Here is a 57,671-nt window from a genome sequence, read left to right as displayed (position 1 = left end):
CGTTTTGCAAAGGTCGATGCCATCAAGGTCACGCCATATTGGCTGGATGATGACGCCGATCAGCTGCATCAGAGATTTACGCAAGCCGGGTTGGAGATAACCGATCCAGCGCCCCATCGTGATACCGGGCTGATTGGCCTCGACCGTTCTTTGGATGAGTTGCGCAGCTCGTTTTCAAGAAGTGCGCGTCGAAATCTGCGCAATATCGAGGCAACGGATGTCGAAATCCGTCACATCACGTCGCCTGATCAGATCGCGGTTTTTTTTGATTGCCTAAACGCGCTGGTGATCAAGCCCAACAACCTGACCCCGGTCACACGCCCCGAATACGAAGCCGGATTTCAGAATGTATATAACGACCCCGAGGCCGGGGTTCTGTTCACCGCTTATCACCAGGACACATTCTTGGGCGGGTTTTTGTTATATCGCAGTCGGATTACGGCCTTTGCCCGGCGTTTTGTGGCGGACCCCGCCGCGGCCAGCCTGATTGGTAATCTGCGCATTGCTCCATTGCTTTGGCTCAGGGGGATGAAGTGGGCGATGGAGCAGGGATGCAAAAACTTGGATGTCGAAGGGTATCTGCCCGATATCGACCGCAGCCATCCTGATTTCAGCGTTCTTGAATATAAAACCTATTTCAAGCCACGCCCGGTCAGACGCGTGGCAGAACATACATTGGTCACTCATCGTCTGTTCCACCGGGCAAATGTGGTTCCGTCACAGTTGAAACAGGTCGCACGGCGCGGTGTCAGGGCGGCGCAGGCCCTGACCAAATCGGGGTAGGGGCCACGGCGCTGCAGGAGGTGTGACGCGTGTTTGGATTAGGACAGAGAAAAAAGCTGATCCTGCTGCGTAGTGCGGCCCATCGCGGCGCCGGGGCTTTTCTGCATCAAGCTTGGGCAACCGTTGCAGATATCGGATTGCGTCGAAGAAATTTGGTGTTTCAGCTTGATGGGGATGACTTTCTGAAAAACCAGCCTGCGGATGATCCAACACTTGAAGTTAGCAGGGTTTCAGGCTGGCACGATCTGCCCGAGACCCTGCGGCGGCGACTGGAATCCGGCGAGGAAAACCTGGAATGGGGCGACAAGAGCTGGTTCGACAAAGATCGCTGGCTATGGGCGGCAACCCTCGACGGAGAGGTCTGTTGCCTTGCCTGGATTTTGGGTCCCGATGAAGATGAACACTTCTTCTGCGCGGTGCCGTCAGATGCAGAAATACTTTTTCAGATCGTTGTCCTGCCTGAATTCAGGGGGCGTAGCTTGCAGGTCAGGGTACATCGGACCATGATGGCCGAAAGGTTGCAGGCGGGAACGCGGCGCTTTTTTATCGCCTGTCACGAATACAATTACACGTCACGGAGAAACATAGAAAAACTTGGCTTCAGGTTGATCGGATTTCACAATGAATCGCGCTTTACGTCCCGCCAAAGCTGGAAGCCGCTGACAAGATGACGCGGAACCGAATTGCCGACGCCGTTGCGAACATGCCCATGAGGGCAGGCAGTTTTTGGAAGCAGGATGCGCAGGGTGGTATTCTCGCACTACTTGCGAACCGGAAGGTACATTATGCATTTCAGACACGGGTCGCGATACATGCTGCGTGTGATGTGCTGGGGCTGCAGGACGGGGACGAAATTCTGGCACCGGCTTATAACTGCGGATCAGAGGTTGACCCGCTTGTGCAGGCCGGACTGAAGGTGCGGCTTTATCCGGTCGGTAAAGACCTGCGTACTGATCCCGCTCGGATCGAGCCACTGATTACGGCCCGAACGCGGGCAATCTATGTCACGCATTATTTTGGAATTATTCAGCCTGAACTGACCGCCCTGCGCGCGCTTTGCAACAACTATGGGCTGCGGATGATCGAAGATTGTGCGCTGAGCCTTCTGAGCGGAAAAAGCCCGGCAGAAGGGCGCACCGGCGATATCTCGGTTTTTTGCTTTCACAAATTCGTACCGGTGCCGGAAGGCGGGGCGTTGGTCGTGAACGCCCCCGATCTGACCGCGGCTGTGCCGTTTCCACGCCCGGCACCGGGAAAAGTGGTCGCGAAGATAGTGGCACGGTCAACCTTGGTAAATGTGCTGGGATCTACCCGGGCCCGAATCCTGAAACGTGCTTTGTCCGGCGGGTCTGGGATGACAGAACCGGACCATGTAACAACCGACGAGATGGACGATATTCCCGGGCACTATTACTTTGATCCAGATTTGCAGAGGCGCCGTATCAGCGTCGTTGCGTCTCGGCAGCTTCGTTCGTTTTCGGTGTCTGATACCATCAAAATCCGACGAGCCAACTGGCATCGATATCGCGAGCGTCTCGAAAAGGTACAGGGCGTTGAGATGTTGAAGTCGGAACTCGAAACCGAGACTTGCCCACTGATCATGCCGCTTGTGGTGAACGGGCGCGACCGGGCAGCGCGTGATTTGCAGGCGCGTGGTATCGGTGCCACGCCTTGGTGGGCTGGGTTCCATCGAAATCTGGATTGGACCGGTCAGGATGAGGCAATAGCGCTAAAGAACCAAGTTCTGTCCTTGCCGCTGCATCAATATCTTTCAGAGGATCATATCGATCACATTGTATCCGCTCTGCAAGAAGTGCTTTCGAGCTGAGGTGCGGGACATGTCCTGAGTAAGGCGAAGTCCAATGCAGAACCTTAATGCGCCGTGACGAGTCTGGATCTTATTTTGGCCACCAACTCCAATGTCATGCTTTCGACGCCTTTGGGTTTACCGCTTAGCTTCCAAAGCAGGAAATGCGTACCGATGTAGGTCAAGATCCCGACCAGAACCTTGATCGCAAATCGAAAGCGCAGCAATGGCAGGTCTTCCTCTGTTTCATAGGCCCAACCCACCGCGTCGCCGCTGCCAAAGGCGCTGCTGACGAACAGAACAACAGAAACCATCGCCAGAGTGGACACAAATGACCGCCAGGCAACAGTTATTGGCCCAAAAAACGTGCGGGTTCCATAACGTTTCGCAATCATCAGAGTTGTAAAGATTGTGACCAAGCTGGCGATGCCTGCTGCGATCAGCGCGCCTGAGAAACCGAATTCCACCCCTTCGCGCATCAGCAGGCAGACGAACACCAAAAGGAACGTGTTCCGGATAAACAGTATCCTGGTAGAGCCTTCAATATAGGCGGCGGACCGCACGTTTTCGTGCAGCGTTTCAAGCGCCTTGAGCGGGGCCAGAATCCATATGACCTGTACGATGCCCAACCACTGCCAGCCGATCACGACCACGACGATATGATTGGCCACTAATGCCATCCCAAGGGAAACCGGTAACACGATCGCAAGAAGCAATTCGTTCAGCCGATTAAACGCCTCATCTTGGCGGTCGGTGTTGCGCGATATATCTGCAAGCCCGGGATAAAGCACACGTTGCAACGGGGCGAACAGCTGTGTTGTGACAAGTGTACTCAACCTGTTCCCAAGCCGGAATACACCCGCATCGGCCAGCCCCAGGGTGGCACCGATGATAAGTTGCGGCATGTTGTTCGAGAAAAACAATGAGACTTGGGCGCCCGTGGTCCAGACCGAAAAGGACAAACAATCGCGCCAGCGTGCCAATGACAATCGTATGGTCATGGGGGCCATGCTGTAGGTCCAGATACTGCGCGTTATCAGCGCACAGACACTGGCGACGATAATTGACCAGAAATCACCCCAAAGCCACGCCAGACTGATTGCAATGATCGAATACACGATCCGGCTTATCGTTTCCTCGGCGGCGGCGAAGCTGAACCGTAGTTTGCGTTCAAAAAGGACGAAGCGGGGGCTTTTCAGAGCTATAATCAGTGAAAGGGCACAAAGAATGGGTGCCAGTTGGATCAGCTCGGGTATTTCGAGCAGGGCAAGCAATGGCTGGGTAACGTAGAAAAACAGCGCAGCAACGACGCCAAGGATTACCTGAAAGGTGAAAACGGTTTTGAGATGCTCAACAGTGACATCGTCCAGTCGGATCAAAACTGTTGCGATCTGCCGCTGCATCATTTCCAAAAAGGCCGTGGCGACCAGGAAATAGGCGGCGATACCGAAATCCTTTGGTGCAAGCAGCCGGGCGGTTACGATCAGTGTGATCAATCCAAGCGCTTGCCGAAACAGGCTGGAGGCAAGCAATGTGGTTGCCCCCACCGCAAGAGCGGACGTGCGGGCAGACGTGCTTTTATCCTCAACAGGATCGGACGGCTGCTTCAAACTGTTAACTTCCCAAACTCATAACAAACGACGCATATCTGCATTAATGTTTCCATATTCGCGATCCATTGTGAGGTCCTTAGACGTGTGAGATCGCGATTCTGGTGTTCTGATCAGACGACTGATAAGTGTCAGCATAGTGCTATTTTGTATGTGCCTCGCAACGGTTTTGTCTTATTTGTCAAATGATACTCGTATCTCGTACCCGTACGTTGAATTCTGTTTCAAAGTACATTCTCAATTGGTGTCATGAATTGGACACCAAATGCAGAAAGAAGCCAAGCACGACGGTTTACATGTCTTTTGTCGCGGCAGGATAGATAATTGGGTGCTGAGTTTTAGAGCGGTATTGCGGTATGAAAATTGCAATTTTCGGGCTGGGTTATGTGGGCTTCACGGCGGCGTGCTGTTTGACTCGCGAAGGGCACGCGGTAATCGGCATCGACGTGAACGCCGATAAGGTTGCTGAAATCAATGCTGGTCAGCCCCCGATTAAAGAACCCAAAGTGGCTGAACTGCTGACCGAAGCGCTTAGCAAGAACCTGATACATGCGGTGGTGGAAACACCGGATCTGTCTGATGCAGATTTGGCCATTGTCTGTGTTGGCACCCCTAGCGCGACTGACGGGTCGCATAACATGGATTTTGTGGCTGAGGTGACGCGCCAGATTGCCGAGACCGTGTCGCCCGATCGGGCGCGGCCACTGACGGTGGCGTATCGCTCTACCTTCCGGCCTGGCACGGTGCGCCAACTGATCGAGCCGATCTTTCGGAACGCTTTGGGGGAGCAGACGGGACAGGCCGTCGAAATCATCTACAACCCGGAATTCCTGCGCGAAGTGTCGGCGGTGGACGATTACTTCAACCCGCCCAAGATCGTCGTCGGCACAGCGGATGGAAATCGCTCTGACGTGATGGACGCCCTGCACGAAAACCTGGATGCCCCGGTGTTCTACACCGCCTTTGAAGAGGCCGAGATTACCAAATTCGTCGACAATACTTGGCACGCGACCAAGGTGGCATTCGCCAATGAGATCGGCCGAGTCTGCCACCGGATGGGAGTGTCGGCAAAAACCATGCATGAGATTTTTGTCTCGGACACCAAGCTCAACATCTCGGCTTATTACACGCGCCCCGGGGGTGCGTTCGGGGGGTCTTGCCTGCCCAAGGATGTCCGCGCGCTGCAACATATCGCCAGTGAGGTCGGTGCGCATACGCATCTGATCGATAGCCTGTTGCAGACCAATCAGGCACACAAGACCTATCAGGCGCAGGACATCATGGCCCGGTTGCCCGAAGGGGGCAGGGTGCTGATGGCGGGGCTGGCCTTCAAGGCCGGAACCGATGATTTGCGCGAAAGTCCCAATGTCGATATCGCCCGGCGGCTGCTGGACGCAGGCTATCAACTGTCGATCTATGATCCGGCCATCGAACCTGCTGATCTGCGGGGACAGAACCTGGGCTATGCCTTCACCCATTTGCCCAATGTGGGCAGCCTGCTGGTGAACCGAGCCACGGCCGAGGCCGGGCCCTGGGATCTGGTGATTGGATCGAACCGGATTATCAATGATCTTAACCTTGGCGATACAGAGGTGGTGCGGACCTATGAATATGACTAGCTCGCCGCCTGCCGTTCAACCGATCTCGTTTGAGGAACTGCGCCAGACCCAACCCCTGAAGGGGTTGAAAGTTCTGATCGTGGTCGAAAACCTGCCCGTGCCTTTCGACCGCCGGGTCTGGATGGAGGCGCGCACGCTGGCGGCCGCCGGCGCGCTGGTGTCGGTCATCTGCCCCACCGGCAAAGGCCATGAGGAACGCGTGTGGGAAGACGAGGGGATCAAGGTCTATCGCCACCCTCTGCCTTTGGATGCCAGCGGGGCACTGGGCTACCTGCTGGAATACGGCGCGGCGCTGTTCTGGGAAAGCTGGCTGGCGTTGCGGATCAAGCTGACGCGCGGTTTCCATGTCATACATGGCTGCAACCCGCCCGATCTGATCTTTCTGGTGGCGCTGCCGTTCAAACTGTTCGGGGTGCGCTATCTGTTTGACCACCACGACATCAACCCCGAGCTGTACGAGGCCAAATTCAACAAGCGGGGTTTCTTCTGGAAACTGATGAAGAAATTCGAGAGGCTGACCTTTGCCTCGGCGCGGGTGTCGATTGCCACCAACGAAAGCTATCGCAAGATCGCCATCGAACGTGGCGGCATGGCGCCCGAGGATGTCTTTGTGGTCCGCTCGGGCCCGGACCTGAGCCGTTTACAGCACCTGCCCCCGAACCCAGACTGGCGCAACGGGCGGAAGTATATGGTGGGCTATGTCGGCGTGATGGGTGATCAGGAGGGGATCGACCTACTGCTGGAGTCGGTGGCGCATCTGGTGCAGGTCCACGGGCGCGACGATGTCCAGTTCTGCCTTGTGGGCGGTGGCCCCAGCCTGGATAAGCTGCAACAGCAATGCGCTGATATGGGATTGTCGGATTATGTCACCTTCACCGGCCGCGCGCCGGATCATGACCTGTTCGAGGTGCTATCGACCGCGGATGTCTGCGTGAACCCGGACCGGGTGAACGAGATGAACGACAAATCCACCATGAACAAGATTCTGGAATACATGGCGTTCAAGAAGCCCATCGTTCAGTTTGATGTGACCGAAGGGCGCTTTTCCGCGCAGGAGGCATCGCTTTATGCAAAAGCCAACGATCCAGTGGATATGGCGGACAAGATCACTGAATTGCTGGCGGATGACGAACGTCGCGCCACCATGGGCCGGTATGGCCGTGCGCGGGTTGAGGCGGAAATGGCCTGGCCCCATCAGATACCCGCTCTGATCGCGGCGTATCAGCGTATTTGGAAAGGGTAGGGGCCGCCCTGGCTATTTAACGATTTTCAGGAAACAGTTCTCGCATGAGAAGGCATGCAAACAAGTGAATCCAGGCACTTTGCTTGACGTATTACCAATTCATGTCATAGTTTTTCTCCCTTTTCGGCAAATGGAATGTTGTATTGCTATATTCTATTCAAGCGCTCAGGGCGATTGCCGCGTCTGCCGTTGCATTGCGTCACAGTGTGTATTTTGTTGATATTTCAAGCACTGACGCTTTTCCGGTAAGCAACTACATTTCGGGCTTGGGTTCTGCCGGTGTTCATATCTTTTTTGTTGTCAGTGGCTTCATCATGATGTGGACCAACCAAGACAGCAGCAGCAACTGGCGTTCCTTTCTAAGAAAACGCTTTTCGCGCATCTACCCGTCCTACTGGTTAATTGCGGCGCTGAGCATTCCGGCAGCCCTCTATCTGGGTGCGCAACTGCCTGACACCGCAGAAAAATGGTTTGGCGCCTTTTTCCTGCTGCCAGAAGGTGCAAGCTCATTGATCTTTGTGGGTTGGACACTGGCCTACGAAGTTTACTTTTATCTGCTGTTTGCCTTGGCACTGGCACTTGGTTTGCCAGCGTTCTACCGGGTTCTGTGGTTGACCGTGTTTTTTGTAGCCAGCATCTTTGTGGGCGTCTTCTTGATCCCTCCCAGCATGGGGTTCATGGGGATTCCCAAATTGGTCACCAGTGTTTTACTTCTTGAATTTGCAGCCGGTGCTTGGATCGGGTGGATGGCAACACGTGGGTTAAAGGCGACCGTCAGCTCAGCAAGCGCCATGATCCTGATAGCTGCGGCTGGGTTTGGCCTAAGCCTTTGGTTGGGTTACAAACAATACCCTTCGGTAATTTTATGGGGTATCCCAAGTATATTGCTGGTCATTGGATGCATTTCGTTGGAGGCGCGTGGCGTTGGACAGCGATTTTTTCGTTGGCTCAGCCCGCTTGGGGATTCCTCTTACGCGCTGTATCTCATCCATGCGATTCTCATTCCGCTTCTAATGGCGTTCATCCCACAATTGGACGATTTGAGCCTTTTCGCGTTTCTCACCCTCTCATTTGCGATTTTTTTGATCAACATTCTGATCTCACATCTTTACTTCCTTTACGTAGAGCGGCGATTGGTGCGGTTATCTAATCAGTTACTCGCCGAGAAAACGAGTGCAAGGCACAGATCACAATAGCAGAGCAGACGGGCTCTATTTGCGCGTAAGATAGTTTATTGGGCTGCTATGCGTTGATACAGCGTCCACGGTTTGGCTGCGGCCAATACCCTGAACTCATCGATCTTCTGCTGCAAAAGAATCCATCGCACAGATTACGACGGTATCCGCTATTGCTTGAGGCAAAACAGCTGAAGCTGAAGCTGCCGTGCGATCAGTATCCTCGCTGATCTTTCAAGTGTAGCCTGTAAATCGCCTAGTGATCCGGCCACCCGATTGGGCTGTTGTGTGGGGTTGCCAATTGTCGGCACTGGGGTTTCGTTGAAGATCATAAGAGAAGACAAGGGTATGCAATGGGGCCATAAGACTTGGGGTCTGTGGTACTCTCCAAAAAAAGCAACGACCCCACGAGCGTTGCGATCACGGATCGCCAGTAAGAGTGTTTTCAAAGACAGGATTGAAGCCAGAAGCGTTAGCAAAAAAGAAGGGGACGCGCACTTAGATGCCCGCCACCAAATAAGTTTGGGGGTGTGATCAGATCCAGCACTGCACGGAGTAATACGGCAAGCTTCATGCGACTATCGATTCGCAAACCCTATTAGAAGACCTCTTATCGCCCCCCCCCCCCACAGGACAATGCCAAATCTCTGGTCTAGCGTGTGCCACGTAGAATCCGCCACCTGCAGTTACCGTATGCAGGAATAACAAGGCGGAAACGAAGCTAAAAGAAGCTAACCATGCGTCGAATCTATTTCCCTTGAATGCGATGGGCTGACGCGGGTGAACAAGTGGTCCGATCACTTGTCTTTGGCCCGGCGTTGTTGCCAGCAGGATTTAGGTGGCAAAGCACACCAATGTACTGCCGATCCAAAGACGGATCGGGTTACTCAAAATCCCGATGATCACGGCCACGCTCGGCCTGCGTCAAGGGACCGGTGAGCATTCAATTTTAATGCGGCTCAGGGTTTAAGAGTGAATCGCCGCCCAAGGGTCAAAAACGCCGTGCTTGAGCTGGCAGTAAAGTTATTTTGGTCATCCCTTTCGTATTGGTAGCCAATATTCATCGCCCAGTCCTTTGTGATTGCACGACTGTAAGAGGCGCTGATCGTGCCCCGGGTGCGTGGGTTTGATGGACCTGAACCTTCTGTTTGCTGATCAAGAACATCGACACTGAAAGAGAGCGCCGAAACAGGATTAATGAAATAGTCATATGTCAGAAAGGCTAATGTCTGGCGTGTTTCCAAGCTGTCGGTACTGGTACCAACCCGTCGTTGGATCGTTGCACCGATCCGGGAACTAAGCAGCCGGTACGAATAGTTGAGCTGGCCGATCGGGGTTATCTCGTCAAAAGGCCCCCGAGTGAAACCAATATCAAAATTCAACGTTCCGTTTGTTAGCTGGTAGTTGCGTCCGGCAGTTGCATTCAGCCTAGTGCCGTTCACGCCGAATGTTTGATTGATCCGTACGTCGGCGTTTCCATCTGACAGCGCCTTGTTCCAAGTAAAGTTCCAGACGAAGCTTTCAGTGGTGTTACTCGTATTTGTCGCACGTTGCGTATCGTCGACCTGGCTGTATCCGGCATCCAACGAGACGAATGTCGTGGAAGAGAGGTTATATGCTCCACCCGCTGAAACAGTTGTAGTCTGCGTTTCAGTTCGCACGTTGTCTTCGGCCGTAAAATCTTCGTAACCGACGCTCAAATTTCCCTGTAAAACCGGAGAAATCTGGAACAACAGTGCTGAATCAAAAATATCTGATCTGTTTTCGATCAGACTCGGGTCGAATGTGTCCTTATAGCGGCGTTCGCGGTGGCTGTAGTCGAACTGGAATCCCACAGGGGCATTCAGACCCACGGCCCAGCTCAGGTTCGCAAGGGTGTTGATCTGATCTCCGGCGGTTCCGAGTACGTCGGCGGAATCAATGATGCCATCCAGGTTGGTGTCTGTCAGCGACCGGTTAAAGGCCAAATCCCGTTCGGTATAATCCAACAGCAGGTCAAGGCTGCTGTTCAATCGGGTACGCTGATAAGCCAATTGCGCGGATGGATCAGAAAACGATGATTCAGTCCCTATGATCGGTTCGTTGGCGATCCGGTATAAGCCCGATAAATCGATAGCCAAAGTGGAATCGTTTGCTTGCTTCAGGATATTCAGGGCAAGCTCGTTTTCCCACCAAGTAGTTGATCCGAGAGACGGATCTGTCAGTCTGAGATTGTTATCATGCCGCAGTGAGGACAGGTAATCTAGCGTGACAATCAAGTCAGACCCCGTACCGGCTGACTGGACAATTGTGGGTGGGCCAACCTGCCGGGCTGGGTTCTGCAGAGCCTGTTGTGCAATCAGCTGTTGGCTGGGCGTTTGCAGAACAACCGTTGATTGGGCGGTCGACTGCTGCAGCGGTGTCTGCGTTGCAGCAGTGGTCTGTGCCGTCGTCTGCTGTATCGGCGGTTGTGGGATTGGGCTTTGTTGACCAACTGCTGGCGTCAATGATGCAGCAAAAGCTACCCCGCACCCCAGCGAAGCGGACAGCCTGTTCCTAAATTTTCCCACCTGTATAAGCCCCTATTCGAACAAGCGGCGTGCTGGAACAACAACAACGTCTCCGGGTTTGAGCAAAGTATTTCCCTGGATGCCGCCGCCCGTGCCTTTGTAGTTGTAGGTGTATCTGTTCATCACGCCTGTTTTAGTGTCGGGCCGCCGCAATTCGATGCGTTTTCTGGCCGCGAAATTGGTCAAGCCGCCAGCCTGAGCCAAAATCTGAAGAATGGTCGTACCCTCTGTCGCAATATGTTTCCCAGGTGCGTTGACCTCACCCATTATGAAAACGTCGATCGTCGGACCGGTTGGGGCGAGCGCGCCCTGCAACGGGGGTGGTGCAAGCGATGCCACCGAAATAAATACAGTCGGCGGTGCATTGAAGTTGGAAGACAGCGCCGACGAGAGCGACGAGCTTAGCCCATTGGTGGATTGCCCGGCTGCGCGAAGCGAGCCAGCAAGCGGGAAGTTAATGGAGCCGTCCGGCAGAACCAATATGGTTCGGTTCAACGTGGGATCTTCCAGAACTTCGACCTGAAGCGCATCACCCGGTTGGATTTGATACGAGCCTTGCGCCCACGATGCTGATGCTGCGACCATGGCGAAGACTAGAGAAATCAATGCTCTTATAACTGTACGCATATATAAATCTTTCACTTTTCCCTCCCTTTTTACCTTTATGTTATTTTCAAAACAATCTGTTGGTTTTTTGACAGGGGCATGGTGCGGCAGAAATGCAGCGTTCCGTCCCCGCATTATTGTCCAGCGATATTTGCTGCGTTCAATTGCTTTATTTCATCCTCTAATGTTGGAGATACATTTATTGTAACCCCAGTTTCTTGTGCGGCCCTAAAGGCGTGCAACGCCGCTTGTGGCTGGTTAATTGCAGCATAGGTTTTGCCCAGATGGTAAAGTACCAAGGGTTGGTCCGGCAAAGCCCTGGCCGCTGGCTCAAGGTATATGAGCGCTTCTTGATAGCGGCCCAGCTGATAGGCAACCCAGCCATAAGTATCCTGAAATTCGGGTATTCTTGTCCCATGCAACCGTCGCGCCAGATGCGCCGCTTGTTGCAGGCTTTCGTCGTCGTTGCGGTGACTCGTCAGAAGGCTTGCCAATTTGTTGGCCACGATCTGAGACTGGTTGCTGAGAGGGTACAGCTTTTCATAGACCGCAATCGCCAAGTCTAGTTCCCGGGCGCGTTCGTGTTCTGTCGCCTGCAGCAATAAAAGATCTGGATTCTCCGGCAGAGTTGATAGCGCTTCATCCAATATGGCTTGGGCCTGTTCAAGCTGTTCACGCTGAATATGCAATGAAAACAAGCTGGCCCAGACACGGGCCGCGTCCGGGTGATCTTTGAGGATCGCGCGGTGAAGTTGCTCGGCTTCGTCGAGCTTACCTTCACCCGTCAGAACGCGAGCTTTCATAAAGCGCAGGTTCAGCGATCCCGGGTCTTCCGCCAGCAATTCATCAAGTCGGTTGGCGGCACCGGTCACGTCGCCCTGTATTAACATCTGCCGGATAAGCGCAATGTCGGCTGACAGGCCAAATTCAGGATCGTTTGCCAGTTCGTCCAAGAAAGCCGTCAGTTCATCCTTGCGTTGCTGGGTCGACAGCATTTGTGATCTGAGGTCGTCTAACCGTTGACGCGCGCTTGGGTCGTCCAGATTGCGGAGTTTGTTCAACACCACATCGAGTCGTTCCCAGTTTTGCAGGTTTAGGTACACATTGCCGAGAGCCAATAACAGTTCAGGGTTCTCGGGAAGCCGGTACAAAGCGTCGTTCAATACGCGTTCGGCAACTACTAGATTGTCCTCTTCAAGAAGGAACCGGGCATAGTTCAGTGTCTCTTTTTGTGCATTCCGGGACGCCTCTGTCGCGAGTGCCAACATTTTACCCATCACAACCCGATCATCGTTGCGCTCGTGGGCGCGCGCCATCAAGGTCATAAGCTGTGAATCCCGAGGTGTGACATCCAGCGTTTTGCGCAACAGCACGATTGTGTCGTTGATTTTATTTTCTTCTATCAACCACGCTGCCTTCAATTTTACAGCTTCAATGTGTGTTGGGTCTTCGACAAGGACGCGCTCAATCAAAGCTCGGCCTTCCTTGGTCTCGCCGACATCCAATAGCATCCGGGCGAATTCCACTTCGCTGTCGCGGGTTTGCGTGGTCCGCTTTGCGTTCGCAAGCAACTCCCGCATCTCGCCAAGTGCGGTTTGCGTGTCCCCGATCTGGAATTTTAGCACTGCCCGCGTGGTTTTGAATCGCGGCGTATCGATTGTGTCCAAAGCAATAATCTGATCCAACTCGGCAATCGCCAGGTCAGGGCCACGGTACTCTGCCAGAAACGCGATGAGTTTTTGCGTCGAAAGGGGGTCCTGCGCCTCCTGCTCTGATTGTTCCCGCAGAAGGCCTTCGGCGGCATCCAGTTTCTTATAGCTAATATAATGTTCGAAAAGACTTTGCTGAATGCTTGTGTCCTCGGGGAAGACCTGCTGCATCTGCATCAGCTGTTTTTCGATTTCCTCGGGCTTTTGCAGTTCCTGCAACGCGCCGAGCCGAATGGTATGCAACTTGGCCTGCTGCGGCGCAAAGCTTAGAGCAATATCGGTTTCGCTTAACACAGTTTCCCAATCCTGAGAGCGGACCAGATCGTCGATGACGATCTGTCGCGCGGACAACAGGTCGGGGCGGTCCTTTAGGAAATCATGGGCGATGGCGACGGTGAGTTCTGCCTCGGCTGTTTTCTTGGTGTTGACGGCCTCGGTATAGGTCAGCGAGTTGTTGAGGGATTTGATCTCGATGTCATCGGGGGCAAGTTCTTTTGCAACACCCGCATAGCGGCGCAGATCTTCCCAGTTCTCAGTTTCCAAAGCCATCTCAGCCAACGCGCGATGTCCTTCGAGGTTGTCCGGGTATTGCTCAACCAGTAACAGAAACTGGCTGTAAGCGATCGAGGTATTGCCGCGTTCACGTTCCAGCCGGGCATAGATCAGGCGGGCTTCTTTGTGTTTGCTATTCAGTTTGAAGACGTTTTTGAATTCGTACAGCGCGCTCTCGACATCATCCTTTTCAAGGAGGGCTAGACCAGCCTGAAAATGTGCCTCGGCCCGTTCTTCGGCTGTGTCACATGCGCTCAACACCAGAACTGCCGCCAAAAAAACAGCCGCCAATCTGTTGCCAAAGGATAAAAAAGTTACACGCAACGCTGTACTCCCGCAGAATCTACGAAAGGTACCCACCTTGTGGCGTGCCCTGCCTCAGCAGCCGGTGCCGCGCAAAACAACGGAAACCGTCCTGATCAGGATGGAAAGATCAGTGCCGAACGACATACTCTTCCAATACTCAGTATCATGAAATGCACGCTCGGCAAAAGTAGACTGGTTGCGTTTGGAAACCTGCCACGGCCCAGAGATGCCCGGCCGCATGGAATTGTAGAAATCGCCAGGATACAGTTTTTGCTGGTTCACCATCATAGGGCGGGGGCCGACCATGGACATCTCGCCTGTGAAAACGTTCCAGAACTGCGGTAGCTCATCCATCGAGGATTTGCGCAGAAACGACCCGAACTTGATGATGCGCGGATCATTGAGGAGCTTTTGATTGCGATCCCACTCTTCCCGTGCGCCCGGGTTGTTTGCCAGATGCTTTTTGAGAACTGTCTCGGCGTCATGCACCATGGTGCGCAGCTTGAGCATTTTGAAAATCTTGCCGTCTTTGCCGACCCGTTCCTGCCGATAAAAAGGCGTCACACCCTGGCAGGCCAGAAATACGGCCAAGAACAAAACCATGGGCACAACAAACGGCGCTGCAAGCAGCACAAAGACGATATCAAAGATGCGTTTTCCTACACTTCTGTAAATCCCTGGGTAGGTCGCCAGGGCAGGTGCAACAGAAATATTAGAGTAGCCAGTATCGGCTACGTCCTTCGAATGACTTGTCACTATTTAAACCCCCAGCACAAACAAAAAACCAAGAACCACTTACCCAACTCAGAAACTGACTACGCTCAACCTCGTCACATATTTAAGAAATATTGTTTTATTATATTGCAGAGCATTGCCGTTTACACACACGATACCAGCCTGCTCCACTCGCAAAGATTAACAAATTCTGGTCATCTTGCAAAACATTAATCATGACAGCTTTGTGCGCAGAACCTGAAAAGAGTGGGTATTTCAGGGTTGTTTGGAGCTGGGATGCGCCAGACCTGATTGAGGGTCTTGTGAGATTCTGTATCCAATACTGCAACAATTTGCATAAAACTTAGTTTTTGGTGCTTAATACTGCATTGTGCGGCGGGGCGGGAATTTTCTTTGTGAGGCTAGTCTTTGGTCTCTTTGCCGCTTTTCTGCACAGTCTTCTCAAGTGTTTGATGGGCATTACGACGGATACCACCAGGGATTGAGGTGGGCGAGCGCCAAATCACCAAGTGTGAAATTTAGTGCTGATTGCTAGTGTGATTTTGTGGCAGAGTAGTCCCCAGCTGCATTTGATTTATGTAATATGTGTATCGTGTAAGAGGTTTCTGGTGGTTCAGGGTATGAGTGTGGGTAATCTCCGGGGGGCCAGTACGAGGTTTGACAAGGCGGAAGGCAACCGTGGTGCAATGGCGTCCAGTGACGGGTTTTATTTAGAATTCTTCGGGCTGGACCGGCGCCCCTTTACGCTGCTTCCGGACCCTGGGTTTATGTATTGGTCACCGCTGCATAAACGCGGTTATTCGGTGCTGCAATTTGGGATCATGAGCTGCGCACCGATTACGCTGCTGACTGGTGAGATCGGGGCCGGCAAGACGACCCTGGTTCAGCAACTTCTGAGCGAAATGGAGCAGCAGATCACCGTCGGGCTGATCTCCAACGCACAGGGCGGGCGAGGAGAGTTGCTGCAATGGGTGCTTCATGCGCTGGGTTTGCCGATTAATAAAGACGCCACCTACGTGCAGCTGTTCAGGGCGCTGCAGGATTTTCTGGTCTCGGAATATGCCGCTGGGCGGCGGGTGGCTCTGATTTTCGATGAAGCGCAGAACCTGACAGTCGAAGGGCTTGAAGAAATCCGCATGCTGACCAACATCAATGCCAACACGGATGAGTTGATCCAGCTTGTTCTGGTCGGACAGCCCGAACTACGTGAGTTGGTTCTGGACCCGAAAATGCGCCAGTTGACGCAAAGGGTGGCTGCAAGTTTCCATCTGGAGCGGATGGATGAAGCTTCGGTCGAAGCCTACATCCGGCACCGGATGAAGACGGCGGGTGGCTCAGGCGAGGAGTTCACGGATGACGCCTGCGCACTGATTTTTCAGCAGACCCGCGGCGTTCCGCGCCTGGTGAATCAGTTTTGCGATTTCGCCCTGATGTACGCTTGGACCAACGAAGCTGACAAAGTTGATGAAGATGTTGTCAATCAAGTGGTCGAAGATGGTGTATTCTTCGGGGGGAATTCACTAGAAAAGGAGGCAATAGTCTGAAATGGGCCCGGTTCGTTACTATTCTTCCATTTTTCTGAGGCGGCTCCCGTATTTCCTTGCTGTGTCTTTGGTTGTTTCGGTGGCTTCCGTCATCATAGCGATAACGTTGCCTCCGTCATACGAGGCTCAAATGCGGCTGATCGTTGAATCTCCTCAGATTTCTGGGCACCTGGCGTCCAGTACTGTCAATACTCCTGCTTTCGAACAGATGCAGATCGTTGAGCAGCGCCTGCTCACACGGCCGGTTCTTCTGGAAATAGCGCGAAAGCAGTTGGTTCTGGAAAACATAGACAATGCAAGCCCCGATCAAATTGTTGGTGTCATGCGCAACAACACGACGATTCAAATCAGCTCTGGTCAGGGCCAAGCCAACCTAATGACAATTTTCTTCAATGCGCGATCGGGTCAGATCGCTGCCGGGGTGTTGAATGAATACCTGACCGAGATTCAGAAGCTCGACGTGACCTATCGCAAGAACCGCGCGTCAGATACGCTTAGTTTTTTTGAAAAAGAAGTCGAGCGTCTTGGGAAGGAGCTTGATATACGCAGTTCCCGGATATTGGAATTCGAGAGAGAAAATTCCGACGCATTGCCAAGTAACCTTCAGTTCCGAACCGCGCAGCAAGCGGCATTGCAGACCAATCTAGAACAAACGGATCAGCAGATTTTCTCGCTTAAAAGCCAACGCGAGAAACTTTTGGAGATTTATGGTTCAACCGGCCAGATCGTGGGCGTAGCACAGCAAAACAGAACACCTGCGCAGGCGCAGCTGGATCAGTTGCTGAACGAACTCGACTCGAAGCTCGCGATCTATTCGGAAACCAATCCGCAGATAAGGCTTCTGCGTGCCAGAATTTCCAAATTGGAAGAAACTGTAGTTGCCGAACAGGCAGCCAATACAGCAGCGACTAACCCTCAGACGGGCAACTCGACGCTGGATCTACAACTGGCCCAGTTTGATTCTCAGATTTCGGCCCTTGAGGATCAAAGGATTTCAATTGTGGACCGCTTGGCCAAGCTGACGCTGACGATTGATCAGACCCCGGCCAACGCGATTGCGCTTGCAGAGCTGCAGCGGGATCATGACAACATCCAGGCCCAGTATAACAGTGTGGTCGATCGATTGGCGGCGGCATCGACCGGTGAACGGATTGAAGTGACAGCACAGGGTCAGCGCATATCGGTAATCGAATATCCTGTCGCGCCAGCTGCACCGACAAAACCCGACCGCATGATGGTAGCGGCAGGGGGAACTGCCTTTGGCATTTCGCTTGGCCTGGCTTTGGTTGTTCTGCTGGAACTTCTCAACCGTACGGTGCGTCGTCCAGAGGATTTGATCAACAAGCTCGAAGTTTGGCCGATCGCAACCATTCCCTATTTGCCCTCACGAGGAGAGATGATTAGGCGCCGGATTGGCTGGAGCATGGTTGTCCTGGCTATTCTGATTGGTGTGCCCGCGGCAGTTTGGGCCTTTCATACGTATTATTTGCCGCTGGATTTGATTGCAGAACAAGTGATCGAAAAGTTGGAGGTCTATTGGTGACTTTTGTATCTACAAGATTGGACAGGGTGTGATGGATCGTCTTCAAGAGGCAATTCGCAAAGCTCGCAATGAACGCGAAAGCCGCCAAGCGGAACCTATTCTGCAACCCGGGGCTCCGCAGCCTGTTCCAACTGATGACAGCCAAGATGCCTGGAGTTCTCTGCCCGAGTTGCAGATTGATCAGAACTTGATCGCTCGTAATCGTCTGATTGCCTATCACGGCGGGCCTGAAGCTGCCCCCTACGATATGTTGCGGACAAAGATGATTCAGCAACTTCAGTCCAACGGCTGGCGGCGCATCGCCCTGACATCCCCGTACAGCGGATGTGGTAAAAGCACGGCGGCCGCAAATCTTGCCTTTAGTCTGAGCCGACAGAAGGACCTGCGTACAATCGTCATTGATTTTGATATGCGACGCAGAGGGTTGGCCGAAATCCTGCGGCAGACCGGCAATCACAGCATGTCCGATGTCATTAATGGAAACATTTCGTTTGAACAGCATGCGCTGCGCCATGGTGAAAATGTAATCTTTGGATTGAACTATTCGTCAACACGCAATCCAGCCGAGATTCTGCAAAGCCGGGCCATGATCGAAACACTGGAACAAATCGAAGCAGAGTACCAGCCGGATATCATGCTGTTCGATACTCCGCCGCTGATGGCCAGCGACGACAGCCACGGGTTCCTGAAGAACGTTGACTGTGCCCTGCTATTGGGTGCCGCCGAAGAAACCAGCGTGGACCATGTTGACCTGGCCGAACAGCAACTGGCAGAGCTGACGAAGGTCATGGGCATCGTGCTGAACAAATGTCGCTATATCAGCGAGGCTTTCGGCTATGAGTACGGCTCGTACTGATCCGGCTCCGACGGATGCGGTCATTATTCCCCATTACAACGACCCTGATAGACTGGAACGATGCCTGCGGGCGTTGATGGAGAACGACACCACCGAAACAGAAATCGTGGTTGTAGACAACGCGTCTCCGGTCTCGTTGGACGAGGTGAAGCTGGCCTTTCCTGATGTGCGGTTCATCACTGAAACCCAGAAGGGCGCGGCGCATGCACGAAACAAGGGTATTGCCGCAACCACAGCGCCAAGGTTGTTTTTCATAGATGCCGATTGCGTTCCAGCGCCTGACTGGCTGACGGTCGGCCGCGCAATCGCCAACCGGGCTGACCTTGTCGGGGGCCGAGTTGACGTGTTTGACGAAACCCCACCACCGCGCAGCGGGGCCGAGGCGTTCGAGGCCGTTTTTGCATTCAATTTCCGCAGATATATCGAGGTTCAGGGGTTTTCCGGTGCAGGCAATCTGCTGACGCGCCGCGACGTGTTCGACGCGATCGGCGGGTTTATAAACGGTATATCGGAAGATCAGGAATGGACCATGCGTGCTGTCGCGCGAGGTTATAGTCTGGTGTACGAGGATCGGTTTCGTGTCAAACATCCGTCAAGACAAGATTGGTTCGCGCTCAGGACGAAATGGCGACGCATGACGCAGGAAGCGTATCAGTTGAACGGAACCGGAGGCAAAGCACGCCTGAGATGGGCAATTCGCGGATTGGCAATGCCTGCCAGTGCCATGGTACATACGCCAAAGGTTCTGGCCAGCAGCAGACTGAATTCAACCGGTGAAACCTTGCGAGCTATTGCCACTCTTATCCGGCTCAGGTGTACACGAATGGTCTGGATGCTGCGCCAGGCCGCCGGTGGCTCCATCTGAACGAGGTCCGGTAAGTAAGCACGGCTTAAATTTACCATAACATTGATTCCACGTCTTGAAACATGCGTTACACCCGCATTTGGTCCCCGCTTGGCTCCAAAAGGCTTAACGTTATTTTTTTGACGTACTCGGAACAGTCTCGGTCTGAGCGCACAATTGTTTAGCCCAGCTTTGGTAACTGGTTCTGAAACATGGCTCATACAACCGGAAACCACAAAAACCGCAGAGCGCGCATATTTATCCTTCGTCCCCCTCTAAATTTCGTGTAGCCTCAACCGCGATGTACATACTGAGTGCAGGCGCTCAAATTTGCAGCCGAATTATTTGTTTTATTCGTTTGTAGTGCCTGATCGTTTTAGAAAACCGACGCGAAGCAATACCGGTCGGATTATAACTGCAGAGAGCGCTGATGAACGCGTCTGATTTTGATCCCAACGACATGCATCTAACCGCCAAGCGGATTCTGGTTACGGGTGGCGCAGGCTTTCTCGGCTCGCACCTGTGCGAGGCCCTGCTGAAACAAGGGCACGAGGTTTTGTGTGTCGACAATTTTTTCACGGGTCGGCGCGGAAACCTGCACCACCTGCTACAAAACCCCCGCTTCGAGGTCATGCGCCATGACGTGACCTTTCCGCTGTATGTTGAAGTGGATGAGATTTACAATCTGGCCTGCCCGGCCTCTCCGTTCCATTACCAGCACGATCCGGTCCAGACGACCAAGACGGCTGTGCATGGTGCGATCAATATGCTGGGACTGGCCAAGCGGGTCGGTGCTCGAATTCTGCAGGCTTCGACGTCCGAGATTTACGGCGATCCGCAAATTCACCCGCAAACCGAGGATTACGTCGGCCACGTCAATCCGATCGGACCGCGTTCATGTTATGATGAGGGCAAACGCTGTGCCGAGACGTTGTTCTTTGACTATTACCGCCAGCACAACCTGCCGATCAAAGTGGCGCGGATCTTCAACACCTACGGGCCGAACATGCATCCCGATGATGGGCGTGTCGTATCCAATTTTATCATGCAAGCCCTGAACGGAGAGCCTATCACCATTTACGGTGACGGCAGTCAGACCCGGTCCTTCTGCTATGTATCCGATCTGATTGACGGGCTGATTAAGCTGATGGAATCCTCTGATGATGTGACCGGGCCGATTAACCTGGGCAATCCGGTGGAATTGAGCATTCGTGAGCTGGCCGAGTCAGTGATCCGCCAGACCGGCTCGAACTCTGAGCTGGTGCAGCGCCCGTTGCCGCCAGACGACCCAATCCAACGCCAGCCGGATATCACTCGAGCCCAGGAACAACTGGGTTGGTCGCCCCATGTACCGTTGGAAGAAGGGCTGGAAGCAACAATCGCCTATTTTCGGCGCATAGCTGTGGCGGCGGAGAGCGCTGTAGAACGGATATGAACGTATCGGTTTCCTCTGATAGGCCATCTTGGCGAATTGGAGGATTTCTGCTGCTTGCCGCGGCGGTGCTTGCCTGTTTGTCCGCGCTTTTGATCAATGGCGGGCCTCTCTATTACTTCGACACCGGCAGCTATATTCGACAGGGCAACGTGGCGCTGAACAGTTTGCTGCCAACGATAAACGAGGGTGGCGGCGCAGGTGGAAGTAGCGCTGCGGATCAGGACAATACCGCAACCGGATCCCGGTCACTGATCTATGGCATTGTCATGGCCCTCTTTTTTCGCGCGGGCGCCCTTATTGCCGTTCCAATCTTTCATATGGCTGGCATATTTCTGGTTGTTTGGCTTCTGGCACGGACGACAAACCGCACTCTGGAAGAGGCCCGCAGCACATCTTTGCTGACCACAGTGCCGCTTCTGGTTGCGGCTCTTTCCTCATTGCCGTTTTACATCGCCTATATGATGCCGGACATATTTGCGCCGGTTTTGCTGATCGTAATCGCTGCGCTGACGGCGGTCGGTCGCACAATGCGAGGCTGGGAACTTTTTGTGATGTCAGGTCTGGCTGTGTTTTCCGTCATTTCACACCCGTCACATCTGGCAATCGCTGGGCTTATGGTGCCTTTTGTGATCCTGGCCGCCCTATTCATGAAAGCACGGGGGCGATGGCGGGCAGTGATATTGCTTGTGATCGTGCTTGCGATTGCAGTGGCCGAGCGCAAAGCCTTTCAGATCGCGGTGGAAACCAAAACAAACAAAGAAGTCGTCTATACACCCCACATCACCGCGCGGCTGATTGTAGATGGGCCGGGCATGGACTACCTGAACGACGCCTGCCCCGACACAAACATACCGACATGCGCCCTGCACGAGGCCCTTTCATGGTCTGATGATCCCTATCGGTTGACTGTGTCGCATATCATTTTCGAGCGCTCGCCCAAGCTTGGATCATTCCGGCTTATGTCAGCAGAAGACCAGAAGAAGGTTGCACGTTCCCAGCGTGACTTCGCCAAGGCTGTGTTTCTTTCCCGTCCCATTGCCACATCTTGGGCCCTGGCCAAGAATGGTTATCGCCAAATTTTGCGTGACAGCGTTTGGATGACAATCCCGACAGAGCAGGCGCTTGACAACGCTCGCCATCTTGCACGGTTAGACGACTCTCAACTGCATCTGATTCAAGGCGGCCTGCTGTCCAAGGATCGCGGTTGGCTTACGCCGGTTAATGCGCTGCACGGCTTTATCTATGCCGTTTCGTTTGCTGTTATCGTGGTCTTTTTGCTGACCCCGCGCAGCGTGCCGCGCGATATCAAGCTATTTGCCCTATTCATCCTGATAGGAATTGCGGTCAATGCGCTGGTTTGTGGTGGGGTGTCACAGCCAGCGGACCGATATGGCGCTCGCGTGATGTGGTTGCTTCCGTTCACTGCAGCCTTTCTTCTTATCATAAGGTGGCCCCCTGCCCTGCGCGCCGCCACCAAAAGGGATTTGTGATGTCGGATCATTCATTGTCCATTAGTGTCGTTATGCCCGCCTACAATGCCGAGCATATGTTGCCCCGCGTTCTGACCCCGCTGATTGAATTGCTGAATGTCGGACAGGTGCAGCAGGTTCTGGTTGTGGATGACCAGTCCCCAGACGGAACGGCCGCGCTTGCACACGAGATGGGGGCGACGGTCCTGACAACACCGGTCAATGGTGGGCCGGGCGCAGCCCGCAACCTGGCTGCGCAGCACGCCACGGGCGATATACTATGGTTCGTCGATTCCGACGTCATCGCCTGGCCTGACGGCCCGGAACATATCCGCCGCGCCATGTCCGAAGATAATGTCGCTGCCGTTTTCGGCTCGTATGATGATGCACCGGACGGGCAGTCCTGGTTTTCGCGCTATAAAAACCTTTTGCACCGTTATCACCACCAACGCGCACGGCGCGAGGCCCAAACTTTCTGGGCTGGGTGCGGTGCCATCCGGCGCGACGTTTTCCTTGAGGTCGGCGGGTTCGACGTCAAAACCTATGAGGTCCCGTCGATTGAAGATATCGAGCTGGGGTATCGGATTGCCAATGCTGGCTACCGCATCCTTGTCGAGCCGCAGTTGCAGGGCAAACATCTGAAGGTCTGGACCATGCGCAACAGCCTGACCACTGACATCTATTGCCGCGCACTGCCCTGGGCCCGGCTGATGATTTCACGCGAAGGGCTGACAGACGATCTGAACACCTCGATGGCCGAACGGGTTCGGGCCGCGATTGCTGGTCTGCTGTTGTTGTCGGTTCTGGCCCTGCCCTTCTGGCCGGGTGCATGGGCCCTGCCTTTGCTTTTGCTAGTGGCGGCTTTGGTCGCCAATTTCGATCTGGTGCGCACGATGGCCGGGCATGGTGGGGCATGGTTTGCCTTCAAATGCCTACTGTATCACCAAGTGTATTACGTCTATTCGGCCACGATCTATGTCTGGTGCCTGTTCGAGTATCACGTTCTGGGGCAAAAGCAGAAACTCCATGTCACCCGAAACTGAAATTTCGGGCCCTGCGGCACGGATGCCGGATTTCCTAATCCTTGGCGCCGCGCGGGCCGGTACAACGGCGCTGTACAGCCATCTGCGGCAAAACCCGAGTATCTTCATGCCGTCCGCCAAAGAGCCCAATTTCTTTGCTTTCGAGGGCGAAGCCTTGAATTTCTCTGGGCCGGGCGCGGACTATGTCAACAACTCGGTCACGCAGATCGCCGACTATCATGCCCTGTTTTCCGATGCGCCAGTGGAGGCGGTCTGCGGAGAAGCATCCCCGCTATATCTTTATGCACCCAAGGCGCCTGAACGCATTCATCGCCGTATTCCCCGGGTGCGTATGGTGGTTATTCTGCGAAATCCAATAGATCAGGCCTTGTCCCATTACCTTTATGCGGTAAAGCAACGGATCGAACCGCTCGAGGATTTTTCCGCTGCATTGGACGCCGAAAACGAACGGCTTGCCGCAGGTTGGCAACCCCTGTTTGGGTATTCGCGCTTTCCGCTCTATGCACAGCAATTATCGCGCTATTTCAAGCTTTTCGACCGCAGCCAATTCCTGATCCGAACCTACGAAGAATTTCAGGACGATCCGAAAGACGTCATCGACAGCATCACTGCATTCATCGGGGCCGATACAAGCTTCCAATCTGACCTGTCATCGCGGGTAAATGCCGGCGGCGTGCCGCGCAGCCGTCTGTTTCAGGATTTCCTGATGAAACCCAACCCGATCACCGGAATGATCGCCCGTGTCATGTCACAGGAACTGCGCTGGAAAATCAGGGATCGCCTGTCCCAATTCAACCTCAAACGCGAGGTGGAAATGCCAGACCGCGCACGCGCGATCCTGCGTGAAAGGTTGCTGCCGGAAATCGAAGATTTGGAACATCTGTTGGACCGCGATCTAAGCTCCTGGCGAGCCTGATCGCACTTCTGGCAACAATTCCCCCAAATCCAGCAGAATGTGCATGCCGTACTTGTCGTTTTGCATTTCTGCCAAGGTGCAACCACCAATACTTTGATTTTGAGCAGCATGCTTTAGAATAGCCCTGTGTTTTATGGGCTGTTGTCCGGTCGATCGCAATTAGTACCGGGCGACGGTGATTTAGTGGTGACAGTTTTTTATGGACGACATTGACAGAGCAACAGCTTCGTCGCGAATGACACCGGACAGCAATGCGCGACGATTGTTCATCAGCCCCGTTATTGCACGGCGCGTTACCCTTTGTCTTTCGCTGCTTATGTTTGCCTTGGCGTTGGCTTATCTGCTGCTGAAGATCACGCAACTGTCTGCCCTTCCCGCAGGGTATGATTTCCGGTTCATCTGGGTGGCGGGTGACATGTGGCACGGTGGCATAAACCCCTACGGCCCGACGTTTTTGGCGCATGGCGAAGCAAATATTGAGGTCGGACATGTCCCGGTTCTGTGGCCTTACCCACCGACTTGGTGGATTTTTGCCGCGCCTTTGGGGGCGCTGGATTTGAACACTTCGAGTGTCGTCTGGAATATCTTCGGTCTGGTGATCGTCATCGCAATTTGCGGCATGTTGACCAGCGCTTTTACCACCGCATTTCCGGGGCGCGCCCAGATGATCGGCGAGTTCACGGGAGGTCAGGTTTTTTTCCCGCTTTTCAGTGTGGTGTTCTTTCTTTTAGCGATCCTCGAAGCTACCGCGATCCTGTTTTCCGTTGGTCAGACGACTCTGATCGCAGGGCTTGGCATTGCCGTTATGCTGTGGAGCCGCGTCGGCGGACGCCTCTTTTTCGAAGCCATCGGTTTGACGCTGGTACTGCTCAAACCGCAGATCGGAGCGCCTTTTGTGGTCCTATACCTGCTGTTTGATGCGCACTCTCGGAAAGTGGTTTTGATGGCCGTGCTTCTTTCCGCCCTGCTGACAGTGCCGCCGCTTTTGGTCGCTCCAAGTACCATTTTGGATTTCTTTCAAAATCTGGCTGCTTATGACGGTTTTACAATTGCCAACCTTCCACAATCCATGACGGGTCTGCGGCTGATCATTTGGGAGGTTACGGATCGTGATATCGGTAGCTCTGTGGCCACGATCATCACGCTCGTGATCATTGTGGTGCTGTGTCATGGCCCTACCCGGCTGACGCGCGCCTGCGACGCCAACAAACATAGCTGGCAGATCTTCGGATTGGCCTGCGCAGCTATCGTCGCGCTGGCGCCGCTGCATATATATGATTTTGTGCTGTTGGCCTCCCCGCTGACGCTGCTGTTCAGGGGGCGGATCGTCAGCACTCTGTTCGCCGGGCTTGGCGCATTGCTGATCTGGCGATCGGAAAACCTTGTCGATATCTGGGCCTTCCATGTGGACGGGGTCGAGATCTTTCCAAGCTCGCGTTTGGCAACCATTGGCGCCTTGCTGTTTTTAATAGCGGTCGTTGATACAGTTCTGCAGCTGAACAGACAGAAGGCCAGCGCTTCAAACCAGTCTTCGCGCGCATGACTGTTTTTCTAAAATCATCGCCTGCGCCGTCTCGTCCGTGGCGCATTGCGCTTGCTGGGTTTGCCGGGCTGGTCGCAGTGCTGATACTTGTTTTTTCAGTACAGAGTGCCTTGCCCGGCATCCGCGATCTGGCGCAATGGTGGATGCTGATGGTCGCGCTAGCGCTGACCCTCTTTTCCGTTTTTGTTTTGTGGGATCTGACGCTATCGGGTTTGATGCTGCTGCTTTTGTTTGTGGGCGGGGCATCGCAGCTTTATGTGACCCAACCGCTTTGGTACCCGGCGCTACGCCTCCCGCCCAGAACGACCATCGAAATGGCGATGTATGCCATAATTTTCGGACAGGGCGCCCTTTCGGCTTTTGTGTTGTTTAGAAATTCTAGTGACAGCAAACTCTCTCAGGTTATCAGCGATTTGGGCGTAAAACGCACTGCTCTGTTCCTTTTGCTCAGCGGTGCGTTCACCATACCGATCCTCGACCATCTGCGCCAAAACGAAATCGACGTCTATTTCATTCAGCTTGCGGCGGGGCTGATCCTTGTGGTCATCAACCTGGTGACGGTGATCGCATTGGCTGCCACCTTGCCCAGAGGGGTTACTCTGCCCGCGGGATGGCGATGGGCAGGCTGCATGGCCACTGTTTTTCTGATTGCGACATTGGTGCTGGAATGGTTGGCCTTTGAACGGGTGCCGCATGTTCAGGATGAGCTTGCCTATATGTTTCAGGCCAAGACCTATGCGAGTGGCGCCCTTTATGTGCCGGCACTGCCGGAAGGTCCCCGCGCAGCTTTTGAGTTTTATCTGCTAGATCATCATAACGGGCGCTGGATATCGGTCTTCACGCCCGGATGGCCTGCATTTCTGGCGGTGGGAGTTTTTTTTGGAGTGCCCTGGTTGGTGAACCCAATTCTGGGCACTGCGTCCATCTTTCTGGCGCAGGGGGTGATGCAACGGTTAACAAATGCCCGTACGGCCAGCATCAGCACTCTGATCCTGGCGACCTCCCCCTGGTTCATCGCGATGTCGGCGTCACTGATGTCCCATACATTCGCCCTGTTTCTTGTCTTGCTGGCCTGGCTTTTGATCCTTCGCGCCGAAGAAGGTGAATTGAAACGGGCCGTTCTACTGGTGTTTGTGGCCGGCTTGGCACTGGGTTGGTTGTTCCTGACCCGCAACCTTGACGGCCTGTTGCTTGGAATTCTGACGGGTCTGTTTCTGTTGTGGCGCGGAGGTGCCTTACGCCATCCCCTGACTGTACTCAGCTACAGCGTGGGATGCGTGGCAACCGGAAGCCTTATCTTTTTCTATAATTACTACTTCACTGGCGACCCGCTGTTGACAACATTATCAGACTATTATCAACGAACCTGGGTTGATGGATCCAACGCCTTTGGGTTTGGCCAAAACATAGGCTCCCCAGAAGGCTGGGGCCACATGGAACTGCGCCCGCATGAACATTCCCCGTTTGAAGGTCTGGTCAACACGCTGACCAATATCAGCGCGCTTCATACCGATTTCATGGGTTGGGGGATCGGGTCGCTCGTATTTGTCTGGATCTTGCTGATCTATGGCCGCATCAACGCCACGGACCGGATGATGCTTGCGATCATTATCGTCGTAGCGGGTGCACACGCCCTTTATTGGTTCGTAGCCAGCTTCTACGTGGGCCCACGATATTGGTTCATGATGATCGCTCCCCTGGTGTTCCTGAGTGCCAGAGGAGTTCTGGAAACTGGCATCCGATTGGAAACCATTGGCCTTTCGTCAGCTTCGGACAAACTTAACGCCGTGCTTCTTATTCTGTGTTTGTTTTCAGTGACAGTATTTTTGTCCTACCGAGGCGTCACAAGATATCACGAGCATCGTACCTATGATGACCACTATCGCTATCTGTCGCTGCCTGACACGGAAGGTCTTGTCCAACCGCTGGTCTTAATCAATCCGAAAAGCCAAATTGCTTCGGCACTGTTCTTCAATGATCCTTCGTTTCCCTTGGACGAGCCGGTTTTCGCAAAGGATCTGGGAGGCACAGCGAATGACGCCGTGACTAAGGCTTTTCCGGGACGCCCCGCCCTGTATTACGACGAGCGCGAAGAGACGTTTTCTCGGAAATAGACATTTCGCATGGGGCCGATTTGATTATCTTAGGCCCAATAGCTTTGCAATATCCCAGACCTGACGTGGAGAGGTTTGTGCTCCGCGACCGAAGATTGTTTCCCGAGGCACTTTGTAAATGGGTGCAATGCTCACCGGGACGTCTGCATTGCTAAAATCTTCTTCATAGGTGGGCAAATGATCAGTCACCAAAACCCTACCTTCCACGGCTTCGCCCAATCGAATTTCATCGGGCGCCAAAGCCTCAGTTTCCAAACGGACAAAGTAAGTAGGCGTGACATTGGCTGGAACCGGCATCTGTGCGTACACATAGACCGAGACAGTTCCCGCTAAGTATTGGTCCTGCAATTCGACATCTGACCAACCAGGGGGAAAGGCCTTCCTTATCAGAGCTGGCGTAATCCGGATCTCCTCAAGGTCAAAAAACGGGTCAGCGTCGATTTCAATCGCGATACGCTGCCCCAAATCGCGGGTCACTGTAAATGGGCGCAAAGTCGTAGGCCAACTCAGCCAAGTACTGACAGCAAGCCCTGCCAACGCCATCACAAAGGCTGAGGCCGGCGCTGCCTGAACCGGGCGCAACCGCCAGAAGACAATCAGCGGCAACAGAACAGCCGGTGCAAAATGGTGCGGCAGAATACGATAAGCCTGAACATAGAAGAACAGAACGTACCCTACAGTCATGAGTGTCAGCGTTCTGGAAAACGTATCCTGCCAGCGCCAGGCCAAAAGCGCTAGTCCAGGCAAAAGCCCGCCGGGCAGAAGCCAGAACAGAAACCGCTGCGTATCGAATATAGTCACATAGCGCAGACGACGCAGAATTGACCCCGTGCTGAATTCACCGGATACCCCCGTCACACCCGTTTTTGCCAGTATGGCCAAAGAGAAAGAACCTAGGATCACAATCGCCAGGGCTATCAACACTCCTACGATCACCTGCTTAATGGGTTGAAACCAGTTCAAAAGCAGGTGCGCCAATAGAAAGAACCCTATCAGCAGAATACCGTTTGGTGCGGAGCAAAGAGCTAGCGTTGACACAACCGCCATCCAACCGAAATTCTGGTCGCGGAAGAACAAGATGTACCCCAGAACTCCCAATAAAATGGGCGGTTCGCGCGTCATTGGCATGGCAATATCGGCAAAATATGGATTGTAGGATGGATTAAACGCCATCACGAAAGAAAACAGAACCAAGGCTGCGCCCAATCCTAAAACAGACCAAACATCGGTGCGGTTATTTGGTGAACGGATAAAAGCCAGCATCACCCCGAATAAAATCGACACGCCAGGCAGGTAAGCAAACCGAAGAGCCGCTTCGGACGACCCAAAAACACGAAGGAAGCTGGTTTGCAGAAATACCTCGGTCATCATTTTCGGATTTGGGTAACCGGTCATTGAACCAGCATCCAAAGGCCAAAACGGCAGTCCCCGAGAAATGAACAGAATAGCGCTCAGCAAGCTGTGCGCCCCATCGTCATTGAGAGCTTCCCAATAGAATTTGGGTGACAGCAACAGCAGAACAAATAAGGGAAGCAGAACCATACCGGCCACGTCCCATCCCCGGCCCCGGAAGATGTCCTGCGCAGGCCGTTTGATGGTAAAGGCAGCCCCGGGCAGGCAAAGCAGAACGATCAGCACGAGGAAAGCTGTTCCTGTCATCGGGATACCGCTGACAGCCTGCACAATAGCCGCAATCGTAGGTACGCCAAAAAGGGAAAGCGTAAAACCTTTCAACAGAAAATGTTCAAAACGGTCTTCGGGTCGAGCAATACCCAGCGCTAAAAGCAGACCGGGGGTGACAATAAGTATCGACGCCGACAATGCCACCAGAGGCGCCCAGACATACAAAAAAAACGCATCCTTGGCGATAAAATAGGGGGACGGCCCCTCTGCGAATGCAACTTTTGCTGCAATCTGACCTGCTATGTTCTGTCCCATCCAGACGATGCCGACCAGAATTGCCAGCAAACCAAGATAAAAAAATTTCTTCATAGTTCTGGTCATTCAATCATTTCGAACTCTAAGAATTGTTGGTCCAAAAAGTCCGGCACAAACCAAGCGGGCTCGAAGCTCATCCGCTCATTCGAGTGCGGTTTCCTTTCTCAAACGCGGTTTCAGACCCTTTATTTCGAGGCTTTGACTCGAATTCTTCGTGGTAGGACCGTTCGACATTAACATCCCAAACGTCGTATTCCTCGCCCAAAATATTGCGTGCGGCATACATGGCGGACAACATCGAATGATCCTGATTGTTGTAACGATGCAGGCCGTTGCGGCCGACGGTCTGAAAATTCTCAAACGTCTTCAGCCAATCACTGACAATATCCAGCGCTTCTTTGTAGTCGCCATCATAAACCGGATAGGCCTTGGGTTGCCGGATCACTGTAAAATCGATGACATCGCTTGCCTTGGCCAAACCCAACTGTTCCAGTTCCTGACCGGCCAATTCTTTGAGGTCCGCGTCTGAGGACGACCACAGCCCGTCACCCTTCTGGCAGAAATATTCCATTCCGATGGACGAAGTGTCCTGGTTGGGCAGCATTTCCTTGGACCAGGCGCGGAAATTCTGGATGCGCCCGACCTTTACCTTGGGACTATGGATGTAAATCCAGTTGTCTGGGAAAGGATCGGCGTGATCGAGCATCAAAGTCACGATCAGGAAATCGCGGTATCTCAGGCGATCGGCGGCCTCGACAACCTCTGGCGGCGGCGGCGGATCAAATGCATGGATCAGATCGCGCACGGCCATCGAGTTGATGAACTCTGCGCCCTCTACCCGTTCGGTCGTTTTGTCGCCGTTTTCGTCCCAATGACGCACATCAATCGACGTCACGCGGTTGCCGTCGCGATTGACCTGCACCACTTCGGAATGTGTCTCAACACTGCCGCCCCTTTCCCGGATCAGATCGCGGGTTTTTTCCCACATCATACCGGGGCCAAGGCGGGGATACTGAAACTCTTCAATCAAGCTGGCGGTGTCATTGGCACCGGAAATCGCATTCCAGACTGCCTTGGGCAAAGACAGGTTCTTGATCCGCTGCGCAGCCCAGTCTGCCCGAATTTCTGACGGCGGAATTCCCCAGACCTTTTTGGTGTAGCTGTGGAAGAAATGTAAATATAACCGCCCGCCAAAGCGGTTGATGACCCATTCTTCAAAGGTATCTTCTTGTTTTTTAGGCCGGATTTTCCATTTTACGAAGCTGCCGATGATCTTATAGGTCTCATAGGGGCCTATATTGCCAAGGGCGTTGAAGATACGCAGCGGGTAATCATAAAACTTGCCGCGATAGAAAATGCGGCTCAGGCGTTGCACGGTGATGAAATCATCTCCCATCACCTCGTGCCACATATCTTCGACCTCGCGCACCTTGGTAAAAAACCGGTGCCCTCCGATATCAAAACGGTAACCATTGAAAGTTTCAGTGCGCGAAATGCCGCCAACCATGTCCGAGGCCTCAAAGACCTGTGGAACATGCGTGTCACTAAGTTTCTGAAGCTCATGGGCTGCAGTCAACCCGGCAGGCCCGCCACCGATAATTACGACAGGAACGGTATCTTTTTGCAAATGACTAACACCCGTATACTCGAAAAAAACTGACTACAAACTACTAGAGGTTATCACCATTTCATAACAAATTCCTAATGACTGGTCCAAATAATATGCCCAGGCCTTTCACGTACCCAATCCGTATTCGGCAAAATGCAATCTGTGCTGCCATGACTTTGGGCTGCCGATCCCACAGGCAGGCACTGCGCCAGATCGCGTGCATTAACAGCAGACCTCTCGGAAAAATGCTGCCCGATGTCGGGATGGACGTCGCAAAAAAGTTTCGACGCCACCAGCCAACAGGTTGAGTTACATGAACTATTTCGTCAGGCCCTGATCGGCACATGAATTTCTTTCGCCTGTGCTGGGAAAACTTTAGGTCTGGTCGCAATTAAGCGCGCCATCCTAGGGCATCAAAAGAGCAGCCCGAACGAAGAAAAGGACAAGAGTGGTGTTGTCGCAACTTCGCTTCCGTCCAAAATTCCGAATCAACAATACACCCCGTTTTCCTTCATTGTGTGCTTTTGAGGGTCAGTTGTGCTGCGATGGCCAAGTGCCGAACCTGACTATCCACTGAATCTTGACACGGGCAACGTGCTCCCGCCTACTGCATGTAGGTGTTTATTGAGAACAAAGTCGTCGCTGGCTGACGTTCGTAGTTAACGATTGATGGCTGACCCCTTATTGGAGAGGGAGCAATTTTATGAAGTGCGTTATTCTGGCTGGTGGTTTCGGAACAAGGCTCAGCGAAGAGACCGTCAGGATACCAAAGCCTATGGTCGAGATCGGAGACAAACCGATCATCTGGCATATCATGAAGATCTACGCTGCCCACGGGGTCACGGATTTCATCGTCTGTCTTGGTTACAAGGGTTATGTGATCAAGGAGTACTTTGCGAATTTCTTTCTGCACAGTTCGGACGTCACCATTGATCTGGCTAATGGCGGCCTTGAAATCGCGAACAGCAGATCGGAACCCTGGCGCGTGACGCTGGTCAATACCGGTCAGGACAGCCAGACCGGCGGGCGGCTTCGCCGGGTCATGCATCTGCTCAAGGATGAAGAGGCCTTTTGCATGACCTACGGGGACGGGGTCGGAAATGTCGATATTAGCGCACTGATCGCGTTCCACAAAAACCACGGCAGACGCGCAACGCTGACTGCGGTGGTCCCACCGGGACGCTTTGGGGCATTGGAACTGGACGGCGACCGGATCGACCGCTTCGCCGAAAAGCCGGGGGGCGATGGCGGGTTTATCAACGGCGGGTTCTTCGTATTGAATCCATCGGTCGGTGAATTGCTGCATGGAGATAGTGAGATTTGGGAGCGCGCCCCGCTTGAGTCCTTGGCTGCAGACGGTGATCTGATGGCGTTCCGCCACAGAGGGTTCTGGCAACCGATGGATACACTCCGCGATCGCCGCCAGCTTGAAGAGCGTTGGCAGGAAAACAACGCCCCATGGAAGGTCTGGGAATGAATCTGAGGTCTTCTCCGAAAATCATCCTGCTGGGCAATCTTGGCTATATCGGTCCGATTGTTGCTGCCACTTTGCGGAAATCCTGGCCCAACGCCAACCTGATCGGGGTCGATCCCGGGTTTTTCTCGGACCGGTTGACCACACATAATGCATGGCCCGAACGGTTTCTGAACCAACAGATCATTGCTGATATCCGCGACATCGATTCCTCGTTGTTCCAAGGGGCCGATGCAGTTGTTGCGTTGGCGGCGGTTTCAAATGACCCGATGGGTGCGCGGTTTGAAACCGTCACCACGGAAATCAATCAGGACGCCATTGTACAGACCGCACATCTGGCTGCCGAAGCCGGGGTATCGCGGTTTGTCTTTGCCTCCAGCTGTTCCGTATATGGATTTGCCGAGGGCGATGCGCGGTCCGAGGATGCACCATTGAATCCACTGACAGCCTATGCCCGCAGCAAAATCGGAACCGAGCGGGCGCTAGAGGCCATGAACACGCCAGGAATGCTGCGCACTGCGCTGCGCTTTGCCACCGCTTGCGGGCCATCGCCCCGGCTGCGGCTTGATCTAGTGTTAAACGATTTTGCCGCTTGCGCCGTCACTGCAGGTAAGATCACTGTGCTGAGTGACGGCAGCCCATGGCGGCCTCTCATCGACGTGCGTGACATGGCCCGAGCCATCGAATGGGCAATCAACCGGACCGAAGATGCCGGTGGCCAATGGTTGGCAGTCAATGCCGGATCGGATGCGTGGAACTATCAGATCCGCGATCTCGCGCAGGCCGTGGCTGAAGCCGTGCCAGGGGCCAGCTATTCAATCAATCCCGATGCTGCCCCTGACAGCCGTTCGTATAAGGTCGACTTTTCGCTGTATAAGCAATTGGCGCCCGAACATCAGCCCGTCCAGACGCTTAGGGGTACGATCGCCGATCTGCTGCACTTGTTGAATGAAATCCATTTTAAAGACCCCGATTTCAGGTCCTCACCGCTGATGCGACTGAAAGCGCTGGAAGAACATATCCACAATGGCGTGCTGAGCGAGGAACTGCGCTGGAGGATGCCGCAATGACACAACCTATTTGCAGACACTGTGCCGCACCGCTGAGCCAAACATTGGTCGATCTCGGGCTGTCGCCACTGGCCAATTCCTATGTACCGCCCGAACGCGCGAACACAGCCTGCCCGCGTTACCCGCTGCATGCCTGGGTTTGCAACGATTGCTATTTGGTTCAGGTCGAAGATGCGGTGCCCGCTGACGAAATTTTCAATGCCGATTACGCGTATTTCTCCAGCTATTCAGACAGTTGGCTGGCTCACGCCAAAGCATATGTCGACAACATGGTCGACCGCCTTCATCTGGGCCCGGATGATCTGGTAATCGAAATCGCCTCGAATGATGGGTACCTGCTGCAATATTTTGTCGAAAAGGGTATTCCGGTGCTGGGCATCGAACCCTCGGGTAGCGTAGCAGCCGCCGCCGAAGAAAAAGGCGTGCGCACGCTTGTCGATTATTTCGGCGAAACACTGGCCCAGAAGGTCGCCGCAGCCGAGAAACCGCCGGCACTGATCGCCTCGGCTAATGTTCTGGCCCACGTGCCTGACATCAACGATTTCGTCGCCGGAATCGCCACTTTGCTAACTGGTGACGCGGTCTATACTGTCGAATTTCCGCATCTTCTGAACCTGATCAACGAAGTGCAGTTCGACACGATTTATCACGAACATTATTCCTATCTGTCGCTGTTGGCGGTCGAAAAGATTTTTGCCAAAGCCGGTCTGCGCGTGTTCGATGTCGAGGAACTGCCCACTCATGGCGGCTCGTTGCGGGTATTTGCCTGTCTTGAAGGGGCCAGCCACCCAGAAGGACCGGGCCTTGCCAAGGTCCGCGCTGACGAAGCGGCGGCGCAATTCGACCGCCCCGAGGGCTATATGAACTTTACTGGCCAGGTCGAGGCGGTACGCGACGGGCTGCTTGCCTTCCTGCGCGAAGTCGCGGCCCGCGGTGATACCATCGCCGCGTATGGGGCGGCTGCCAAGGGCAATACATTGCTGAACTATGCAGAGATCGGGCCCGATCTGATTTCATATTGTGTGGATCGCAACCCGGCCAAGCAGAACACGCTATTGCCCGGCAGTCACATTCCTGTTCACGGGGTCGAGGCGCTGCGCGAGACACCACCCAATTATGTTTTGATCCTGCCCTGGAACATCCGGGACGAAGTCATCGATCAGCTGGCCGATCTCAAGGCCCGCGGCACCCGGTTCGCAACGGCCGTGCCAGAGGTCAGGATCAGCTGATGGCACGGGTTATGCTGACCGGAGCGACCAGTTTGATCGGTCGTGCGACAGCATCGGCTTTGGCAGGGGCGGGCCATGAAGTCGTGACACTGGGCCGGAATCCGGCCAGCAACCTCATCTGCAATCTACTGAACCCCATCGCCACAACAACAGCCATTGAAACAGCCCAAGCCAGCCATCTCGTCCATCTGGCTTGGCATGACGGGCCGCGCGATCGCTGGACTTCGCCGGCCAATTTGGACTGGATGGCGGCCACGCTGCATCTGGTGCGGGAATTTGCGCGCATAGGCGGCCAACGCGCGGTCTGCGCAGGAAGCTGTGCCGAATATGACTGGTCTGAGCCGACTCTCACAGAAACAAGCCCCTTGCGACCTCGCACGCTTTATGGGGCAGCCAAGGCCGGGACCGGTCTGGCGCTGTGCAATGGGCAAGATGCGCTTGGCCTCTCGCTGGCCTGGGCCCGCATCTTTTTCGTTTACGGGCCGGGCGAGCCACCGGGGCGGCTGCTTGGGGATCTGATTTCAAACCTTCGTGCGGGTCAGCCAGTGAAGTGTACCGACGGGCTGCAAAAGCGTGACTTCCTGCATGTCGACGATTTGGCCCGCGCGTTGTCGCGCCTGCTGGACACCGATGTGGTTGGCGCGGTCAATGTAGCCAGCGGTACCGCAATCGCGGTTCGGGACCTGATTGCAGAGGTCGCAACCCAGATGCATCATCCCGATCTGATCCAACTGGGCGCAATTGCGCGTGCGCCAGACGACCCAGACCAGTTGGCGGCCGACGTGACCCGGTTGCGCGACAAGGTCGGTTTCGTACCAAAACATGACATGATTTCGGGTGTGGCAAATGTTCTTCGGGCCGAGGGGACGGCACTGTGAAAAAATTGCTTGTCCCCCGAAGGAATTCCTTCATGCGCTTTGTGTTGGTCGGAATATTGAACACAGCGTTTGGATACATACTTTTTGCAGTACTCAGCCTATCCGGCCTACCGCCTCAGGTCGCGCTGGTAATCTCGTTTTCTGTTGGGGTTTTATGGAATTTCATAACCCATGCCCGGCTTGTTTTCGACTCCAAGGGCCTGAACCGATTGCCGCACTATATTCTGTCCTACGTGATGGTTTACGCTTTTAATGCTCTGTCGTTGGAAGGCTTGCTGTCACTTGGTTTGCAGCCGATCATAGCGCAGGGGCTGATTGTGTTGCCTGCGGCCGTTCTGGCATTCATAGCCATTTCTCGAGCGCTGACAGATCGCTTTCCTTGGCAACAGAAAGCCTGACAAATCCGCCCTGCGCCAGAGTTCCCAGCCTATAGCGAACGCTCCTTGTGAGCGCACCTAGGCCTAGTTGGCATCCCTCAGATAGATAAACTTCACGTCCGGCGAAGGTTTCGATCACAGCCGCGTTCTGCTTAGCCACAAATCTCGCAGGAAAATCGGTTTATCCAATGATCAATGAAGCAAAGGATAGGCCCTATGCTGTGTTGTGCGGACACAAGTACCAGCGCACTTCCAATATCTTCGGCCTGCGCCATCCACCTTATGTCGCAAGAATAATTGACATAATTCTCGTATTTCGAGACCCTACGCCAGCGGGCGAAACTGACAACTGAAATTGCGCCCAAAAACAGAAAAACATTACCAAGTTAGACTTTGTCAAACCGTTGCACCAGAGCAATGTCCCACAGCGTCAACCCCGAGCCTGTTCGGAGCAAGCACCACAGGCCAGCTGGAACCATGAAAACCGTCGCGGAATACGCTATCAAGAATGCGCAGACAGCCAGAATCCAAAAAAGAGGTTGCCGTAAGCAAGACAATCAAATCGGCACGTTCCAGACTGACGGAACGCAGCAGAATGTCATGGGTCAGCCAAACCGATGCCGTAGTCATAGCGGTATAACAGATACGCATCTTGGCTAGCGTGGCATTCGTAATCGCAGGCCCGCAACTCAAAGCGCGGCCCCAGCTCAGAAGACCAACCCGGAATGGACCCCTTATGCTCGATCTACATCATTGAGCATTGCTGGGTCCCTGGCAGGGCCTTCGATGTTGATACGTTCCTGTTCGGTAACAATAGGACCACCTCGGACCTGGTTGTGTATTGAAGTGATGTATTCTCCCAGCATACCGATAAACAGCATCTGTACACCCGAAAGAAAAAACAACGCCACGATAATAGTCGTGGTTCCGCGCGGTGCTTGATCCGGGTCGACGAAATAAAGCAGCGTAGAAATGATCGAGAACAGGATACAACTGATCGCGATCACCAGCCCGCTGAGCGTACAGAACCGCATTGGTGCCCGTGTAAATGAGAAGATCGCATTCAGCGCCTGATCGGTCAGTGCCATCAGGCTGTGTTTGGACATTCCTCTTTTCCGAGCCTTCCAAACGTATGGAAGGATAACCCTGCGGAAGCCGCAGCTTGCAATGATACCACGGATATAAGGGTAGTGATCGTTATGAGACAGCACGGCCTTCAAAACCTTGCGATCGATCAACTGAAACTCTCCTACCGAAGGTTCCAACCATACATCTGATAACCTATTGACAACAGAATAAAAAATTCCACGCGCGCTGCGCATGAGGAACCCTTCTTCTCGGGTACTGCGCGCGCCGGCCACCACGTCATAGCCACTTTCCCAAAGCTCGACAAATTCGGGGATCATTTCGGGCGGATCCTGTAGATCGACCGGCAGCATGACAACGATACCGTCGCCGCTGGCGTAACGCAGACCGTTGAACGTTGACCTAAACACCCCGAAATTGCGGGCATTCACAACGACCTTCACATCTTGATCTTTTTCGGCAATTTCCCGCAAAATTTCCACGGTTCGGTCACTTGAAGCATTGTCGATGAAAATGTGCTCTCGCTTGTAGCCAGGCAAATCCTTATCGAAAATCGCTTTAACGGTTTTGTAGCAATCCGCCACATTGCTTTCTTCATTAAAGCACGGTGAGATAATAGAAATGGTTTTCATATCATATCTTTGCTTGACAACTACAAACACCGGTTACCGACCGCCGGTTCGGTCACAATTATATCATCGTGCGCCCTTGCAGATTCGCGCAACAGGCAATCAGCGAAAATGTTTTAGAATGCAGTGTGTTTAGCGCCACAGCCCTAATTCCAACTCCTGGACCCAAGAAGGGGTAGATCCGGAAATCACGCATCCCTTTTCTTGGCCCAATTAGATGCTCGACTGTGAACTACGCTGGCACACACGCAAGGTTCAGGCCTGGCGCATCCCGAACACGACAGAGACCGACTTCTTCGTCGATGTGATGAAAGAAGCAATCCACCACTTCGGCCCTCCTGAGATCATGAACACCGATCAGGGCAGCCAGCCCCCCAAGTCGTGGTCCACCGGCTGAGAAAAGACGATACGCAACCCGATCAGCAGGCGCAGTTAGTGGTTTAAACTTGGCGTCGACCTGACCAATAATTGTAGAGCAACTCGACTAGCCCAGGCCATAGCAGATCACCTTGCTTTGGGACGCGGTCACGGTACTTCGTGGGTCCGGCCGAAGTTGCTGGGTTTTCAATAGAATACTATGTATCTCTGTTGATCAATGTCGCCAATGCTGGCGCTTTATAACGTGATATCAGAAGCTTGTATGCTGTTCAGAGCAGACCTATTGATCTATTATGATCGGGACTCATTGGAGTTTGACCTCATATGGCTCGTAAAATTCGTAACCGATTATTCAGGCTTCACACTTGGATTGGATTATATCTTTCCGCCTTTTTCACCTTCATGTTTCTGACAGGCACATTGCTTGTGGCCGGGTTGGAGATTGAATCCATAGGTCGGCCCGCGATCTGGACGACCCTAGAAGAAGACAAGCGCACAGCAAGTTTTGGCCAAATCTATGACGGGATCAAATCCGCCCATCCTGAAGGCGATGTTTTCGTGATCCTCAAGCAGCCAACCTCGTGGTTCGTGGACCGCACATACGGGCGCACAGGGTGGGGTGAGAACATCAATTACTGGACAAATCCCACTACGGGCACCGTCATTCATGAGACAAGGGACATAGGGTTCAACACCATTCTTGGTGGGCTTCACGATACGTTTCTGATCGATAAAAGAATTGTGTTCATTCTCATTAGTGCGATGTCCATCCCATTACTTTTCCAGATGGTCAGCGGGCTGATCACCTACCGGCGTTTCTGGAAAGGATTTTTCAGATGGCCCAGCAGCTCGGGCGGCTTCAGATCATGGGCAGGCGGCGCCCATCGGCTAGCAGCTCTTTGGGCGGCACCGCTGGTCTTTTTGATTGCTATAACAAGCTTCTTTTTTCTGCTGGGTGGACTTGGGATTGAGGGGGGAAAACTAAAGTTCCAACCCCCTGCACCGCGTGAAGCCGCGCTGCCGGACGGGTTTGACGGGTCCGTCATCGATGCAGCCGAAGCACACGCTCGGGCTGCGCTTCCAGGCTTTCAACCGGTCAACCTGGCAATCCCCGGTGGAAAGGCTGGCAGTCTGCGTTTCTTTGGGCTGCATCAGGATTTTTCGTATCTACGCGGAGAGATCACCGTAGCTGTTGATCCCCTCACATTAGAGGTTCTCAACATCTACACACCAGCTGACTTCAGGGGGCTTGCGCGCCTGAACCATTTGATGGAGCTGCTTCATTACGGAGTTTGGGGTGGAGCATATTCAATGGTGCTGTGGATTATTCTGGGGCTCGTGGCCACAGCTCTCGCTTTTACCGGCTCGCTTGTTTATGCTGCCCGTCTGGCACCGACTGTCTCAACCGGCAGTTCTAACCTGCGTTTCTGGCGTAGGATGGGGCCACTGCGTTGGGTATACCTGCTGGTGCTGCTGGCCACTCTTTTCGCCGTATCATGGCGCTTGCACTCGGATGCCTATATACCGTCCCGCGTGCATCCGGTTGATGCCAAAGGCACTGTGGCACAGCTGGTCCTGCATGAACCGTTACGGCGCGGTACCCTGATCGAGATTGAATTGCGGATCGGCGCACCGGATGTCAGTGCGGCTTTGGTCGAAGTTAACGGAACTGCAGCACAGTCGGTTAATCTGGTCCGAGACGGAGACAAGGCTTTGGGCCGTTTTAGATTTGAGCCCCTCGAGACAGAAAACGAGGTCATCGCCTACTTGAAGAAACCCGATGGTACGGAACAGAAAGTCACCTTCCGAATGGGCAGCCCTATCTGGTGATCTCAGACCCGAGCGGCCAAATCCTTCAGCACCGCAAACCGGTCACGCATCGTTACAAATGCAAGGCAGGTGTAGATCGCCACACCTGTCACGACACCCACAATCAGACGCAAGATGTTTGCCTGATCCCCCAAAACCGCCTGACATCCCGCGACCCCCGCTGCCATGATCCCCGCCGAGACCAAAGGCAGGATATGCAGTGATGCCAATCTGGAAACAGGCTGGCCTGAGATCGCTGCCAGGTTGGCGAATTTGAACGGCCACATGATCAGAAAGACAGTGGTAAAGGCAGCGGTGACGAACGGCACGCCATACGGGGCGGCAACTGTGACCGCAATGGCTGCAAGGACCACCTCGATCCACGACAGCACGGCCAACCTACCGGGTTGGCCGGACGCCAGGCAAAATGTTTGCTGTACCCTTTCAGTGCAGAGATACATTCCGAACACGGACATCAGACTTAGAACCGGGGCTGCGGGGCTCCATTTCTCACCAAACAAAAGCACCAGTACCGGCTCGGACAGAACCGCCAATCCGGCAAAGGTCGGAAAAGTCACAAACCCGGTCAGGCGCATGACGTCCAATAGCATCTCAGACGCGCGCCCTCCGCCGCGCGTTACCGCCGCAAAAGCGGGCTGCGAGACCATGCGCAGTGGCGTGATGGTCAGAAATGAGGCCGTTTCCACGACCCGCCAGGCAATCGCATAATACCCGGCTGCAACCGGGCCCAGCATCGCGCCGATCAAAACCGCAGGTGACTGTACCGCCGCCAGTTCAGCCGCGCGCAGCCCGATGACCCGGTGACTGAAATGAAGAACCTGCCGCATCTGGTGACCCGACACGTGAAAGGTGGGTCTCCACGATACCGCACCCCAGGCCATAAGGATATTCGTGGCGGTCATCGCCACCCGCTGACCAACCAGGCTCCAGACTCCGTATCCCGCAAGGGCCATACCGATGCCGATAACCCCGCCAACTATTGCGCCAAGCACTGCGCGCAAGGCGAGAACCCGAAACCGCATCTCTCGCCGCAATAGCGCCACTGGCACCGCCGTGAGCGATATCATCAGCACCGTTGGCGACAAACCGATCAGCAATTGACCCGCGATCGCTTCGTCATAAAAGGTCGATACCGGCCCCGCGCTCAGAATGATCAACGCGGTCAGGCAAGCGCCCAGAAACCCCAAAAGCCAAAAGACCGAATTCAGCCGTTCAGGTGTCAGCGTGTCCTGAGTCAGCAAAATCTCGGATATGGTTTCGCGTACCAGAAACTCGGAAAACAAAACAAAGGCAGCAGCCATTGCCAACAGGCCGAAGGCCTCGGCCCCAAGCAACCGCGCCAGAATGGCTATTATTATGAAATTGAATGCCTGTTCTGCCCAGACGCCGAAGGACATCCAAGCAACGCCGCTGGTGAAACGTCGTCCCCGCGACATCAAAACCCTTCCCACTGACTTATTGCCACGCGAAACCGCGGGCATTCTGAATCAAAGCGTAACGGTTTGGAAACACTGCTGTCGAGATCACCCGTCGCTTCTTGGAGATGCGGCCAGCCTGCTTCCATTCTCAAAACCCCTCGGACAAAAGTCGTGGACACTGGGCATATCCTGCCAACGTCTCAACATTCCGCCAAGGACGCATGTGTTGCATTGCATGAGTTTCCAAGCATTATGAGATCAAAGCGCCGCATAGCTTTGCATAGGTTCCTATTTGGAAACACTCCAGACATTATGCCCCTCATCAAAAATGACCGAATATCAGAGCAAACTTACACCGAGGCCTAAGGGCTCATCGGGGTATAATTGAAACCATCACTGGCTTTTTTACGTTACTGGGTAAGCGCATGCATAGGTGAATTCCGGCAACCAGACCCCGGAAAGACCGAAATTTGTCAAAATTATTGTCTATATCCAGCCTGTCTGTGTTTGAATACAATAAGCAGCGATGGGAATTGAGCCCGTTGCGCTCTGAACGGCATGAATGCCAAGCGGGGCAGAATATACATTAAGTACGCAAAGGGATTTCATTTTCATGAACAAGGTTGCCGAGCAGATCACCCCGGACAACATCCCAACCGGTGCGCCGGATACTTCTGGCATGAGCCTGAGCGTGGTCATCCCTGCCTATAACGAAGAAAACGCCGTCCGTGGCACTGTTGAAGATGTGCGGGCCCATCTCGAACCGCTGGGTATTCCGTACGAGATCATCGTGGTCGACGATGCCAGCCAGGACAACACCCGCGCCGAGGCCGAGGCCAGCGGTGCCACCGTCACCTTCAACGACGTCAATTCCGGATACGGCGCCAGTCTCAAACGCGGGGTGCGGATGGCACAGTATGAATATGTGGCCATCCTTGATGCTGACAGCACCTATCCGGCGCGTTACCTGCCGGGCATGCTGGCCATGTGCCGCGATCAGGACATGGTGGTGGGCGATCGGGGCGCCGCAATGAAGAACGTGCCGCTGCTGCGGCGGCCGGCCAAGAAGTTCCTGTTCGCCTTTGCCTCATTCCTGGCCGAGCGCAAGATCAACGACCTCAATTCCGGGCTGCGTGTGTTCCGCAAATCCGAGCTGATCCCGTTCCTGCCACTGCTGCCACAGAATTTCTCGTTCACCACCACGATCACACTGTGCATGACCTCGAATGGCAAGCGGATGATCTATACGCCGATCGAATACGGTAAGCGGGTGGGTAAATCGAAAATCCGACCGATCGATTTTCTGAACTTCATCATCCTGATCCTGCGCATCAGCACGTTGTTTAACCCGCTGCGGGTGTTCATCCCGCTGGGTCTGGCGTTTTTCACTTTGGGCACGGTTAAGTTCATTATCGACATGTTCTACTGGAACCTCAGTGAAACGGCGGTGTTCTCATTCCTGGCGGCGATCATGATCTGGTCGTTGGGGTTGATTGCCGACATGATTTCGCGACTGCATCTCAGACCTTGATATGAGCGGCAGCATGCTTTCCGATCCGACTCAACGGCGCTGGCTGATCCGGCTGGCCGGGTCGGCTTTGGTTCTGGCGATCCTGTTCTGGATCCTTCCGGCCGAGGCCATCGTGGCGGCATTCAAGGCAATCCCGATCTGGGTGTTCCTGAGCGTACTGGTCCTGTTCCTGTTGGCCCATGTGGGTGCAGCGCTGAAATGGTGGCTGCTGCTGGGCCGCGGGCTTTCGCCCCTGCTGGCTGTCCGGGCGCATTTTGCCGGTCTGGCTGCCAATCTGTGCCTGCCGGGCGCGATTGGGGGCGATACGGTGCGCGCCGGGATGGCACAAGCGGCAATGAAAGACGGGGCGCGGGTCGTGGCAGGTGCAACCGTGGATCGGCTGATCGACATGGTGGCCTTGTTGACCTTGTCCTGCCTTGGGCTTGTCCTGACTTGGGAACGGGCCGAGGGCGGACATATGATCTGGCCTGTGGCGCTGGTCCTGCTTGCGGCGCTGGCGGGTATGGTCGCATTGCCGCGTCTGCTGCCCCTGCCCTGGCGCTATGTCCCGTCTCTGCCTGGTAAGGGCTTTGCGCGTCGTCTGGCCGATGCGCTGACCGGGTTGGGCCGCAAGCCAGGTACGCTGGCGGCGGCCTTTATCGCGTCGGTTTTGATCCAGTTGTTGTTGGTCATGCTGGCCTGGTGGCTGGCCATCGCGGCGGGTGTCGATGTGGCAGCCGGGCCGTGGATATTTGCCTGGCCGCTGGCCAAGATTATCGCAGTTCTGCCGGTGTCGTTGAACGGGCTGGGCCTGCGCGAGGCCACGCTGGCGGGCTTTCTGGCCCCCTTTGGTGCCAGCGCGCCTGCCGTCGTGGCAGCCGGGCTGGTCTGGCAGGTTGTTCTGTTTACAGCGGGCGGGTTTGGCGCGCTGGTTCTGACAATGTCCGGGATGCGGTTTAGCGCTCCGGCGAATTCCCAAAAGGAAGAGTGCAAGTGACGGATGTTTCCCGGCCAACAGGCGAGGATAAGCCTGAAATCATCATACTCGGTGCCGGACCCGCTGGTCTGGCCGCAGCATACGCCCTGACCGGGCAGGCAAAGGTGACCGTGATCGAACGCGCACCCATTGCAGGCGGCAATTCGGCCTCGTTCCCGGTCGAAGGCGTGATTTGCGATTATGGCTCGCACCGGTTTCACCCTGCGGCAGAGCCTGAGGTGCTGCAGGATGTGAAAACGCTGTTGGGTGATGATCTGCTGCTGCGCCCGCGCCATGGGCGTATCCGGCTGGGTGGCAAATGGATTCACTTCCCGCTGAAACTGACCGACGCGCTTATGCGCCTGCCCAAGCCCTTTGCCGCGTCACTGATCGGGGACATGGTGCTGAAACCCTTTCGCAAGAAAAGCACGGGCCCCGAGACATTCTCGACCGTGCTTTATGACGGGTTGGGGCCAACGATTTCGGACAATTTCTATTTCCCCTACGTGCGCAAACTCTGGGGGCTGGATCCGGAAAAGCTGGCCGTCAAGCTGGCTGAGCGCCGGGTCGGCAGCGGATCGGTCGGCAAGATCCTGATGAAGATGCTGCGCCTGGTGCCTGGGCTGCGCAGCGAAACCGCCGGGCGATTTTTCTATCCGCGCAAAGGGTTCGGACAAATCTCGGACGCAATGCTTGAAAGCGCGCGCACAAATGGCGCCACCTTCATGTTCAACACCGAAATCACTGGGATTGACCGCGACGGCGACCGTATCACCGGGTTGACGATCCGCGACGGCGACAGCGAGCGGCATGTGACCGGCGATCTGATCCTGTCGACCATTCCGCTGACCGGGTTGACGCGCCTGATCGACGCCCCTCCGCCGGAAGTGGTCGAGGCCGCCCGCGCCATCCGGTTTAGGGGCATGATCCTGCTGTATCTGGTGCTGGAGACAGATCAGTTCACCGAGTTCGACGCGCATTACTTTCCGGAATTGTCGATCCCGATCAGCCGGATGTCAGAACCCAAGAACTATAACGCCAGTGGCGCGCCGAAGGGCGTGACCGTGCTGTGCGCCGAACTGCCCTGCGACCCGGATGAAAAGTGGTGGTCCATGTCCGACGAAGAACTGGGGCAGGAGTTCACCAAATGGTTGGACCAGCTGGGCCTGCCGGTCACCGTGCCGGTGCGCCGCTGTGAATCCCGACGGCTGAGCCACGCCTATCCGGTTTACGACGTGGGGTATGAGGCGCGGTTTGATACGGTTGATCAGTGGCTCTCAAATCTGGACGGATTGCTCGTATTTGGACGTCAGGGATTGTTCGCCCATGACAACACCCACCACGCCTTTGCCATGGCCTATGGCGCGGCGGATTGCATCAACGGCACAGGTCAGGTCGACCGCGCGAAATGGAATAAATATCGCGAGGTCTTTGCTACTCATGTGGTGGAAGACTGATCCATGACCGCCTGGCAGGCCGATATCCTGATGTATCATTCGATCTCGGATGCGCCTGGACCGACCTCAATCGCGCCCGAGGTGTTCAAGGCCCAGATGCAGGCGCTGGCGGCATCCAGCCTGCCGGTGGTCACGCCCGATGCGCTGGCCAACCCGCCCGGCCCCCGCGTGGTCATCATCAGTTTCGATGACGGGTTCGAAGATTTCGCCGATACCGCCTGGCCCATTCTGCGCGATCATGGCTTCTGCCCCATCGTCTATCTGCCCTCGGGCCTGATGGGCGGGATGGACCACTGGGTCGGAGGCAACATCCCGCCCCGCCCCCTGATGGGTTGGGACAGGATCGAAGCCCTGGCAGGGGAAGGGGTCTGTTTTGGCGCGCATAGTGTCAACCATCCCGATCTCACCACGCTGGATACGCTCATGCTGGAAGAGGAAGTAAGTGGCTCCGGTCAGGACATTGCCGCGCGGCTGGGCCAGCCTGTCCGGCATTTCGCACCGCCTTACGGCGCGTCGAATAGCAGCGTACTCAGACAGATCGCTCAGCATTACGACACTTCGGTCGGCACCAGGCTGGGCGTGGCCAAGGCGGGGGACGATATCCACGATCTGCCCCGGCTCGAGATGTTTTACTTTACCGACATCGCCCGTTGGAAAGCGCATTTGGAAGGGCGCGGCAAAGCCTATCTGACGGCGCGCAAGACAATGCGAGGGGTGCGCGCGGCAATACGCGGGCAACCGTGGTGAACAGATATTTTCCGCCTGCGGCTATAGCCGGATACGCAGCGCGGGTTGTACGATCCGGTAAATTGGTTTTCAACAAGAAACAGGTACGAACAAATGCATATTCTGGTTACCGGTGGCGCCGGGTTTATAGGCTCTCATCTGACGGAACAGCTGATCCGGGATGGCCACACGGTCACGGTCTTTGATGATCTTTCGACCGGACGGCTGGCAAATCTGACCTCGGTTGCGGACCACCCGAATTTCACATTCACCGAAGGCTCAATTCTGGATCGCCAGATGGTCACCGATCTGGTTCGTCCGGCTGACGTCGTTTTTCATCTGGCCGCCGCCGTTGGCGTCAAACTGATCATGGATGAGCCCAGCCGATCGATCCTGACCAATGTTGCGGGTACCGAGAATGTTCTGGATGCGGCGCTGCCAAACAAGACCTATACATTTGTCGCCTCTACATCCGAGGTTTACGGCAAAAGCGCGAAGTTTCCGTTTCAGGAAGACGACGATCTGACCATTGGGGCCACGCGCAACCTGCGCTGGTCCTACGCCTGTTCCAAAACGCTGGATGAGTTTCTGGCGCTGGCCCATGCGCGCGAATCCGGTCTGCCAGTCACGGTTCTGCGGTTTTTTAACACCACCGGGCCGCGACAGACGGGCCGCTATGGCATGGTGTTGCCGAATTTCGTGAAAGCCGCGCTGGAGGGTGCGCCCCTGATGGTGCATGGCAGTGGCGAGCAGTCGCGTTGCTTCGGTCATGTGGCCGATGTCGTCAAGGCATTGGGGTTGCTGATGAACGCGCCACAGGCAAAAGGCGAGGTGTTCAATATCGGCTCGAACGAAGAAGTCACAATCCGCGCTTTGGCTGAAAAGGTCATTGAACTCACCGGGTCCAACTCGGAAATCCGCTATGTTCCCTATGACGCGGTATATCCCGAAGGGTTCGAGGATATGCAGCGCCGGCTGCCCGATGTGTCAAAGCTGGAGCGCGTCACTGGATTCCGCCCGATGCGCACGCTGCAGCAGACTATCGAAGATATCATCACTGAAATGCAGGCCCCGGTTTCCGCATGAGCCGTCAGGTTCCCATCTGTGACTGATCTGGTGATCGGCTCCGGGCCGTCCGGCGTGTCTGTGGCCATGGCTTTGCTGAACCGGGGGCGTCAGGTTCTGATGCTGGACCCGGGCGGCAGGCTGGAGGCCCCAGCGCAAGACCGCCGTGACAAACTTGCGGCTTCGGATCCCGACACCTGGTCTGTTGATGACCAAAAAAAATGGCAGGCCCCGCAATTCGACACACCGCCCGGGCAGGTGCGCCGGTTCGGGTCGGATTTTGCCATGGTGCCGGGCGCCAAGACACTGGTGTCGCCCGAACGGATCGGGTTGCGGGCCTCACATGCGGTGGGCGGGCTGTCCAATCTCTGGGGTTCGGCGGTTCTGCCCAACCGCGCCGAGGACATCGCGGACTGGCCGATTGGAATTGACGATCTGGCTCCGCATTACCGCGCCGTCGCCGAATTTCTTCCCGTAAGCGGCCAGCAGGATGCATTGCAGACCCTGTTCCCCGCCCTTTCGATGCAGGACCGGGTGCCGCTGACCCCGTCCCCACAGGCGCAGCAGTTGTTGCAGCGTCTGGAGCATCAGAAAACCAGCCTGTCAGAACTGGGCGCCCATGCCGGACTGGCGCGTCTGGCCGTTGACCCCGGATGCCAATATTGCGGCCAGTGCCTACATGGATGCCCTTGGGGCTACATCTATTCAGCCCAGAAAACGCTGACTGAGTTGCGCCGTAACCCGGCCTTTCAATATCGCGCTGGCCTCGCCCGCCGGTTCGAAGAACAGGCCGACCACGTCACCTTGACGCTGGAGGATGGCGAGGCCTTGCAAGCCAGTCGCATTTTTGTGGCCGCCGGGGTTCTGGAAACGGCGCGGCTGTTTTTGACGTCGTCGCCGGATCCGTCTACCAGTTTGCAACTACAGGACAGCCAGCATTTCTTTCTGCCCAACCTGCACCGCTGGCGCACACCGCGCCGCCCGGATCAAAGGCCCTATCACACCCTGCCGCAGATGTTCATCGAACTGGATGATCCGAACATCTCACCCCATCTGGTCCATGCGCAGGTCTATACCTGGAACGAATTTTATGCCCATGACCTGATCAACAGCCACGGCTCCAAACTGCCGGGATCGGGCGTTCTGTGGCGGATGCTGGCGCGGCGGCTGATCGTGGCGCAGGCGTTTCTGCATTCGGCCCATTCCGCCCGGATCGACCTGACGCTGGCCACTGACAGGAGGCTGGTCCCGACGGTGCAGACCAATGAGGCAACCGAAATGGTGATGGGGTGGGTGACGTCCCGATTGGCACAGGTGCTGAAACGTGCCGGCCTCATACCGCTGGCGTTTGCCCGCCGTCCGGGTGAGGTGGGGTCCAGCTTTCACGTCGGCGGCTCGGTCCCTATGGCCAAGGCCCCCGGCGCGGGGCAATCCGACATCCTGGGGCGGCCGCATGGATTATCACGGGTGCATCTTGTCGATGCCTCGAGCCTGCCCAGCATCCCGGCCACAACCATCACCTTCTCGGTCATGGCCAATGCCCATCGCATCGGAACGCTGACCCCCTAGCGCTCAATTCATGCAAGTGATGCTGCACGCGCTCCGTTCTCGAACGCACCGGACTCCAGAGCCGCAGAAAGCGCCCGATCACCTTTTCCATGCGCCGCACGCGCCAGCGCCGCACCATAGGCTTCAAGCACAGAGGTCTCATGCCAAATGTCCAGAAAGGCATTGCGCGCCGCAGTTCCCTGCACCCCGCGCTGGTCCGGCTGGTGCTGCAATTCACGCATCGCCGCGATCAAATCATCCTCGGTTTCAAACAGCGACCCACCTCCGGCCCGCTCCACGATCTCGGGGAATGGGCCCAACCGACGGGCAATCACCGGCGTGCCCAGACGGAAGCTTTCAATCAGGATGATGCCGAACGTCTCATAGCAAACCGACGGAACGATTAACCCGATCGCACCGCGGTAATAGGCGTTAAGCTCCTCAAGGGTTTTGCGGCCCAGGAATTTAATCCGGTCATTGCCTGCGGCTTGGCTCTTTAACTCATCCGCATAGTCACCGTCGCCCAGGATCAGCAGATCGGCATCCGAATAGCGGTCAAAGGCCGGAAACACATCTTGCAACCCTTTAATCTTTTCCAGACGTCCGACGAACAGGAAATAGGGGCGCTCATGGGCCGCTGGTTCTGGCAGGGCGCTCTGATCGAGATCGGGCAGGAAATAGGGCAGCACCTGCATGTCTTGCCGCAGACCGAATTCGCGATGTTTGGCGCGGCTGAATTCGCTTTTTGCAATGATCAGATCCATATGATCCAGCGCCCGGTCCAGCGCGCCGGTATAGCGCCACAGCTGCGGCGGACGTTTGTGATTCAGCACGCAGCGTAGGCATTGGCGCGCGTCGCACAGCTCGCGCCCGTACCGCCACAGAACATGGGTGGGGCAGACCAGCCAATGCTCGTGCGCCTCATAAACTTTTAGCCCCTCACCCATCGGCAACAGGCCGGGTCCTCCGATCAGGGATGTATTGTTGTGCCAGATGATATCCGGTTTCCGTTCGGCCAGTATCTCGCGGATGCGGGCTGCGTGTACAACAGGTCGGCCCAGCTGCTGGGTCAGCAGGTTCGACATCATACCATTGCGGCTGCGCAGCCCGATCCGCCGCACCCCATCGGGGTCGCCCTCGGCCTGCGGCTTGCCGCCCAAGATCAAATAGCTGTCTTCGTCATGCACCACCGTCACATCGTGACCGCGCGCCACAAGCGCCCGGGCCATGCGCTGAATCCCTATGGCGTCACCGCCAAAGGAATAGGGCGGGTAAAATGTGGTGAACATCAGAATGCGCAGCGACTGCATGTGAATTGTACCAAACAACCAATAACTTTCAGGTATGAAACACGATCCCTGCGACAATCGAAAGGATCAAGCCATATGGACACTCAGATAGCCACCGGTGTTGCGGACATGCTGCAAACATACGCAGGCTGTCACGGGCCATGACCACAGCATGTGCAAATGCTGTGCGCATGCTATGATCGGGGAATAGTTCAGAAAATTGGCTCGATCCCGCTTCAGATGCAGACCTCTTCCTCTTCAGACCCCCTTCATGTTGTCGAAATGGGCACCCAGTTCGGTATGGGCGGCATCACCCGGCATATCCTAGGGCTGAGTGAGTGGCTGCAGACACACGATCATCGCGTCACGCTGGCTGGCACCGCCGACATCTGGGCCGGGCCTGATCAGCAGCCGGATTTCCTCGACCTGCCCACCCGCTATGTCGCTGGCGATGGCGGCAACATCGCCAACCGGTTGCGCCATACGGCAGTCGCGGCCTGGCGGTTGCGGCGCTGGCTGGCGAACCATCCGGTCGATCTGATCCACTGCCATGAATCCGCCCCTGCGCTGGTTGCAAATCTGGCCCGCACCGGGCGGCGCATCCCCGTCGCCGTCACCTATCACGGGTCCGAGCCCGAGCGGATCGCCGCATTCGGAGGGATTGCCGCGAAATGCGATCTGGTGATCACGCCCAGTCACCGCTCGGCCGAGGATCTGGCCACCATTGGCAACGTACCTCAGAACAAGCTGAAGGTTATAGGTCTGGGCGTCACCCCGCCACCCGAGGACAGTGCAGAAGACATTGCCAGCCTGCGCTCCGAGTTGCTTGGCGATGGCGACCGGGTGATCGTCACTCTGGCCCGTCTGTTGCCGCAAAAAGGCATCGACATCCTGATCGACTGCGTCGCGCGGATGAAAGACATCCATCCCGGCTATCGTTTCATCGTTGCAGGTGACGGACCGGATGAGGCGCAACTGCATGCGCTGGCGCAGGAAAAAGGGTTGGGTAAGCACCTGCGCTTCATTGGTCGCACCGACAAGCCGATCCGGCTCCTGCGGGCGGCGGATCTGTTCCTGTTGACCTCGCGATGGGAGGCGCTGCCCTTCACCATTGCCGAGGCGTTCCAGGCCGGAACCCCGGCGGTGGCCACCGCCTGTTCCGGCGTGGTCGAATTGATTGATGACAGTGTTGGCGCGGTCGTGCCCATCGCCGATATCGATGCGATCTGCGCTGCCGTGGCGGATGTCTTGTCAGACGAAGACCGCCGCCGAACCCTTGCGGAAAATGCTTTGAAACGCAGCCTCGAAGACCGGTTCGATCCGGATTGGGTGCACCAGCAATTCGAAAAGACCTATTACACTCTGGCAGGTCGCTAAAAAGGACCGCAGATCAGGGACGTTTGGTGATGTAGCCCCAGACTTCGCCCAGCGTCCAAGCGGTCGACAGCAGCATGACATACGGCAGCGTCTTGAGGTACCGCATCCCCCGCCCCTTGCTGGCCTGCAGCTTATAGTGACGCACCCAAAGCAGTGGCGGAATCAGTGGCCCCGCAAGGATCAGCATCAGGCGCTTTGCGTTGCTTTGATTGCGCACCCGGATTTCACCGAACAGGCGACCCCAATCGAACCGCTCGGGCAGCAATTCCCGAAATGTCGCCCTGGGCCGGTGGTGATGCACGACCACCTCGTTCGAGAGCCACAGCTCCTCACCCTGTTCGATCAGGTGCCAATGCACGATTGGCTCGTGATAACGGTCTTTCCATAGATGCTGCGTTTCATCCAAGGCTTTGCGGCTATAGGTCAGGTTCACGTCTGACACCCAATCTGCCGGACCGGTTTCAAACGGCCGCCCGTAGCGGCCAAAATCAGTGACGTAAAAGGCCCAGTTCAGTGGGCTGACCGGCTCCATGCATTCAATCGCGCCGCCGATCACGTTCTTGCCGGTTTCTGCATACAACCGCACGATAGTACGCGCCCAATCGGATTGCGGCAGGCCGCGATCTTCGAGAATGCCGATAATATCGCCCGTGGCTGCGGCCAGCCCGGCCGAGCGGCGGCGGTCGTAAAGCTCATGCTTGCCCGCCTCGGAGGTGATCGGGCGGATCGGGTCGATGACGCCCAGATCCAGAAACCGCACTTCGGGATAGTCATCGGCATATTGGGCAACATCCGCGACGCTGGCGTCATAGGGAATGATCACATCCAGCGGCGGCGGGTCATCGAAACTGCGCACTGCTTCCAGAAAATCCCGCACATAGCTGCCGCCTTGCACGATGGTCAAAACGATGGAAAGGGTCGGGTCGCTGCTCATTGGATTGTCATGTCCCCCAGATTGTCCAGTTCAACTGGCTGACCGCTGCGCGTGCTTTCCGGCACAGCGGCGGCGATTTCGACCGCGCGCAGGCCCGCATGACCGTCGGCGCAGTTCAGGCCGGTTTCACCGCGGGTCAGGCGGATGAAATCGGCCAGTTCGTCGCCAAAGGACAGGATCGCGGTCGATTTCCAGGATTTCAATTTCTCGCGCACCATGATTTCCGGATAAAACTTACGCACCCGTTTGGGCGCACCACCGGGCTTGTCCATGGTGATGACAAGGTTCTGCATCGGCGCATAGGCCCCGCGCACCATACCGCGCGAGCCGTACACCTCGATCACGCTTTGATAGCCTTTCCAATCGTTCCAGCAGGCCTGATAGATCGCCGGAATACCATCGGGGTTCTTGAAGATTGCCACAGCGTTGTCCTCGGACCCCGGCACGTTCCAGACCGTGTTGGTGGCCACTCCATAAACGCTGGTAATCTCGCCCAGAATGAAACGCGCCATGTCGGTCATGTGAATACCCACATCCCACAACGCACCGCCGCCGGAAAATTCGGCCTGATATTCCCAATCATGGGTGAAATGGCCCAACCCGTCATGGCCGCCATATACGCGGACATGGTCGATCTCTCCGATCTCGCCCGAGGATGCGACCTCTTTCACATGCGCAAACGACGGGTAGTAGCGCATATTGAACCCGGCCCCTAAAGCCTTGCCCGCATTTTTCGCGGCATCAACGATCCGCCTTGCCCCTTCCACGGTCGGGGACAGCGGCTTTTCGGTCAGCACATGCAGGCCTTCGGCAAAGGCCCGCAGGCAGAGCGGTTCACGTATATGCGCCGGGGTCGAGATCACCACCGCATCCATCGACGTGGCAAAAAACCGGTCGAGATCGGTAAAGGCAGGCGCGCCATCCGCCACAGCCACAGCGCGATGAAACTCCAAGTCCAGAACCGCCGCCAATTCAGCATCAGGAGACTCAAGAATGTTCTGAACCCGCATTTGGCCGATCTTTCCGGCCGCCCCGATCACACCGATCTTCATTCAATTCCTCATTAACAATCACGGGTGCGCAACAGGGCTACACCCGGCATCTTTAACAACAATTCACCTATAAGCGGAGTAGCACAGACGCTGCCTCCACGCTAGGTTTCTGAAGGATGACATTTGCCGACAAAACGAGATCAAAGAGGATTTGAAGTGTGAGCATCACCGGATTGGACCGCCTGAATGGCAAATCGGTCTTCGTGACCGGGGCAACCGGTTTTGTTGGTAAACGGCTTGTTCCGGCCTTGCTGGATGCGGGTGCCAAGGTCACCGTTCTGCTGCGCAGTCGCCATGGCGCGCACGCACTTGCGGCAATGGGCGCAAAGGTTGTGACAGGATCGCTTGGGGATGGGGCTGCGATGAAATCCGCCCTGCGCGATCAGGACGTACTATTTCATCTGGCCTATGACATGCGCGCGCCTGCAGCCGAAAACCTTGCAACATTCGACACCCTCAGACAGGCCGCCGAAGCTGTCGAGGTCGGACGGATCATCCATATCAGTTCCATCGTCGTCTATGACGGCTGGCCACAGGAAAATCTGACCGAAGACAGCCCCGCGTCCCAAGCCGGAGGCACACCGTACAGCCAAGCCAAAATGGCGATGGAACAGACCCTGATACAAGGAAATTGCCCGGTTGCCATCCTGCAACCAACGCTGGTTTATGGCCCGGGTAGCATGCTCTGGACGGACCGGTTGGCCGACTGGATGGCCGCCGGCAGTGTGGTGCTGCCCGAACCCGAGGGGCTGTGCAACGCAGTGTTCGTCGACGATCTGGTACAGGCCATGCTGCGCGCCGCAGTGCTGGAGGGGCTTGGGCAAGAACGGTTCATCATTTCAGGCGCGCGTCCTTTTTCATGGTCCTCTCTGCTGACCGGCTATGCCAACATCATCGGTCGGGGCAGCACTCATTATGTTCCGCTGGCCGATCTCGCAGAACGGTTGCCACCCGAGGAACCCGGCACAATCCCGGACACACCGCCGCTGGCTGCCCGGATCAGCGCCGCTGCCCGAGGCTGGATCGGTCGCGAGAGGTTTGAGGGGATAGTGCAAATGGTGAAACAACGGTTGCCGCAACAGGGCGAGGTTTACCCGGACCGTTATATGTTGGAACTGTTCTCGACCAAGGGGCATTGCCAGATCACCCATGCGCGGGCCAGACTAGGTTATGCACCGGAATACGACCTCGACTCTGGGTTGGAGGCCACGCAGGATTATCTGCGCAACAGGTATGGAAAATAGTTTAATTGCAACCATTTACTGCATGTTATCAGGGACCAAGGCCTTTGACCCACATCGCCATTGACGCAACACCCTGGGATAACGAACGAGGCTTTGGCCGGTTCACCCGGAATCTGGTCACTGCTCTGGCCGCCCGCGATACCGGCTTTCGATATACGCTCCTGTTTGATCAGGAACCGACACGACCCGTGCCGGAAGGTGTCGAAACCCGCATTGCAGGCTCTGAATTTTCGATGTCCGAGGCCTCATCGGGAGCCAAAGCCCGGGGCGGGGCCGATTTGCTGACAATGGCCAAGGCGGCCCGACACATCGACTGCGACGTGTTCTTTTACCCGGCGGTTTATTCCTATTTTCCGCTGCCGTCCCGGCGACCCACGGTAGTCTGCTATCACGACACGATACCCGAACGCTTTCCCGACCTGATCTTTCCAAAACGTCTGAACTTCCGACTGTGGCAGGCCAAATGCTGGCTGGCCAAGGTGCAGGCGACGCGGGTGATGACGATTTCGGACGCTTCGGCAAATGACCTGACGCGTATTCTGCGCATTCCCCGCGCGCGAATTGACACGATCACGGAAGGGGCCGAGGACATCTTTCAGCCTATTCACGACAATCGGGTTTTGGTGAAAGCCCGAGAGACCTATGGAATCCCACCTGACGCACCGCTTTTAGTTTATCTGGGCGGGTTCAACCGACATAAAAACGTTCTGCGCCTAATTGAGGCCATGCCTCAGATCCTTCAGAAAGCGCCAAAAACGCGGCTGGCTATTGTCGGGCGCACCACCGGGGCGCGGTTCTGGGACAATGTCGAAGACCTCAAGGCCAGTGCTGCCGCTGATGCCACCCGGTCCGAACGCATCCTATTCACCGGCGAGATTGATGACCCCGAACTTGCCGCTCTGCTCAATTCGGCCGATGCGCTGGTCTTTCCCTCGCTTTGGGAGGGGTTCGGTCTGCCCGCGCTCGAGGCGATGTCATGCGGCACGCCCGTTCTGTCCTCGGATCGCGGCAGTCTGCCCGAGGTGGTGGGTGATGGCGGGCTTTATTTCGACCCCCTATCCAGCCAGGCCCTTGCGGATCAAACCATCCGCTTACTGACAGAACCCGGACTACGAAGTGACCTGTCGCAAAAAGCCATGGCGCAAGCCTCAAACTTTAGCTGGGACAAAGGTGCAGAACTGGCCGAGGCATCGTTTCGAACGGCGCTAAGCCCAAAGTAAAGAAATTTTTCCCAGGCGCGCCTTTTTCAAACTTCCCGCAACAATTCTGTGTCCGTCCAAGAATTGAACCCTTATTGGAAACGCGGTACGGCAGTCTGGAACCAGGCTGACAAATTTGTTGGATTCGCACCCCCTTCCTCCTATCCGTGGAAAAGGTTAGAATTTCCGACAGCCATACCGTGAATTGATTTCAGTCTGACTTTGTAAGATCAGGGTAAATTATGAACTACGAAACCTCGCACCATCAGTCCCTCGGGCAGCTTATCGCGGCGCGCGACGCGCGGGTCGCGGTGGTGGGGTTGGGCTACGTCGGCCTGCCGCTGGCGCTGACCGCCTATGATGAGGGGTTCGACACAACCGGCGTTGACCTGAACCCAGACCGGGTGGCGCGGATCAATCAGGGCGATCAGGTCATCTCGTATCTGGCGTCGGATCGGATCGCGCAGGCTGTGGACAGTGGGCGTTTCCGCGCCACGCAGGACCCTGCCGCACTGGCCGAGGCCGATATCGTGCTGATCTGCGTTCCGACCCCGCTGACCGATGCGCAGGACCCGGACATGCGCTTTGTTGCTGCCGCAGCCCAAACCATCGCGCAGCATCTGCGCCCCGGTCAGATGGTTGTACTGGAAAGCAGCGTCTGGCCCGGAGCCACGACAACTCTGGTCCAGCCCATTCTTGAAGCCGGCGGTCTGCGTGCAGGTTCTGATTTCTTTCTGGCCTTCTCGCCGGAACGCGAAGACCCCGGCAATGACAAGTTCGACACGCACAGTATTCCCAAAGTGGTAGGTGCCGACGATCCGCTGTCGCGGCAACTGGTCGAGGATTTCTATCGCGCCATCGTCACCAGCGCGGTGCCGGTCAGCTCGGCCGCCACAGCCGAAGCGGTGAAACTGGTCGAAAACAGCTTTCGCACCGTCAATATTGCCTTGGTCAACGAGTTGAAAACTGCGCTTGAGGCGATGGATGTGGACGTCTGGGAGGTAATCGAGGCAGCGGCCACCAAGCCCTTTGGCTTTATGCCCTTCTATCCCGGCCCCGGCATTGGCGGGGCCTGCATTCCGGTGTCCCCCGCCTATCTGGCGTGGCGCGCCGCAGATGCGGGGTCGGATACGCCGATCATCAATCTGGCACGCTCCAGCAACGACGCCGTCCCGCAGATGCTGGCTGCGCGCATGGCTGCAGAGCTGACGGCACGCAACGGCTCGGCGCTGGCGGAAACCGGGCAGCCGCTGACCGGGCAGAATATTTTGCTGATGGGCATCGCCTATAAGCGCGATGTCGAAGACACCCGCCGCAGCCCGGCGTTGGTGCTGCTGGATGAGTTGGAGAAGCTGGGGGCCGAGGTGGATTATCACG

45 protein-coding genes (2 of these 45 only partly in view) are annotated in these 57,671 nt (G+C 55.5%); 33 read left to right on the top strand and 12 right to left on the bottom strand.

Annotation, left to right across the window (positions count from 1 at the left end; genetic code table 11):
* The 3 genes in view from ACR0LY_RS09600 to ACR0LY_RS09590 are tightly spaced (at most 29 nt apart) and all read left to right on the top strand, a layout consistent with a single transcriptional unit that may run on beyond the window.
* A protein-coding gene (locus tag ACR0LY_RS09600) for a lipid II:glycine glycyltransferase FemX (protein ID WP_480640830.1) crosses the window boundary here: on the top strand, nucleotides 1-783 show its 3' portion. Its footprint begins 378 nt before the window's first position; 783 of the gene's 1,161 nt are visible here — the last part of the coding sequence; the start codon falls outside the window, past its left edge; its stop codon occupies nucleotides 781-783.
* Nucleotides 784-812: 29 nt separating this feature from the next.
* Nucleotides 813-1,454 carry a GNAT family N-acetyltransferase gene (locus tag ACR0LY_RS09595; RefSeq protein WP_170350119.1) on the top strand — a complete coding sequence of 214 codons (642 nt, stop codon included), beginning with the start codon at nucleotides 813-815 and terminating at the stop codon, nucleotides 1,452-1,454.
* A complete protein-coding gene (locus ACR0LY_RS09590; RefSeq protein WP_170350118.1) occupies nucleotides 1,451-2,611 on the top strand; it encodes a DegT/DnrJ/EryC1/StrS family aminotransferase in 1,161 nt (386 codons plus the stop codon). The genes ACR0LY_RS09595 and ACR0LY_RS09590 overlap by 4 nt, the downstream gene beginning before the upstream one ends.
* Before the next feature lie 44 nt (nucleotides 2,612-2,655).
* Here the strand turns inward: ACR0LY_RS09590 and ACR0LY_RS09585 are convergent, their stop codons facing one another.
* Nucleotides 2,656-4,137: an oligosaccharide flippase family protein gene (locus ACR0LY_RS09585; protein WP_480640836.1), complete on the bottom strand. Its 1,482-nt coding sequence runs from the start codon at nucleotides 4,135-4,137 to the stop codon at nucleotides 2,656-2,658.
* A gap of 419 nt (nucleotides 4,138-4,556) precedes the next feature.
* On the opposite strand from ACR0LY_RS09585, the gene ACR0LY_RS09580 reads away from it, so the two are divergent.
* The 3 genes from ACR0LY_RS09580 (at nucleotide 4,557) to ACR0LY_RS09570 (ending at nucleotide 8,258) form a co-directional block, all read left to right on the top strand.
* Nucleotides 4,557-5,819, top strand: coding sequence for a nucleotide sugar dehydrogenase (locus tag ACR0LY_RS09580; protein WP_170350116.1), 1,263 nt, complete (start codon nucleotides 4,557-4,559; stop codon nucleotides 5,817-5,819).
* A complete protein-coding gene (locus tag ACR0LY_RS09575; RefSeq protein ID WP_170350143.1) occupies nucleotides 5,812-7,062 on the top strand; it encodes a glycosyltransferase family 4 protein in 1,251 nt (416 codons plus the stop codon). The genes ACR0LY_RS09580 and ACR0LY_RS09575 overlap by 8 nt, the downstream gene beginning before the upstream one ends.
* Nucleotides 7,063-7,205: 143 nt before the next feature.
* Nucleotides 7,206-8,258 (top strand): acyltransferase family protein, encoded by a 1,053-nt coding sequence (locus tag ACR0LY_RS09570; RefSeq protein ID WP_170350115.1) that lies wholly within the window; start codon nucleotides 7,206-7,208, stop codon nucleotides 8,256-8,258.
* A gap of 938 nt (nucleotides 8,259-9,196) precedes the next feature.
* On the opposite strand, the gene ACR0LY_RS09565 is transcribed toward ACR0LY_RS09570, so the two are convergent.
* The 4 genes from ACR0LY_RS09565 to ACR0LY_RS09550 all read right to left on the bottom strand — a co-directional run bounded on the left by ACR0LY_RS09565 (nucleotide 9,197) and on the right by ACR0LY_RS09550 (nucleotide 14,715).
* Nucleotides 9,197-10,723 (bottom strand): hypothetical protein, encoded by a 1,527-nt coding sequence (locus ACR0LY_RS09565; RefSeq protein WP_480640827.1) that lies wholly within the window; start codon nucleotides 10,721-10,723, stop codon nucleotides 9,197-9,199.
* 75 nt (nucleotides 10,724-10,798) lie between these two features.
* On the bottom strand, nucleotides 10,799-11,428 hold the full coding sequence (locus tag ACR0LY_RS09560) for a polysaccharide biosynthesis/export family protein (protein WP_368039997.1): 630 nt from the start codon (nucleotides 11,426-11,428) through the stop codon (nucleotides 10,799-10,801).
* A gap of 98 nt (nucleotides 11,429-11,526) precedes the next feature.
* Nucleotides 11,527-13,944 (bottom strand): tetratricopeptide repeat protein, encoded by a 2,418-nt coding sequence (locus ACR0LY_RS09555; protein ID WP_170350113.1) that lies wholly within the window; start codon nucleotides 13,942-13,944, stop codon nucleotides 11,527-11,529.
* Between the two features lie 87 nt (nucleotides 13,945-14,031).
* Nucleotides 14,032-14,715, bottom strand: coding sequence for a sugar transferase (locus ACR0LY_RS09550; protein WP_170350112.1), 684 nt, complete (start codon nucleotides 14,713-14,715; stop codon nucleotides 14,032-14,034).
* A gap of 665 nt (nucleotides 14,716-15,380) precedes the next feature.
* Here ACR0LY_RS09550 and ACR0LY_RS09545 point away from each other — a divergent pair.
* The 10 genes from ACR0LY_RS09545 (at nucleotide 15,381) to ACR0LY_RS09500 (ending at nucleotide 28,001) form a co-directional block, all read left to right on the top strand.
* Complete coding sequence (locus ACR0LY_RS09545) at nucleotides 15,381-16,238, top strand: AAA family ATPase (RefSeq protein WP_170350111.1); 858 nt, start codon at nucleotides 15,381-15,383, stop codon at nucleotides 16,236-16,238.
* 130 nt (nucleotides 16,239-16,368) lie between these two features.
* Entirely contained in the window at nucleotides 16,369-17,781 is a 1,413-nt protein-coding gene (locus tag ACR0LY_RS09540) for a GumC family protein (RefSeq protein WP_170350110.1), read from the top strand.
* Between the two features lie 31 nt (nucleotides 17,782-17,812).
* Nucleotides 17,813-18,637 (top strand): CpsD/CapB family tyrosine-protein kinase, encoded by an 825-nt coding sequence (locus ACR0LY_RS09535; protein ID WP_170350109.1) that lies wholly within the window; start codon nucleotides 17,813-17,815, stop codon nucleotides 18,635-18,637.
* Nucleotides 18,618-19,502, top strand: a complete 885-nt coding sequence (locus tag ACR0LY_RS09530) for a glycosyltransferase family 2 protein (protein ID WP_170350108.1) — start codon at nucleotides 18,618-18,620, stop codon at nucleotides 19,500-19,502. The genes ACR0LY_RS09535 and ACR0LY_RS09530 overlap by 20 nt, the downstream gene beginning before the upstream one ends.
* A gap of 409 nt (nucleotides 19,503-19,911) precedes the next feature.
* On the top strand, nucleotides 19,912-20,916 hold the full coding sequence (locus ACR0LY_RS09525) for a UDP-glucuronic acid decarboxylase family protein (RefSeq protein ID WP_437440774.1): 1,005 nt from the start codon (nucleotides 19,912-19,914) through the stop codon (nucleotides 20,914-20,916).
* 77 nt (nucleotides 20,917-20,993) lie between these two features.
* The gene (locus tag ACR0LY_RS09520; RefSeq protein WP_170350107.1) at nucleotides 20,994-22,406 is read left to right on the top strand and encodes a hypothetical protein; all 1,413 of its coding nucleotides are present in this window, start codon (nucleotides 20,994-20,996) and stop codon (nucleotides 22,404-22,406) included.
* The gene (locus tag ACR0LY_RS09515) at nucleotides 22,406-23,428 is read left to right on the top strand and encodes a glycosyltransferase family 2 protein (RefSeq protein WP_170350106.1); all 1,023 of its coding nucleotides are present in this window, start codon (nucleotides 22,406-22,408) and stop codon (nucleotides 23,426-23,428) included. The genes ACR0LY_RS09520 and ACR0LY_RS09515 overlap by 1 nt, the downstream gene beginning before the upstream one ends.
* A complete protein-coding gene (locus tag ACR0LY_RS09510) occupies nucleotides 23,412-24,344 on the top strand; it encodes a sulfotransferase domain-containing protein (protein WP_170350105.1) in 933 nt (310 codons plus the stop codon). The genes ACR0LY_RS09515 and ACR0LY_RS09510 overlap by 17 nt, the downstream gene beginning before the upstream one ends.
* Before the next feature lie 235 nt (nucleotides 24,345-24,579).
* Nucleotides 24,580-25,887: a glycosyltransferase family 87 protein gene (locus ACR0LY_RS09505; RefSeq protein WP_480640823.1), complete on the top strand. Its 1,308-nt coding sequence runs from the start codon at nucleotides 24,580-24,582 to the stop codon at nucleotides 25,885-25,887.
* Entirely contained in the window at nucleotides 25,884-28,001 is a 2,118-nt protein-coding gene (locus tag ACR0LY_RS09500; RefSeq protein ID WP_170350103.1) for a glycosyltransferase family 39 protein, read from the top strand. The genes ACR0LY_RS09505 and ACR0LY_RS09500 overlap by 4 nt, the downstream gene beginning before the upstream one ends.
* Nucleotides 28,002-28,025: 24 nt before the next feature.
* Here ACR0LY_RS09500 and ACR0LY_RS09495 read toward each other — a convergent pair whose 3' ends face one another.
* Nucleotides 28,026-29,993: a hypothetical protein gene (locus tag ACR0LY_RS09495; protein WP_170350102.1), complete on the bottom strand. Its 1,968-nt coding sequence runs from the start codon at nucleotides 29,991-29,993 to the stop codon at nucleotides 28,026-28,028.
* Nucleotides 29,994-30,072: 79 nt separating this feature from the next.
* Entirely contained in the window at nucleotides 30,073-31,566 is a 1,494-nt protein-coding gene (locus ACR0LY_RS09490) for an NAD(P)/FAD-dependent oxidoreductase (RefSeq protein ID WP_170350101.1), read from the bottom strand.
* 685 nt (nucleotides 31,567-32,251) lie between these two features.
* Between ACR0LY_RS09490 and rfbF the strand changes: the two genes are divergently transcribed.
* From rfbF to ACR0LY_RS09465, 5 genes are read left to right on the top strand one after another with little or no spacing between them, the layout of a single operon-like run.
* A complete protein-coding gene (gene rfbF, locus ACR0LY_RS09485; RefSeq protein WP_170350100.1) occupies nucleotides 32,252-33,025 on the top strand; it encodes a glucose-1-phosphate cytidylyltransferase in 774 nt (257 codons plus the stop codon).
* A complete protein-coding gene (locus tag ACR0LY_RS09480; protein WP_170350099.1) occupies nucleotides 33,022-34,092 on the top strand; it encodes an NAD-dependent epimerase/dehydratase family protein in 1,071 nt (356 codons plus the stop codon). Before rfbF ends, ACR0LY_RS09480 begins: the two co-directional genes overlap by 4 nt.
* Complete coding sequence (locus ACR0LY_RS09475; RefSeq protein WP_170350098.1) at nucleotides 34,089-35,321, top strand: class I SAM-dependent methyltransferase; 1,233 nt, start codon at nucleotides 34,089-34,091, stop codon at nucleotides 35,319-35,321. Before ACR0LY_RS09480 ends, ACR0LY_RS09475 begins: the two co-directional genes overlap by 4 nt.
* Nucleotides 35,321-36,199, top strand: coding sequence for an NAD-dependent epimerase/dehydratase family protein (locus ACR0LY_RS09470; protein WP_170350097.1), 879 nt, complete (start codon nucleotides 35,321-35,323; stop codon nucleotides 36,197-36,199). The genes ACR0LY_RS09475 and ACR0LY_RS09470 overlap by 1 nt, the downstream gene beginning before the upstream one ends.
* 32 nt (nucleotides 36,200-36,231) lie before the next feature.
* A complete protein-coding gene (locus ACR0LY_RS09465; RefSeq protein WP_170350096.1) occupies nucleotides 36,232-36,597 on the top strand; it encodes a GtrA family protein in 366 nt (121 codons plus the stop codon).
* Between the two features lie 713 nt (nucleotides 36,598-37,310).
* On the opposite strand, the gene ACR0LY_RS09460 is transcribed toward ACR0LY_RS09465, so the two are convergent.
* Nucleotides 37,311-38,294, bottom strand: a complete 984-nt coding sequence (locus ACR0LY_RS09460; protein ID WP_170350095.1) for a glycosyltransferase — start codon at nucleotides 38,292-38,294, stop codon at nucleotides 37,311-37,313.
* A 214-nt stretch (nucleotides 38,295-38,508) separates the two neighbouring features.
* Here ACR0LY_RS09460 and ACR0LY_RS09455 point away from each other — a divergent pair, with 214 nt between their 5' ends.
* A complete protein-coding gene (locus tag ACR0LY_RS09455) occupies nucleotides 38,509-38,688 on the top strand; it encodes a hypothetical protein (RefSeq protein ID WP_170350094.1) in 180 nt (59 codons plus the stop codon).
* 305 nt (nucleotides 38,689-38,993) lie between these two features.
* The gene (locus tag ACR0LY_RS09450; RefSeq protein WP_170350093.1) at nucleotides 38,994-40,499 is read left to right on the top strand and encodes a PepSY-associated TM helix domain-containing protein; all 1,506 of its coding nucleotides are present in this window, start codon (nucleotides 38,994-38,996) and stop codon (nucleotides 40,497-40,499) included.
* A 2-nt stretch (nucleotides 40,500-40,501) separates the two neighbouring features.
* Here ACR0LY_RS09450 and ACR0LY_RS09445 read toward each other — a convergent pair whose 3' ends face one another.
* Nucleotides 40,502-41,935: a lipopolysaccharide biosynthesis protein gene (locus tag ACR0LY_RS09445; RefSeq protein ID WP_170350092.1), complete on the bottom strand. Its 1,434-nt coding sequence runs from the start codon at nucleotides 41,933-41,935 to the stop codon at nucleotides 40,502-40,504.
* A gap of 595 nt (nucleotides 41,936-42,530) precedes the next feature.
* Here ACR0LY_RS09445 and ACR0LY_RS09440 point away from each other — a divergent pair.
* From ACR0LY_RS09440 to ACR0LY_RS09415, 6 genes are all read left to right on the top strand, one after another.
* Nucleotides 42,531-43,448, top strand: coding sequence for a glycosyltransferase family 2 protein (locus tag ACR0LY_RS09440; protein ID WP_170350091.1), 918 nt, complete (start codon nucleotides 42,531-42,533; stop codon nucleotides 43,446-43,448).
* 1 nt (nucleotide 43,449) lies between these two features.
* On the top strand, nucleotides 43,450-44,424 hold the full coding sequence (locus ACR0LY_RS09435; protein WP_170350090.1) for a lysylphosphatidylglycerol synthase transmembrane domain-containing protein: 975 nt from the start codon (nucleotides 43,450-43,452) through the stop codon (nucleotides 44,422-44,424).
* Nucleotides 44,421-45,860, top strand: coding sequence for a protoporphyrinogen/coproporphyrinogen oxidase (locus ACR0LY_RS09430; protein WP_170350089.1), 1,440 nt, complete (start codon nucleotides 44,421-44,423; stop codon nucleotides 45,858-45,860). Before ACR0LY_RS09435 ends, ACR0LY_RS09430 begins: the two co-directional genes overlap by 4 nt.
* A gap of 3 nt (nucleotides 45,861-45,863) precedes the next feature.
* On the top strand, nucleotides 45,864-46,607 hold the full coding sequence (locus tag ACR0LY_RS09425) for a polysaccharide deacetylase family protein (protein WP_170350088.1): 744 nt from the start codon (nucleotides 45,864-45,866) through the stop codon (nucleotides 46,605-46,607).
* A gap of 93 nt (nucleotides 46,608-46,700) precedes the next feature.
* Nucleotides 46,701-47,672 carry an NAD-dependent epimerase/dehydratase family protein gene (locus ACR0LY_RS09420; RefSeq protein ID WP_170350087.1) on the top strand — a complete coding sequence of 324 codons (972 nt, stop codon included), beginning with the start codon at nucleotides 46,701-46,703 and terminating at the stop codon, nucleotides 47,670-47,672.
* 18 nt (nucleotides 47,673-47,690) lie between these two features.
* The gene (locus tag ACR0LY_RS09415) at nucleotides 47,691-49,220 is read left to right on the top strand and encodes a GMC oxidoreductase (protein WP_170350086.1); all 1,530 of its coding nucleotides are present in this window, start codon (nucleotides 47,691-47,693) and stop codon (nucleotides 49,218-49,220) included.
* Between the two features lie 8 nt (nucleotides 49,221-49,228).
* Here ACR0LY_RS09415 and ACR0LY_RS09410 read toward each other — a convergent pair whose 3' ends face one another.
* A complete protein-coding gene (locus tag ACR0LY_RS09410) occupies nucleotides 49,229-50,509 on the bottom strand; it encodes a glycosyltransferase family 4 protein (RefSeq protein ID WP_170350085.1) in 1,281 nt (426 codons plus the stop codon).
* Nucleotides 50,510-50,728: 219 nt separating this feature from the next.
* Here ACR0LY_RS09410 and ACR0LY_RS09405 point away from each other — a divergent pair, with 219 nt between their 5' ends.
* Nucleotides 50,729-51,865, top strand: coding sequence for a glycosyltransferase family 4 protein (locus tag ACR0LY_RS09405; protein WP_480640818.1), 1,137 nt, complete (start codon nucleotides 50,729-50,731; stop codon nucleotides 51,863-51,865).
* A 13-nt stretch (nucleotides 51,866-51,878) separates the two neighbouring features.
* On the opposite strand, the gene ACR0LY_RS09400 is transcribed toward ACR0LY_RS09405, so the two are convergent.
* Both ACR0LY_RS09400 and ACR0LY_RS09395 read right to left on the bottom strand, forming a co-directional pair.
* Entirely contained in the window at nucleotides 51,879-52,799 is a 921-nt protein-coding gene (locus ACR0LY_RS09400; RefSeq protein ID WP_170350083.1) for a glycosyltransferase family 2 protein, read from the bottom strand.
* Entirely contained in the window at nucleotides 52,796-53,851 is a 1,056-nt protein-coding gene (locus ACR0LY_RS09395; RefSeq protein ID WP_170350082.1) for a Gfo/Idh/MocA family protein, read from the bottom strand. The genes ACR0LY_RS09400 and ACR0LY_RS09395 overlap by 4 nt, the downstream gene beginning before the upstream one ends.
* Before the next feature lie 158 nt (nucleotides 53,852-54,009).
* On the opposite strand from ACR0LY_RS09395, the gene ACR0LY_RS09390 reads away from it, so the two are divergent.
* The 3 genes from ACR0LY_RS09390 to ACR0LY_RS09380 form a co-directional block, all read left to right on the top strand.
* On the top strand, nucleotides 54,010-55,095 hold the full coding sequence (locus ACR0LY_RS09390) for an NAD-dependent epimerase/dehydratase family protein (protein ID WP_170350081.1): 1,086 nt from the start codon (nucleotides 54,010-54,012) through the stop codon (nucleotides 55,093-55,095).
* A gap of 44 nt (nucleotides 55,096-55,139) precedes the next feature.
* Nucleotides 55,140-56,315 carry a glycosyltransferase family 4 protein gene (locus ACR0LY_RS09385; RefSeq protein WP_170350080.1) on the top strand — a complete coding sequence of 392 codons (1,176 nt, stop codon included), beginning with the start codon at nucleotides 55,140-55,142 and terminating at the stop codon, nucleotides 56,313-56,315.
* A gap of 221 nt (nucleotides 56,316-56,536) precedes the next feature.
* Nucleotides 56,537-57,671, top strand: the 5' portion of a protein-coding gene (locus ACR0LY_RS09380; RefSeq protein ID WP_170350079.1) for a nucleotide sugar dehydrogenase. It continues 236 nt past the right edge of the window; 1,135 of the gene's 1,371 nt are visible here — the first part of the coding sequence; it begins with the start codon at nucleotides 56,537-56,539; the stop codon falls past the right edge of the window.

It is taken from the genome of Ruegeria sp. BC5, from assembly GCF_056539205.1.
The sequence above is the reverse complement of the archived record's forward strand: the minus strand, read 5'-3'. Positions and strand labels throughout refer to the sequence as shown.

What these genes read in the sequence shown, in the direction of transcription:
- ACR0LY_RS09575 (WP_170350143.1), top strand. Translation starts at nt 5,812, where the DNA reads ATGACTAGCTCGCCGCCTGCCGTTCAACCGATCTCGTTTGAGGAACTG.
- ACR0LY_RS09580 (WP_170350116.1), top strand. Translation starts at nt 4,557, where the DNA reads ATGAAAATTGCAATTTTCGGGCTGGGTTATGTGGGCTTCACGGCGGCG.
- ACR0LY_RS09510 (WP_170350105.1), top strand. Translation starts at nt 23,412, where the DNA reads ATGTCACCCGAAACTGAAATTTCGGGCCCTGCGGCACGGATGCCGGAT.
- ACR0LY_RS09525 (WP_437440774.1), top strand. Translation starts at nt 19,912, where the DNA reads ATGAACGCGTCTGATTTTGATCCCAACGACATGCATCTAACCGCCAAG.
- ACR0LY_RS09465 (WP_170350096.1), top strand. Translation starts at nt 36,232, where the DNA reads ATGCGCTTTGTGTTGGTCGGAATATTGAACACAGCGTTTGGATACATA.
- ACR0LY_RS09455 (WP_170350094.1), top strand. Translation starts at nt 38,509, where the DNA reads ATGCTCGACTGTGAACTACGCTGGCACACACGCAAGGTTCAGGCCTGG.
- ACR0LY_RS09530 (WP_170350108.1), top strand. Translation starts at nt 18,618, where the DNA reads ATGAGTACGGCTCGTACTGATCCGGCTCCGACGGATGCGGTCATTATT.
- ACR0LY_RS09515 (WP_170350106.1), top strand. Translation starts at nt 22,406, where the DNA reads ATGTCGGATCATTCATTGTCCATTAGTGTCGTTATGCCCGCCTACAAT.
- ACR0LY_RS09545 (WP_170350111.1), top strand. Translation starts at nt 15,381, where the DNA reads ATGGCGTCCAGTGACGGGTTTTATTTAGAATTCTTCGGGCTGGACCGG.
- ACR0LY_RS09535 (WP_170350109.1), top strand. Translation starts at nt 17,813, where the DNA reads ATGGATCGTCTTCAAGAGGCAATTCGCAAAGCTCGCAATGAACGCGAA.
- ACR0LY_RS09540 (WP_170350110.1), top strand. Translation starts at nt 16,369, where the DNA reads ATGCGGCTGATCGTTGAATCTCCTCAGATTTCTGGGCACCTGGCGTCC.
- ACR0LY_RS09495 (WP_170350102.1), bottom strand. Translation starts at nt 29,993, where the DNA reads ATGAAGAAATTTTTTTATCTTGGTTTGCTGGCAATTCTGGTCGGCATC.
- ACR0LY_RS09395 (WP_170350082.1), bottom strand. Translation starts at nt 53,851, where the DNA reads ATGAAGATCGGTGTGATCGGGGCGGCCGGAAAGATCGGCCAAATGCGG.
- ACR0LY_RS09450 (WP_170350093.1), top strand. Translation starts at nt 38,994, where the DNA reads ATGGCTCGTAAAATTCGTAACCGATTATTCAGGCTTCACACTTGGATT.
- ACR0LY_RS09500 (WP_170350103.1), top strand. Translation starts at nt 25,884, where the DNA reads ATGACTGTTTTTCTAAAATCATCGCCTGCGCCGTCTCGTCCGTGGCGC.
- ACR0LY_RS09400 (WP_170350083.1), bottom strand. Translation starts at nt 52,799, where the DNA reads ATGAGCAGCGACCCGACCCTTTCCATCGTTTTGACCATCGTGCAAGGC.
- ACR0LY_RS09480 (WP_170350099.1), top strand. Translation starts at nt 33,022, where the DNA reads ATGAATCTGAGGTCTTCTCCGAAAATCATCCTGCTGGGCAATCTTGGC.
- rfbF (WP_170350100.1), top strand. Translation starts at nt 32,252, where the DNA reads ATGAAGTGCGTTATTCTGGCTGGTGGTTTCGGAACAAGGCTCAGCGAA.
- ACR0LY_RS09420 (WP_170350087.1), top strand. Translation starts at nt 46,701, where the DNA reads ATGCATATTCTGGTTACCGGTGGCGCCGGGTTTATAGGCTCTCATCTG.
- ACR0LY_RS09460 (WP_170350095.1), bottom strand. Translation starts at nt 38,294, where the DNA reads ATGAAAACCATTTCTATTATCTCACCGTGCTTTAATGAAGAAAGCAAT.
- ACR0LY_RS09405 (WP_480640818.1), top strand. Translation starts at nt 50,729, where the DNA reads ATGCAGACCTCTTCCTCTTCAGACCCCCTTCATGTTGTCGAAATGGGC.
- ACR0LY_RS09475 (WP_170350098.1), top strand. Translation starts at nt 34,089, where the DNA reads ATGACACAACCTATTTGCAGACACTGTGCCGCACCGCTGAGCCAAACA.
- ACR0LY_RS09440 (WP_170350091.1), top strand. Translation starts at nt 42,531, where the DNA reads ATGAACAAGGTTGCCGAGCAGATCACCCCGGACAACATCCCAACCGGT.
- ACR0LY_RS09425 (WP_170350088.1), top strand. Translation starts at nt 45,864, where the DNA reads ATGACCGCCTGGCAGGCCGATATCCTGATGTATCATTCGATCTCGGAT.
- ACR0LY_RS09470 (WP_170350097.1), top strand. Translation starts at nt 35,321, where the DNA reads ATGGCACGGGTTATGCTGACCGGAGCGACCAGTTTGATCGGTCGTGCG.
- ACR0LY_RS09505 (WP_480640823.1), top strand. Translation starts at nt 24,580, where the DNA reads ATGACACCGGACAGCAATGCGCGACGATTGTTCATCAGCCCCGTTATT.
- ACR0LY_RS09445 (WP_170350092.1), bottom strand. Translation starts at nt 41,935, where the DNA reads ATGTCGCGGGGACGACGTTTCACCAGCGGCGTTGCTTGGATGTCCTTC.
- ACR0LY_RS09410 (WP_170350085.1), bottom strand. Translation starts at nt 50,509, where the DNA reads ATGCAGTCGCTGCGCATTCTGATGTTCACCACATTTTACCCGCCCTAT.
- ACR0LY_RS09435 (WP_170350090.1), top strand. Translation starts at nt 43,450, where the DNA reads ATGAGCGGCAGCATGCTTTCCGATCCGACTCAACGGCGCTGGCTGATC.
- ACR0LY_RS09590 (WP_170350118.1), top strand. Translation starts at nt 1,451, where the DNA reads ATGACGCGGAACCGAATTGCCGACGCCGTTGCGAACATGCCCATGAGG.